This window comes from Oscillatoria nigro-viridis PCC 7112, assembly GCF_000317475.1.
GTDB classification, from domain to species: domain Bacteria; phylum Cyanobacteriota; class Cyanobacteriia; order Cyanobacteriales; family Microcoleaceae; genus Microcoleus; species Microcoleus nigroviridis.
This window is the reverse complement of the sequence record NC_019729.1, coordinates 4,435,739-4,493,409: the sequence shown is the minus strand read 5'-3', so window position 1 is coordinate 4,493,409 and position 57,671 is coordinate 4,435,739. Positions and strand designations below refer to the sequence as shown.

Annotated in this window: 37 protein-coding genes and 2 pseudogenes (2 of these 39 running past the window's edge); 14 read left to right on the top strand and 25 right to left on the bottom strand. The window is 45.8% G+C overall.

What is annotated here, in order from left to right:
- On the bottom strand, positions 1-219 hold the beginning of the coding sequence (locus OSC7112_RS41120) for an RNA-guided endonuclease InsQ/TnpB family protein (RefSeq protein ID WP_223300645.1). 543 nt of this gene lie to the left of the window's left edge; the window shows 219 of its 762 coding nt (coding positions 1-219); it begins with the start codon at positions 217-219; the stop codon falls past the left edge of the window.
- Between the two features lie 45 nt (positions 220-264).
- Here OSC7112_RS41120 and tnpA point away from each other — a divergent pair, with 45 nt between their 5' ends.
- On the top strand, positions 265-678 hold the full coding sequence (gene tnpA / locus OSC7112_RS18805; protein WP_015175269.1) for an IS200/IS605 family transposase: 414 nt from the start codon (positions 265-267) through the stop codon (positions 676-678).
- A gap of 136 nt (positions 679-814) precedes the next feature.
- Here tnpA and OSC7112_RS18800 read toward each other — a convergent pair whose 3' ends face one another.
- The 8 genes from OSC7112_RS18800 to psbZ all read right to left on the bottom strand — a co-directional run bounded on the left by OSC7112_RS18800 (position 815) and on the right by psbZ (position 9,453).
- Positions 815-1,354 carry a Uma2 family endonuclease gene (locus OSC7112_RS18800; RefSeq protein WP_015177384.1) on the bottom strand — a complete coding sequence of 180 codons (540 nt, stop codon included), beginning with the start codon at positions 1,352-1,354 and terminating at the stop codon, positions 815-817.
- Between the two features lie 232 nt (positions 1,355-1,586).
- Positions 1,587-2,225, bottom strand: a complete 639-nt coding sequence (locus OSC7112_RS18795) for a Uma2 family endonuclease (protein ID WP_015177383.1) — start codon at positions 2,223-2,225, stop codon at positions 1,587-1,589.
- Positions 2,226-2,680: 455 nt separating this feature from the next.
- Positions 2,681-3,706, bottom strand: a complete 1,026-nt coding sequence (locus tag OSC7112_RS18790; protein WP_015177382.1) for a D-alanine--D-alanine ligase family protein — start codon at positions 3,704-3,706, stop codon at positions 2,681-2,683.
- Between the two features lie 2 nt (positions 3,707-3,708).
- Complete coding sequence (locus OSC7112_RS18785) at positions 3,709-5,103, bottom strand: ATP-grasp domain-containing protein (protein WP_015177381.1); 1,395 nt, start codon at positions 5,101-5,103, stop codon at positions 3,709-3,711.
- 293 nt (positions 5,104-5,396) lie between these two features.
- Entirely contained in the window at positions 5,397-6,206 is an 810-nt protein-coding gene (locus OSC7112_RS18780) for an O-methyltransferase (protein WP_015177380.1), read from the bottom strand.
- On the bottom strand, positions 6,203-7,441 hold the full coding sequence (locus OSC7112_RS18775; RefSeq protein WP_015177379.1) for a sedoheptulose 7-phosphate cyclase: 1,239 nt from the start codon (positions 7,439-7,441) through the stop codon (positions 6,203-6,205). Before OSC7112_RS18775 ends, OSC7112_RS18780 begins: the two co-directional genes overlap by 4 nt.
- A gap of 1,016 nt (positions 7,442-8,457) precedes the next feature.
- Complete coding sequence (ribH, locus tag OSC7112_RS18770; protein WP_015177378.1) at positions 8,458-9,048, bottom strand: 6,7-dimethyl-8-ribityllumazine synthase; 591 nt, start codon at positions 9,046-9,048, stop codon at positions 8,458-8,460.
- A 213-nt stretch (positions 9,049-9,261) separates the two neighbouring features.
- Positions 9,262-9,453 (bottom strand): photosystem II reaction center protein PsbZ, encoded by a 192-nt coding sequence (psbZ, locus tag OSC7112_RS18765; protein ID WP_015177377.1) that lies wholly within the window; start codon positions 9,451-9,453, stop codon positions 9,262-9,264.
- A 316-nt stretch (positions 9,454-9,769) separates the two neighbouring features.
- Here psbZ and OSC7112_RS18760 point away from each other — a divergent pair, with 316 nt between their 5' ends.
- From OSC7112_RS18760 to OSC7112_RS18750, 3 genes and pseudogenes are all read left to right on the top strand, one after another.
- On the top strand, positions 9,770-12,685 hold the full coding sequence (locus OSC7112_RS18760; RefSeq protein ID WP_015177376.1) for a CBS domain-containing protein: 2,916 nt from the start codon (positions 9,770-9,772) through the stop codon (positions 12,683-12,685).
- A gap of 75 nt (positions 12,686-12,760) precedes the next feature.
- Entirely contained in the window at positions 12,761-13,276 is a 516-nt protein-coding gene (locus OSC7112_RS18755; protein ID WP_223300644.1) for a DUF2127 domain-containing protein, read from the top strand.
- A 423-nt stretch (positions 13,277-13,699) separates the two neighbouring features.
- A pseudogene (locus tag OSC7112_RS18750) lies at positions 13,700-15,390 on the top strand (IS1634 family transposase).
- Between the two features lie 892 nt (positions 15,391-16,282).
- Here OSC7112_RS18750 and OSC7112_RS18745 read toward each other — a convergent pair.
- Positions 16,283-16,627 (bottom strand): DUF4870 domain-containing protein, encoded by a 345-nt coding sequence (locus OSC7112_RS18745; protein WP_015177374.1) that lies wholly within the window; start codon positions 16,625-16,627, stop codon positions 16,283-16,285.
- Positions 16,628-16,729: 102 nt separating this feature from the next.
- On the opposite strand from OSC7112_RS18745, the gene prfC reads away from it, so the two are divergent.
- Positions 16,730-18,358 (top strand): peptide chain release factor 3, encoded by a 1,629-nt coding sequence (prfC, locus tag OSC7112_RS18740; protein ID WP_015177373.1) that lies wholly within the window; start codon positions 16,730-16,732, stop codon positions 18,356-18,358.
- An 88-nt stretch (positions 18,359-18,446) separates the two neighbouring features.
- Here prfC and OSC7112_RS18735 read toward each other — a convergent pair whose 3' ends face one another.
- Together OSC7112_RS18735 and OSC7112_RS18730 are read right to left on the bottom strand one after the other, a co-directional pair.
- Positions 18,447-18,710, bottom strand: a complete 264-nt coding sequence (locus tag OSC7112_RS18735) for a type II toxin-antitoxin system RelE family toxin (protein WP_015177372.1) — start codon at positions 18,708-18,710, stop codon at positions 18,447-18,449.
- A 217-nt stretch (positions 18,711-18,927) separates the two neighbouring features.
- A complete protein-coding gene (locus tag OSC7112_RS18730) occupies positions 18,928-19,191 on the bottom strand; it encodes a type II toxin-antitoxin system Phd/YefM family antitoxin (protein WP_015177371.1) in 264 nt (87 codons plus the stop codon).
- A gap of 391 nt (positions 19,192-19,582) precedes the next feature.
- Between OSC7112_RS18730 and OSC7112_RS18725 the strand changes: the two genes are divergently transcribed.
- A complete protein-coding gene (locus OSC7112_RS18725) occupies positions 19,583-19,852 on the top strand; it encodes a hypothetical protein (protein ID WP_015177370.1) in 270 nt (89 codons plus the stop codon).
- Positions 19,853-20,088: 236 nt separating this feature from the next.
- Here the strand turns inward: OSC7112_RS18725 and OSC7112_RS18720 are convergent, their stop codons facing one another.
- Entirely contained in the window at positions 20,089-22,881 is a 2,793-nt protein-coding gene (locus OSC7112_RS18720; protein WP_015177369.1) for a tetratricopeptide repeat protein, read from the bottom strand.
- 302 nt (positions 22,882-23,183) lie between these two features.
- Between OSC7112_RS18720 and OSC7112_RS18715 the strand changes: the two genes are divergently transcribed.
- Positions 23,184-25,775: a zinc metalloprotease HtpX gene (locus tag OSC7112_RS18715; RefSeq protein WP_150111560.1), complete on the top strand. Its 2,592-nt coding sequence runs from the start codon at positions 23,184-23,186 to the stop codon at positions 25,773-25,775.
- A 1,133-nt stretch (positions 25,776-26,908) separates the two neighbouring features.
- Complete coding sequence (locus OSC7112_RS18710; protein ID WP_015177367.1) at positions 26,909-27,466, top strand: RNA recognition motif domain-containing protein; 558 nt, start codon at positions 26,909-26,911, stop codon at positions 27,464-27,466.
- A gap of 339 nt (positions 27,467-27,805) precedes the next feature.
- Here OSC7112_RS18710 and OSC7112_RS18705 read toward each other — a convergent pair whose 3' ends face one another.
- The 7 genes from OSC7112_RS18705 to OSC7112_RS18670 all read right to left on the bottom strand — a co-directional run bounded on the left by OSC7112_RS18705 (position 27,806) and on the right by OSC7112_RS18670 (position 41,258).
- Positions 27,806-28,813, bottom strand: a complete 1,008-nt coding sequence (locus OSC7112_RS18705; protein ID WP_015177366.1) for a tellurite resistance TerB family protein — start codon at positions 28,811-28,813, stop codon at positions 27,806-27,808.
- A gap of 409 nt (positions 28,814-29,222) precedes the next feature.
- The gene (locus tag OSC7112_RS39935) at positions 29,223-35,975 is read right to left on the bottom strand and encodes a CHAT domain-containing protein (RefSeq protein ID WP_015177365.1); all 6,753 of its coding nucleotides are present in this window, start codon (positions 35,973-35,975) and stop codon (positions 29,223-29,225) included.
- A 193-nt stretch (positions 35,976-36,168) separates the two neighbouring features.
- Complete coding sequence (locus OSC7112_RS39930; protein WP_041622618.1) at positions 36,169-36,354, bottom strand: hypothetical protein; 186 nt, start codon at positions 36,352-36,354, stop codon at positions 36,169-36,171.
- A gap of 9 nt (positions 36,355-36,363) precedes the next feature.
- Positions 36,364-37,470 (bottom strand): tetratricopeptide repeat protein, encoded by a 1,107-nt coding sequence (locus OSC7112_RS18685; protein WP_015177364.1) that lies wholly within the window; start codon positions 37,468-37,470, stop codon positions 36,364-36,366.
- Positions 37,467-39,320 (bottom strand): CHAT domain-containing tetratricopeptide repeat protein, encoded by a 1,854-nt coding sequence (locus OSC7112_RS34630; RefSeq protein WP_015177363.1) that lies wholly within the window; start codon positions 39,318-39,320, stop codon positions 37,467-37,469. The genes OSC7112_RS18685 and OSC7112_RS34630 overlap by 4 nt, the downstream gene beginning before the upstream one ends.
- 29 nt (positions 39,321-39,349) lie before the next feature.
- Positions 39,350-40,528, bottom strand: a complete 1,179-nt coding sequence (locus OSC7112_RS34625; protein ID WP_015177362.1) for a DUF1822 family protein — start codon at positions 40,526-40,528, stop codon at positions 39,350-39,352.
- A gap of 25 nt (positions 40,529-40,553) precedes the next feature.
- Positions 40,554-41,258: a hypothetical protein gene (locus OSC7112_RS18670; RefSeq protein ID WP_015177361.1), complete on the bottom strand. Its 705-nt coding sequence runs from the start codon at positions 41,256-41,258 to the stop codon at positions 40,554-40,556.
- A 413-nt stretch (positions 41,259-41,671) separates the two neighbouring features.
- Between OSC7112_RS18670 and OSC7112_RS38365 the strand changes: the two genes are divergently transcribed.
- Both OSC7112_RS38365 and OSC7112_RS38360 read left to right on the top strand, forming a co-directional pair.
- Positions 41,672-41,854: a hypothetical protein gene (locus OSC7112_RS38365; RefSeq protein WP_150111559.1), complete on the top strand. Its 183-nt coding sequence runs from the start codon at positions 41,672-41,674 to the stop codon at positions 41,852-41,854.
- Positions 41,855-42,360: 506 nt separating this feature from the next.
- On the top strand, positions 42,361-47,526 hold the full coding sequence (locus OSC7112_RS38360; RefSeq protein WP_015177360.1) for a calcium-binding protein: 5,166 nt from the start codon (positions 42,361-42,363) through the stop codon (positions 47,524-47,526).
- Positions 47,527-47,663: 137 nt separating this feature from the next.
- Here OSC7112_RS38360 and OSC7112_RS18655 read toward each other — a convergent pair whose 3' ends face one another.
- Both OSC7112_RS18655 and OSC7112_RS18650 read right to left on the bottom strand, forming a co-directional pair.
- Positions 47,664-48,791 carry an RNA-guided endonuclease InsQ/TnpB family protein gene (locus tag OSC7112_RS18655; protein ID WP_041622580.1) on the bottom strand — a complete coding sequence of 376 codons (1,128 nt, stop codon included), beginning with the start codon at positions 48,789-48,791 and terminating at the stop codon, positions 47,664-47,666.
- Positions 48,791-49,432 carry an IS607 family transposase gene (locus OSC7112_RS18650; RefSeq protein ID WP_015177359.1) on the bottom strand — a complete coding sequence of 214 codons (642 nt, stop codon included), beginning with the start codon at positions 49,430-49,432 and terminating at the stop codon, positions 48,791-48,793. The genes OSC7112_RS18655 and OSC7112_RS18650 overlap by 1 nt, the downstream gene beginning before the upstream one ends.
- A 28-nt stretch (positions 49,433-49,460) precedes the next feature.
- Between OSC7112_RS18650 and OSC7112_RS42425 the strand changes: the two are divergent.
- Together OSC7112_RS42425 and OSC7112_RS18645 are read left to right on the top strand one after the other, a co-directional pair.
- A pseudogene (locus OSC7112_RS42425) lies at positions 49,461-49,745 on the top strand (calcium-binding protein); the annotation flags it as partial.
- A gap of 45 nt (positions 49,746-49,790) precedes the next feature.
- Entirely contained in the window at positions 49,791-52,436 is a 2,646-nt protein-coding gene (locus tag OSC7112_RS18645; protein ID WP_051041525.1) for a hypothetical protein, read from the top strand.
- A gap of 248 nt (positions 52,437-52,684) precedes the next feature.
- Here the strand turns inward: OSC7112_RS18645 and OSC7112_RS18640 are convergent, their stop codons facing one another.
- Together OSC7112_RS18640 and OSC7112_RS18635 are read right to left on the bottom strand one after the other, a co-directional pair.
- Entirely contained in the window at positions 52,685-53,638 is a 954-nt protein-coding gene (locus tag OSC7112_RS18640; protein ID WP_015177358.1) for a hypothetical protein, read from the bottom strand.
- Positions 53,639-53,847: 209 nt separating this feature from the next.
- On the bottom strand, positions 53,848-54,123 hold the full coding sequence (locus tag OSC7112_RS18635) for a hypothetical protein (protein ID WP_015177357.1): 276 nt from the start codon (positions 54,121-54,123) through the stop codon (positions 53,848-53,850).
- Positions 54,124-54,360: 237 nt separating this feature from the next.
- Here OSC7112_RS18635 and OSC7112_RS18630 point away from each other — a divergent pair, with 237 nt between their 5' ends.
- Together OSC7112_RS18630 and OSC7112_RS18625 are read left to right on the top strand one after the other, a co-directional pair.
- On the top strand, positions 54,361-55,470 hold the full coding sequence (locus tag OSC7112_RS18630; protein WP_015177356.1) for a vWA domain-containing protein: 1,110 nt from the start codon (positions 54,361-54,363) through the stop codon (positions 55,468-55,470).
- Positions 55,471-55,591: 121 nt separating this feature from the next.
- On the top strand, positions 55,592-57,088 hold the full coding sequence (locus OSC7112_RS18625; RefSeq protein ID WP_015177355.1) for an IS5 family transposase: 1,497 nt from the start codon (positions 55,592-55,594) through the stop codon (positions 57,086-57,088).
- A 136-nt stretch (positions 57,089-57,224) separates the two neighbouring features.
- Here the strand turns inward: OSC7112_RS18625 and OSC7112_RS18620 are convergent, their stop codons facing one another.
- Positions 57,225-57,671, bottom strand: the 3' portion of a protein-coding gene (locus OSC7112_RS18620) for an ABC1 kinase family protein (protein ID WP_015177354.1). Its footprint extends 1,623 nt past the window's final position; the window shows 447 of its 2,070 coding nt (coding positions 1,624-2,070); its start codon lies off the right edge, out of view; it ends in the stop codon at positions 57,225-57,227.

Genomic DNA, 57,671 nt, shown 5'->3' with positions numbered 1-57,671 from the left:
GTAGTTGGGCTTCGCACGGGGCGCAGAGATGCTAGCAATCAATGGACAAGCATTTATAGCAGTGCGGTTCATCTCCCACCAATCAAATCGATCACCTAACTGTCGATTATACCAATAGCGACAGATTCTCAGCCAATGGTTGAGGGTTAACTTTTGATTAGTGTCGGGATAGAACTGGTACTGGTAGGTCGCTTTCATTGCATCGTAGCCGATACGCATTAATTAGTGTTAATTTATCAGAGAATGTTGTTTGGTGTCAAGTCTATGAGTACAGATTTTATCCATAAAGCCAGAGGAGTTTCCGATCTCAAGTGTCATTTAGTGTTGACAACCAAGTATCGGCGGAAAGTTCTGACCGATCAAATGTTGTCTAGGCTTGAGGAAATTTTCAAGAACTTAATGGAAAAATGGGAAGGAAGATTGGTAGAATTTAATGGTGAGCGTGACCACGTACATTTGCTGCTTCAATATACACCGCAAACTGAACCAAGTAAGCTTATCAACAATCTTAAGACTGTATCTAGTCGCTATTTGCGGAAAGAGTTTGTAGATGAAGTTGAAAAAGTTTACTGGAAAGATGTTTTTTGGACAAATGGATATTTTATTGCTTCATGTGGTGGCGTGACGGTTGAGCAATTAAAGAAGTATATTGAGGGGCAAGATAGACCTGTAGAATAAGATTTGTTCGTCTCGTCATCCATCTGTCCACCGCTCAAAGCTGCGCCTTGAGATTGTGGACAGATGGAATCCTCGTCTCACGCGCCTTTCATCCCACACCAACCTTGATCGGTATGGTGTGGGGATTCCCGTCTGTCTAGCTAAACTGTTTTACCTGATACTCCCCATCTACTAGCTGGTAAATCGAGAGAGTGGGTTGTTTGGGATTGCCGATAAACTTGCGACCGCCTAAACCAAGATAGTCTACAATCCAGTATTCGGGAATGCCCATTTCTTCATAGTCGGAAGCTTTGAAAAAATAATCATCCCGCCAGTTCGTACTGACCACCTCTACAGCTAGTCGCACCGAAGATCCCATCGTGATGACTGATTCTTTTTTCCAGCGCGGTTCGCTTGCAAGTGCGGTTCGGTCTAGGACAATTACATCTGGCTGGTAGCCAGATTCGTTACGCGCAAGCTTGAGCAAGCAGTCACCAGGGATTGAGTAAGGCAATTGCAGTCGCCTGATTTCAAAATTGATTTCACCGGAAATGAAACCTGTAACGTCGGAATGGTCGCCAGTTCCTAAAGGCCTTTCAACAATTACTCCATTGTGCAATTCGTACTTGTGGACAGAGTTCTCTGGATACCAAGCAACGAACTCATCAAACGTGATTGTTTTGGATATGGTTTGGATCGTGTTGTGGTTTCCTCTGTCTGGCGATTAGTATGCGGAAAGCTCAAATATTACACAAGGCTTTGCGATATCAATATCGCAAAGCCTTGACAAATTAAACTGTAGCTGATATAAGTTCGATCGCCCGTCCTGACAAAACAGCACTTGCTACAAAACGCCGATTTGTCACAAAATTGGTGTCCTTTTGTACCCATTTGATATCCTTTTGATACCCGATCGCCCCCCACTCCTTCTAGCTCGGCTCGGTTGGAGGCAGACCGGCTCGAAAAATCACCTCGGCCGTCAACCTCAACTCTGGGAAAGCCAGCGACTCAACTGTGTCATCGCCCTTAAACTGTTTTGCCTGATACTCGCCGTCAACCAACTGGCAAACCGAGAGCGTGGGTTGCTTGGGAGTGCCGATAAACTTGCGACCGCCCAAACCAAGGTAGTCCACAATCCAGTATTCGGGGATGCCCATTTCTTCGTAGTCAGCGAATTTGAGATGGTAATCGTCCCGCCAGTTAGTGCTGACGACCTCTACAGCCAACCGCACCGAAGACCCCATCGTGATGATGGATTCCGTATCCCAGCGCGGTTCTCTCTGGCGCAGAGCTGCTTCGTCTAGGACAACTGCGTCTGGCAGGTAGCCCGCCTCGTTGCGGACGGGTTTGAGCAGGCAGTCGCCGGGGATGGAATAAGGTAAGGAGCGGCGGTCAATTTCGATTGATAGTTTTGAACGGATGAAACCTGTAACGCGGGAATGACGGCCGGTTCCTAAAGGCATTTCAACAATTACTCCATTGTGCAGTTCGTACTTGTGGACAGAGTTCTCTGGATACCAAGCAACGAACTCATCAAACGTGATTGTTTTCGATATGGTTTGGATCATGTTGTGGTTTCCTCTGTCTGGTGATTAGTATGCGGAAAGCTAGAAGATGGCACAAGTCCTGTTGGTATTGTTACCGACAATCATTGACATAATAAGTGAAGTTTGATATAATTATGCGTCCACAATCTCAAAATACCGATCGCGCCGATCGACTGAATCTCAAAGTATCTACATAAGTTCTTGATACGATAATGATTTCACAAATTTTGTGATGTTTTACCTACTCGGATCGCAAACTCAGCCAAATATCGTTGACCTTTATAGCCTTTCTCAAAAAGATGAGGTATGAATGACAGCTTATTAACCACTGAAACGTATAGGGCCCAAGCCCAACTACGTACCTCATCTTTCTGAGAACCACTATATATCGGAATGATTTAACCACAGAGGACGCAGAGAACACAGAGAGATCAGAGAGAAATGAATAATTCCGATGCTAACGGAATTGATATAAGTCATCTCTGCAAGGCATTTTGCAACATACTTTCAAAAAAACTATCCAGAGAAATTCCCGATGCTTTGACCATAGTAGAAAGCACGCTTTTTTCGGCAAAAGAACAGTACAGCCCCGCTTCTAAGAACCAAGGTTGTCCGTGCGGGTCGATGCGAAAATCAAATAAACTGTAGTGGCGACAGCCCAAAGCGATGTGGCATTTTCTGGCCCGATCCCAAACTCTCTGAGTAATCGGATCGCTGGTGTCAACTATCCACGACTTGGTAATATCCTTAGAAGTCAAACTCAAGTTGCCATCGTCATTTTGTTTCAGCTTATCGGCATAACTCCGAATCGGCTTCGTATCAGGATGCACAGCATACTCTTCCAGCGGCAAGCAGACGAGCTCGCCAGCTTGGACAATAATCCCACAGCGAACTTCTCTACCCAATTCAATGAATTTTTCTACCAGCACTTCCTCTGAATGAGTCAATGCTGTCTGCAAAGCCGCATCATAGTCAGCAGCATTTTTAACCAAAGTCACTCCAATGGAATTATCACCATTTAGTGGCTTGAGCACCACCGGCAAATCAATCGAAAGCCGATCGCCCGCGCGGACAACTTCTCCCAACGGTACACTTACCCCAGCGGCCGCTACTACTGCCTTAGTCTTCGCTTTATCAGCCACCAGCGCCATCAACTCTGCCGGATTACCCACATAAGGAATACTCAGCATATCGAACAAGCTGCGGTATTGAGTCATGCCGGGGATGCAAAACATCTGCGGTACCATTACGTCAATCTTTAGCTGTGTCAGCACCTCTACAGCGCCCGCTAGAGACATGGGATTAGCGGCCGCGATCGCACTCGGATCTAGAGATGTAGGAAAACGCCATTGGCGATCGGGAGAAATACAGGCAATATGAAATTCATAGAGTGCTGAATTAGCCGTATTTTTCAGACAATCTTCTGCATAAAGGCGCGATAAATTACAGAAAAAATCGCTAACTGCCGAGCCGACTAAATGCAAAACCCGCAATACTGACATACTCAATCTCCCCCTATTTCCACAAGCTTGCCAATATTAAAATCAATCCGAATCCACTCTTTAGGATTCTGCAAATTTCCCCATAACAATAATGGAATTTGCCAATGATGCACCATCAAAAACGGCAGCGGATCGTCCCAATCGAAGATAGCATCTTTGCCTTGGGCGATAATTTTTAACCGCTCAGAAACGAGCTTTGGCGACGATAAATGAGTCACCAACCGCCAAATTTCATGGTAAATCCAGTAAGTCGGGCGACTGGATGCCAAAGGCTGCACAGTCTGCGGTAAAGGGTCGGGTTCCAAATAAGCTTTTGCCACATCGGGATGGTTGTAAAACATCGTGATGGCTGAATGGGTGCGGGGGTTGCATTCGATCGCGTAAATCTCTCCATCATCCGCCGCCTGAATGAAATCAAAGGAAACTTGCCCAGTCAGATTGAGACTCTTGGCAAACTGACGAATCCAATTTTCGATATCCGGGCGATCGACATTCTCGTAATTAACCTGAAACGCCGACGATTTGCAGCAACAGTGCAACTGAAGATGACCGTTACGGACGGTACTGTGAGTGCAGAATTCTTGCCCCGGAATATACTCTTGCATAATCCAAGGTTTACTCTCAGAAATTGGTAATGAGTTGACAAAAGCGGCTGTTTCGGCTGGGGTTTCGCAGGGTAACTTAGTGAGATCTAACCTGCGGACAGAATCGTAGGGAATACTTTTGATAATGTATTTGCGCTGTGCATCACTAAAATCAAAATCGATTACTTGCTGGGGATTAGTAATGCGGTAAGACTTCGGAACTGGCAGCCCCAATGCTTGGGCGGCTGTTGCAAACTCATATTTATCATCCAAACGCTGCAGAGTTTCGACATCTACGTGCATTACCGTACAGTGCCCGGAAAGTACCCTTTTGACTTCGGCATCGTAGTAACTCGCGACTGGACTGCAGACGGGAACGTAAACATTAACTCCCTCTTGTCGGACAATTTTTAAGAGTGCTTGGGGGTATTCCTCTGTCTGCGGGTTTGGTACTGTGTAAAAGCGATCGACTGCCCGAGAGTAACGATGACCTGTCAGCCAGTATTTCTCGGTTTCAACCAAAATTACCCGATGACCGGCCTGATGGAACGATCGCGCTAGCTGCAATGCTTTGGTCATCTTGCCGCCGCTAATCAAAATCGTTTGGGGAGTCGCTGTAGTCGATCGAGACTGAAACGGTTTGATGATGATGGATCTCAGTAGGGCGATCGCAGTTAAAGCGAGATTCAGGGGCATTACTAATAGCAGTAAAATTAAGGTTGCTATGGTTTTGAATGCAGTCGGAAAGCGCCTATTCCCAGTGTTTGTTTCCCGTTCAGATGGCATCGCTGCCACAGAAACTGTTTCGAGCATAATTTTCTAGTAAGTAGACACTCTAATTAAAAGTAATATCAAATCTGTGAGCATCAGAAATATTCACGTCTATCCGATATTCATCTGCGTAAATCCGCGTCTATCCACTGTCATCTGCGCTTGCTGAAATTGTCTTTTTTAAACCGCAGATGAGGGCAGATAAACACAGATTAACGCAGATGAATTAGATAGATTCCGGTTGCACAGATTCCGATCCGGCTAAATCCGCATTAGGACTTTGAGCGCTCCTAGCCAGCCTGATTAAGGGAATCTCCGGGGCAAGAGAACACGCTCTAAACGCGCCGAATTAAGGTCAATCCATCTCTGAGCGGCACTAACACTTGCTCTACGCGCGGATCGTCAGCTAGAGCCTGGTTGAATTTGGCGATCGCAACTCCGTTCTCAGTGGCAGTACCCGACAAATATGGCTGTCCCTGCATCAGAGTATTGTCGGCGCAGATCAAGCCATTGGGAGCCAACAGCCCAGTGGTGAGGAGTAAATTGAGATAATCTGTGTATCCAGCTTTATCAGCATCGATAAAAACCAGATCGAAGACTTCCCCGTCTTGGGCCAATTGTTTCATGGTTTCTAGAGCCGGTGCCACCTTCACTGAGATTTTGTGACCGGCAGTAGATTCGTCAAAACACTTCTGGGCAAATTCAGCGACGTAAGCATCTACTTCGCAGGCTACTACTACTCCATCCACCGGCAGTGCTTCGGCCATCGCTAGTGCTGAGTACCCGGTAAACATCCCTATTTCCAGTACGCGCTGTGCTTTGGTGAGATGGACGAGAAATTTCAGCATTTGGCCTTCCACATGACCCGATAGCATTTCCTGTTCCAAGTGGCGCACTGTCTCGCCGTCAGAGAATCGCTTACTCCAATCTTCTGATTGAGTGCGCTTTACTAACGCGGCTAAGGCGGGAGATTCCGGCGTGGTACAAAGATTCAGGTACGGGTCGAGACCGTTGGCGAGTTCGTAGGCTTGTTGTAATTGGGCCTTGAAAGCTCGATCGAGATTGTCGATTTTTTCTACTTGCGAGACGAGACTTTCGAGTTTAGCCGCTAAAATCCCGACTGGGGTAACGGGTCTCACGGTCATACCCCCGATTTGGAAAGAGTTCCAACTTTCTGCAATACCACATACATATCCTCGCCATCACCGTGACGCGGATAGCCCTGACAGATTTCTCGATGCACCGCTAGGGCTTCATCCAACTCAGTTCGAGTCAAATCGTTCATGAAAAAGCATTCGCCGATGGGGCAGGGAGCCGCAGCGCGCTGAAGCCCGTCGCGGGTACGACTGATCGATGTTGTGGCTTTCCAGAGCAGTTCTGATGTCAGATAAGGGCTATCAATTGCTAGTCCGAGGCGGCTCATTAATCTTAAGATGCGATCGCGGTCGGCGATCGAAATGTAGCCCCGCAGTTGGGCAATGGTCGCCGAAAAAGCCATATCGATGGCGACACTGTGGCCGTGGAACATGGGAATTTCGGGCGTTAGTTCCAGCGTCGGACTCCAGGTGTGACCGTAGGCGATTACCCGATCCAAATCTAGCTCGTGGAGGTTTGGTACTTCTAAGGCCAGCATGGACTGAATCGCGTTGTAGGTTAAGCGATGGGCTACTTCGCGCAGTTCTGATGTGCCGTCTAAATAACCAAAATGGCTGTGCAGCAATGCTTCGCCGTAGTTTTCTAACAACTCGAAGATTTCTTTGTTGCCTACTACGGCGATCTTAATTAACTCTGCCATGCCGTTTCGTATTTGGTCGATCGGCAGAGTTTTCAGAAAGGAGAAATCTAAAATTACTTTCTGCGAAGCGTGGTAGGCGCCGAGGCGGTTTTTCAGCTTACCGTGGTTCACAGCTACTTTGATCGCCACACTGGCATCAATCAGCCCAATTAAGGTTGTCGGTACGCGAATGTAGTTAGTCCGTCGGCGATAAGACGAGCAGGCAAAACCAGCTACGTCTGTCGTCAATCCACCACCGACTACCAAAACAGGTTCCTTCCGCACGAGTCCGAAATCAACGAAGGCATCTATGATGCTTTCAAACGTTTTTAACGTCTTATCAGGTTCCTTGATATTAACTGGAAAGACTGTTAAATCTATCTCGTGATGCTTGAAATAATTCTGCATCTGTGCGCCGTACAGACCGTAGACTGTTTCATCTACAACCATTAAACAGCGACCGAATTGGCGGTAACTATCTGCAATCTCAGGATTCTCCAGCTTAAAAGCACCATCTACGTAGAGCAAGCTGAAATCTATTTTTTCGTACCCCTCAATCTGAAAAGCTCGATCGGTAGATGTAAAGGTAGCTTGAATGTCACCCATAAGATTTTTGCACTTTCGTTGATAAGTAACTGTAAGTATTCAGGTCACGGCAAAAACGCTGAACCCTTTAGCAGAAAAGCTTTCTAGGCATTCGCTTGACAATATTGTAATTCGATATTATCTGAACAATTAATCTAGAAAGCTGTTTTCAGGGCTGTTTCTTAAGAAGAGGTTAAATACTTATCCTACTACAGCATTTATACTGAAACCCCTGCCAGGAGCGAGTTTAGAGAAGCTCAATACTTACACCTAAGTTAACATAACGAATTTTTGATATTTATTCAACCTTATTCAACACCAAAATTCCATAATACCTCTTTGGGCATAGACGCTCGTCTAGATATGCCACATTATTCAACAGTTTAGGAGGAGATCGGCTGTTTATAAGGTATATGTGTTCCAGAACAGGAAGTGAATCAAATGCTGCCACAATTCAAAATCTGAATTTGGAACTGTGGCTATTTTTGGCAAAATATGCCTTGTAGAAATTACAGTATTCGATCTGAGGATACATCGGGGGCTATAGCCAGATTTACTTCGCCCGACAGCACTTGAACAGCAGCAGGCGCAGGTAATGAAGCATCAGAATTTCCGTCTCAAGCATGAACTTGACGCATCAAAGTGGCTATTTCCCATTGGCAAGATATGGGTCTAATATCATTTCCGGTTCATTGGTGACAAGTTAAAACTTAATTGCATTTGTCAATCCGTAATATTACTCAAAAAACTGCTTTTTTAGGAGTAGAAAATTCACGATTAGAGAGGGAGTAAGTATAAATATCACCCCCGGCAGGATTCCTCGATCGCCCAAATCTCAGTTTTATGGCCAAAATCCGAGTAAATCTCGAGCATAATTGCTGATTGACAAATGCTTTCTCAGCTTAAGTTGTTACCAATGGCCGAGAGTAGAATTTTTACATTGGGGGCGGGCATCATCATCACCCCACAAGAGTCTTAAGATTTTTCCCGATGCAAATCTTGATGTTTTTTGAGCTGAAAAATACTGCTAGCCGAACTTACGAGGGGATTTGATCCGACGATACATCTGGGGCGATCGCCAGATTTGCTTCGCCCGAAAGCACTTGAGCTGCAGATCCACTAGCTAATTGACCGTAAGAGTGTGCGCCCAAACCCTTAACCTGGCGCATCAAAGTGCCCATTTCCAAAGCACTCATCGCATAATTCCAGCCCAAATTGCTTTTAATTCCAGCCCTTTCCAAAGCTTGCTGCATCGTGTCAGTCGTCACCACCCCAAAAATCACCGGCACCCCTGTCTGAAAAGCAGCAGCAGCAATTCCCTTAGCAACCTCACCAGCCACAAAATCGAAATGAGGAGTTTGGCCCCGAATTACCGCACCCAGACAAATTACCGCATCGTAGCGGTGAGAAAGAGCAGCTTGGCGCGCCACCAAAGGAATCTCAAAACTTCCCGGAACCCAATAAAAATCAACTTGATTACCGTGAGGATTGATATCAACGCCGTGGCGTTTCAAACAATCTTGACATCCTTCCAAGAGTTTGTTTACAATCAAATCGTTAAAACGACCGATGACTATAGCAAATCGTAAAGATTCGGTGTGAGTAAAAGTTCCCTCGTAAACAGTCATAGTGTTCTAGTTTAGATTTTAGGTTTTAGTTTTTTGTTTGTGAGAAGGCAAAAGCCAGAAAGTAGCAGCATCTCATCTGAATCTCAAGTGCAAAAACATACAGGGTCGCGCGGTATGGAAAATTCCTAGCTTCTGCCGAATGCCTTTCAATCGCTGGTGAATGCCTTCATCCTTCTATCTTTTACCTTCTTTTTTCGATAAGGCTGGGTGAAATTAAACGACTAAAAAGTTCAATACACCCACTGCAATAACCAGCAAAAACCAGAGACCAGATCCAGCATAAATCAGGGATTTAGACTGATTCCAGTTTTGGGGAGAAGCATAAGCAACTGGCACGCCAACGACCATCACAAAAGACAGCAGTACCAGACCCAGTAAAACCACTTGAAACAGAATTGATAACATCTTTTCTCCTTTCGATATAACCGTGCGTTGAGCGGAAATAGTTTCCCAGAACCGAAAAAAATCTTCCAAATTCTAGTTTTTGACAGTTTCCCGATCGTCGATCGAGAAATTGTCGGTTGATTGATACGAAAGAACCCAGGCAAATTCGGGCGTTGCGCGAACAGGCATCAGCGGCTCTTGAGATTTCGATCAATTTTATCATTGTTCGCTACACGACAGAAAATTGGAAAGGTTAAGTTAAAGCCCGATCGACACATCCGGTTTCAGAGGGCGAGAAATTGCTACTGTTTGAGTTAGAGATGCGGGATGTTCGACTATGGACTTAGTTTTGTGCCACACAACAGCAGATTTTGACGCCTTGGGGGCGGCGGTGGGACTTTGCGTGCTGCGCCCCGGTAGCAGGATCGTACTTACTGGCGGGTGTCACCCGACAGTGCGGGATTTTTTGGCGCTACACCGCGACGAGTACCCGCTGATTGAACGCCGATCGGTCAATCCGCAACAAATTCGATCGATTACTATAGTTGATGCCTCCGCGCGCGATCGGTTGGGAAAAGCCGCCGAGTGGCTGGATTTGCGGCACCTGAGCGAAATTGCCGTTTTCGACCACCACCTAGAGGCGCATTCAGACATCCCCGCTACTGTTACCCAAATCGAAGCAGTCGGAGCCACCACTACATTAATTGTCGAAAAGCTCAAAAATCAAGCAGAAAACAGCGACACACCATCTCGCCTTCTGCCTTCGGAAGCAACAGTCATGGCCCTCGGCATCCACGTCGATACAGGTTCCCTCACCTTTGAGGGCGCAACGGCGCGAGATGCAATAGCTTTGGGCTGGTTGATGGAACAGGGAGCGAGTTTGCGGGTAATCGCTGAATATGTAGAACCAGGTTTGTCTCCTCAATTGCAAGATTTGCTCCCAGAAGCGCTGAATAATTTGCGATCGGAAACTTTGCACGGTTACAGCGTAGCCTGGGTGCTGCTGTCTACTGAATCCTACGTTCCGGGACTTTCTTCGCTGGCTTCTCGCTTGCTGGATTTAACTGAAACCGATGCTCTGCTGTTAGGTAATGTTTATAAATTTGGCGAAAACGAAAACAACCGCAACATCGCTCCCGAATCGCCAGTTTCCAATCGATTAAGTATTATCGGCCGATCGCGCATCGAAGGCACAAACCTCAGCGAATTGTTCAAACCCTTCGGCGGCGGAGGCCACGCCCGCGCTGCTTCCCTCGCCACCCGCGATGTTGACCCCCTGCTGACTTTAAATCAGTTAGCTGACGAACTCAAAGCTCAAATTCCCCACCCTCCGACAGCGCGCGAATTAATGTCGTCTCCAGTGCGGAGTATTCGCCCGGAAACATCGGTGGGGGAAGCTCACCGTATCCTCCTACGTTACGGACATTCGGGGCTTTGTGTGGTCGATGCGGGCGATCGGCTCGCCGGCATTATCTCGCGCCGCGACATTGACATTGCCCTGCACCACGGTTTCAGTCACGCCCCGGTGAAGGGTTACATGACTTGGCAGCTAAAAACGATCGCCCCAGATACCTTGCTGCCGGAAATTGAATCTTTAATGGTGACATACGATATCGGGCGCTTGCCAGTATTGGAAAACGGTCAACTGGTGGGAATTGTTACCCGCACTGACGTGTTGCGGGAATTGCACCAGCAAAAAGCGCGAGACAGGGGAAGCAATGCAGAATTGTCTTATTGTGTCATGCCCGAATCGGTTGAGCAATTGTTGCGATCGCGCATCAGTCCCGAATTATGGCAATTATTGTCGATCGCGGCCAATATTGCCCAAAACCGCGGCTGGCAACTTTATCTTGTGGGTGGAGCAGTCCGGGATTTACTGTTGGCTGCGGATGATACAGTGGGGCTAACAGATATCGATTTGGTTGTGGATGGAAAGTCCGGTTCCGACGATTCCGGTGCAGGTGTCGAGTTAGCTTCCTCGCTGCAAAAACTTTACCCAGAATCGCGTTTGGACGTTCACGGTCAATTTCAAACCGCCGCGCTTTTGTGGCACAAAGACTCTGCTTTCGGCTCGCTGTGGGTGGATATCGCTACGGCTCGTACTGAATTTTATCCTTATCCGGCTGCAAATCCTGAAGTTGAAGCGAGTTCGATTCGCCAAGATTTGTACCGCAGGGATTTTACAATTAATGCGCTGGCTGTGCGGTTGGGTGTTCCTCGCAGCGGCGAATTGTTAGATTTTTTTTGCGGTTTGCTGGACTTGGAATCGAAGCAAATTCGAGTTTTGCACGCCAATAGTTTTATCGAAGATCCGACGCGAATTTATCGCGCTGTGCGGTTTGCGGTGCGGTTGGGGTTTGAAATTGAGCCGCAGACGGAAGGATACATCCGCCACGCTTTGGCCAGCGGGATTTATTACCGAATTCAGGGGGAAAACGGCCGAGCTCCGGCTTTGGAAACTCGGCTCAAAAGCGAATTAAAATACATTTTGCAAGCTCCTTACTGGAAAGTTGCTTTGCAAATGCTGGGAGATTTGCAGGCTTTGCGCTGCATTCATCCTAGTTTGGAGTTGGATCGGGAGTTGTGGCGGCAACTGCGTTTGCTCGATCGGTGTTTGCAAGGAAGAAGGAAGGAAGGCACGACACGGATTTTGACACGGATACACGGATTAATGATTGAGGGTGAGTCACGAGTCAGAGGGAAGAAGGAAGAGGGAATAGGGAAGAAGGAAGAAAAAGAAAAAGCAACTATTTCCAATGCCCAATGCCCAATTCCCAATGCCCCATTCCCCATTATCAATATTCCCGATTGGCAGATGCGGCTGGAAGTTTTGATCGCTTATTTAGCGCCGGAATATCGCGGCAAGGTGGCTGCAAATCTTCAGTTACCTGCTGACAGCATTAAGCGGCTGGAAGCTTTGGAAGCCGGAAAGAACCAGTTAGTAGAAAATTTGCCTAAGTGCGAGTTGCCGAGTCAATTGGTGCTGCTGTTGAAGAATTATGAATTTCCGGTGTTAATTGCGATCGCCCTGCAAAGTCCGCGAAGTACACGCCGCCAAATTTGGGAATATCTCACCAGATGGGCGAATGTCGATCCGCCTTTAAATGGCAACGATTTGAAGGCTTTGGGTTATAAGCCCGGGCCTGGGTTTAAACGAATGTTGGATGATTTGTTGGCGGCGAAGTTGGATGGCGATTTGGGCGATCGGGCTGCGGCTATCTCTTTCTTAGCACAACGTTATCCTCAAGCTTAGTAAGGTGCGTCAGCAGCGCGTTATTTTTGATATAATAGATTAGCTAATTGCTGACGCACTCTACTGAATTTTTAGTTGTCAATCCCAAACAGGCTAACCAGGCGATCGCACATTATTGATATTTCTAGAATTAAGGTGAAAAAACATCACGCTCCTGCTTTAATAGCAATTGTCCTTTACAAAACATTTGTGGCTTCGCTCTTGACAGTAACTTCGATTGCGTTGCTTTTTGCCTTAAAAAATCATCACGTCTTAGAAGAAGTTTCGCAATCTTATTTGTTAGAAAGCAAACTAAAACTTATTGAATTCATCTTAGACAAAATTCTCATTCTCAAGCCTAAAAGCTTACTGCTTAGCGGACTTGCCGCAGCACTTTATGCAGTATTAACTGCTGTTGAAGCCGTTGGTTTGTGGTACGAAAAAGACTGGGCAACCATCTTAGTTGTAGTGCTGGTAAGCATCAGTATACCCCCTGAAATATATGAATTAGTTCACGGGGTCACGGTACTTAAGTTAGCGGTATTTATCGCAAATTTAGCCGTCTTATGGTATTTGCTGCACCATTTGCCGAAGCACGGTAAAGGAGCTTAGAATTTTGGTAATTCAGAGGACACTCATTTAACTTAATAAATATCAGCATTTTAATTTCATAAAACGACCGATCGGTCAAATAAAAACATCCATCTTTACAAAAATTTTGTGATTGTAAAGATTCGATAAAGCTACGAGGGGTTATACCCCCTATGAGTTATAGTGACATATATATACCCACATTCCGCACCCTCAACTGGCACACACGCAGTTGGGGTGCCCCGTCCGAGTCGATCAGTCGGCTCTAGATGAGTAGAAATACTCTCGCCTGCCGTGTCAGGTGATCGAGCAAGCGATCGATTCAGTTGGAAAATGTACGAGCGTGTAAATTAACAACAAAAACCAATTATCCCCCGTGCGACGCGGAGGATAAAAATAGTCTAAACTCAAGTAGCAAACAATTCGCTCGATCGAATGAAACCCGTGCATCAAGCAACTGAACTCGCCGTCTCTAACCTCGACCATCTTGGTTTAATAGCAGGTCTAGTTGATGAAATAGAAATTGTCCAAAAAATCAATGAGTTAGTAGGGGAACAACCGGGTGAGATTGTCAGTCCAGGTCTAGCAGTCAAAGCAATGATTATCAATGGGTTAGGGCTTGTTTCCGCTCCATTATACTTATTTCCTAAATTTTTTGAAGGCAAAGCGCTCGAACATTTAATGGGTGAAGGTATTCAAGCATCACACCTGAATGAATACCGTTTAGGTAGAGTATTAGACAAGCTATATTTAGCAGGCAGCAGCCAAATATTTACAACTATTGCCGCTTCAGCAGCTCAAAAATTTGAGCTCGATACAGAGACATCCCATTTAGATTCAACTTCCTTTCACCTGCATGGCAAATACGAATCCGAGCTACCATCTGTATCTGTTATCGAGCCAGAAACGGCGCTAGATAGCGAAGATAGCGAAGATAGCGAGTCAACTAAACCCGTGTCATCTGCCGTGCCAATTAAGATTACCTACGGCTACTCCCGCGATCGCAGACCCGACTTAAAACAATTCATTTTAGATTTAATTTGTAGTAGCGATGGAGATGTACCGCTATTTTTACGGGTGGGTTCGGGAAATGAATCAGATCGAGCCATATTCGCATCAATTTGTCAGGAGTTTAAACAACAGTTAAACCTTGACAGTTTAATGGTTGCAGATAGTGCATTATATTCAGCTCCTAACTTAGAAATGTTAACCAATTTAAGATGGTTAACCCGCGTACCGTTGAGTATCAAGCAAGCGCAGCAACTGGTATCTCAGTTAAATGAAGCAGAATTTACCCCCAGTTCTGTGAGTGGATATAGCTGGTCAGAACACAAAAGTAATTATGGTGGAATTGAACAAAGATGGCTAGTAGTAGAGAGCAGTTTGCGACGCGATTCAGACCGACAAAAACTCGAAAAAAACTCAAAAAAGCCCAGGCTGAAGCTGAGAATAAACTGCAAGAACTCTCAAAAATTGAATTTGCTTGTGCCGCCGACGCTGCCGCCGCAGCTCATCGCTTATCCAAACAACTAAAATTTTACAATATCACCCAAGTTAGTAGCAAAGAAATTACAGTAAAGACTAATACTAACGATCCAAATGCTCGCGAGAAATCCAGCTCGAAACAGAGATTTAAAGTTCAAGCAAAACTGGAACCAGATACAGGTGCGATCGCCAAAGAAACCAAAGCCTGTGGCAGGTTTATTCTCGCCACTAATGTGCTGGAAACTCAGCAATTAGAGCCTGACGATATGATTGTGAAATACAAAGAACAGCAGTCAGCAGAAAGAGGGTTTGGGTTCTTGAAAGATCCGCTGTTTTTTACGGACAGTGTATTTCTCAAGTCGCCGGAAAGAATCGAAGCTTTGGCATTGGTAATGGGTTTGTGTTTGTTAGTCTATACTTTAGGTCAAAGGTTACTGCGTCACAGTTTGCAACGCACTAATTCCCAATTGAAAAATCAGTTGGGCAAACAAACTAATCGACCGACGCTCCGTTGGATTTGCCAGATATTTCAATCAATTCATCTGGTGAGCCTACAAGGGATTCAACAAATTTCTAATTTAACAGCCGAGCGAATGGCTATATTGAACTTGCTGCCGCTCTCCTGTAAGTCTTATTATTTATTAATCTGAGATCGAGCAGTTTGTTTGATGAGCAAAACTGACAGAAATTTCATAAATATTTGATTCAGTAGTGATGTGTAATTATCAGGCTGCTGGAAATATCTGCTGTCGATTAATAGTTAATTATGACGGATGAAGGTGTTGTTAGATATCGAGAATCTAGGATTTGCCCGAAAGCAGTTAATTTTCAACTTGCCCCAACAGGTCGATGCGATTGTGACCCAACAGGTCGCGGGTATTTTTGATTATTATCTCGGACGAGAGACTCGGACGGAGCACCCCAACTGCGTGTGTGCCAGTTGAGGGTGCGGAATGTGGGTATATAGATGCACCCTGATGGCTTTCCCGTTCCACAAGAGCGGGATTTTTATTGGCAAAATATTGTATTAAGTTTTAATACACCTGGTAGAGATAGAATTGGTGGAATATTCCAATAAAACGATCGCCCGATGCAAAAATAGCACAGCTAAAGCAAAAACGATGGTTCGGAACTCGAACATCCGCCCTAACTCCGCGAAATAACCCAAAGGCGTTAGCATAGTGCGGGAAACGGCATCAATGAAAGATGAGCTTAGCGTTCACAACAGCTTTGCAACAGGGCGAAGACACCATAATTAATAGTTGAGTGTGCTCTAATTTTTGATGTTTTATGGATTAAGAAGATTTCACTCATGATGTTAGGTGAATTTTCTGGAATCCCAACTAGATGATGCTTAGTTCAACCAACTTTCTTTTAAGTGTTTTTACTGAATCTTGTCTCCGACAATCAACCCTCCTTGTCACTTAAGCAGTGTATTGGTCAGTTGGAGGTAACGAATGTGAGTTAAAAAACAATTAAAAACCCGGTTTCTTATTGAAGAAATCGGGTTGTTGAAATCGATGGTGAAGCGCGATTTTCTGTCTAAACTATTCGGAAAATCAAAGGGTAGCGGTAAGGTTGGTTGGGTGTTTGCAAAACGTGGAGGATAGCCATTATTGTCAGTCCCCAGTGCAGCAAATAACCTAGGGGCACTAGGATAAAGCCAGCAAGACCGAAAGTGACGACAGTTAACGCCACAATTACGGCGCTGTACAGCCATACATTAAGGTGAAAATTGATGGCTTCTGTGGCGTTTTCTTTGACAACGGGGTCATCTGATACTAACAATACAGCGATCGGCGCTCCGATCGAGAACAGTAACGTACTAAAAAAAATCGCCCCGTGGCACACCAGTGATAGCAGCTTCCGCTTGTCCGAGTCGTACATATTACTTTTGTTCCTTGACTGTAGTGATAATTTTACCTTTAAAAGCAACTGTAGCACAGGCTATAATGGCGATCGGGTGATGATTCCCCTACCTAATTTGTGATGACAACAGAACTCGAAACTGAACTGCTAACTGCTGCCCGGCGCCGGCGCAACTTTGCTATTATCTCGCACCCCGACGCGGGAAAAACTACTTTGACAGAAAAGCTGCTGCTGTACGGAGGTGCAATTCACGAAGCAGGTTCTGTGAAAGCGCGGCGGGCCCAGCGACACGCTACCTCTGACTGGATGGCGATGGAACAGCAGCGGGGAATTTCTATTACTTCTACTGTTTTGCAGTTTGAGTATAAAAAATATCACATTAATCTGCTCGATACTCCGGGACACCAAGATTTTAGCGAAGATACTTATCGCACTCTGGCGGCGGCTGACAATGCAGTAATGCTTGAGGATGCTGCTAAGGGTTTGGAACCGCAAACTCGGAAGTTATTTGAAGTTTGCAAGCTGCGAAGTTTGCCTATTTTTACTTTCTTTAATAAGCTCGATCGCCCTAGCAGAGATCCTTTGGATTTGTTGGACGAAATTGAGAAGGAATTGGGGTTGCAGACTTATCCGGTAAATTGGCCGATAGGTACGGGCGATCGCTTTAAAGGTGTTTTCGATCGCAGAGGGCAGAAGATTCACTTATTTGAGCGGACTAAACACGGTTCTCGCGCTGCTGTTGATACCGTCATCGAATTGGGCGATCCGCGCATTGAAGATTTGTTGGAACAAGACCTTTACTATCAGCTCAAAGAAGAGTTAGAACTGCTGGATGAGTTGGGAACTGAACTCGATTTAGATTTAGTTCGGGCTGGAAAAATGACGCCTGTTTTCTTTGGCAGCGCGATGAGCAATTTTGGGGTCGAACTGTTTTTAGATGCGTTTTTAGATTACGCTATGAAGCCGATCGCCCGCAAGAGCAGCGCCGGAGAGTTGCCGCCAACTTATGAAGATTTTAGCGGGTTTGTGTTTAAATTGCAAGCGAATATGGACCCGAGACACCGCGATCGGGTGGCGTTTATTCGGGTTTGTACGGGCAAGTTTGAAAAGGACATGAACGTGACTCACGCTCGCACTGGTAAAACGGTGCGCTTGTCAAGACCTCAAAAGTTATTTGCTCAGGATCGGGAGTCGATCGATGTTGCGTATCCGGGCGACGTGATCGGTTTGAACAATCCGGGAGTATTTGCGATCGGCGATACTATTTACACCGGGCAAAAACTGGAATATGAAGGCATTCCCTGTTTTTCTCCCGAACTTTTTGCGTTTTTGAGAAATCCCAATCCTTCTAAGTTTAAGCAGTTCCGCAAAGGCGTTTCGGAGTTGCAGGAAGAAGGCGCAGTGCAAATTATGTACTCGGTTGACGAGGCGAAACGCGAGCCAATTTTGGCGGCTGTCGGACAGTTGCAATTTGAGGTGGTGCAGTTCAGAATGCAGTCGGAATATAATGTCGAAACGACGATCGATATGTTGCCTTACAGTGTAGCTCGTTGGGTTGACGGCGGTTGGGAAGCGCTGGAAAAAGTTGGGCGGCTGTTTAATACGGTGACGGTGAAAGATATTTGGGGAAGGCCTGTTTTGCTGTTTAGAAATGAGTGGAATTGCCGACAGGTGGAAGGAGAACACCCTGTTTTGAAGTTAAATGCGATCGCCCCTGTGGTTTCGGGTTTGGCTGTTAGCGAGGAGTGAGATTACCGCAGGCAAAGGACACAACTCTGTTGTGTCCATAGAAATGATATTTATTCGGCTTAAATACGCCGGATATAAGAAGTTACAATCACGGCTCTAACAGTTTTTCTAAGATGGTGTAAATGTCTTTTTTGTCACCATCTTTACGTCTCCCTAGTCCCACGACAACAACTAGAACTCGCTCTTGTTCGACTTGATAAACTATACGATAGCGCTGTCCAACAGCTCGGATGCTGCGAAATCCTGATAGGTTATCTACAAGGGCTTTGCCTTGCTTTTGTGGTTCAACTTTTAGTCGATCGATGCGATCGCGCAATTTTTCCTGTTCTCGTCGATCTTTAACCGAAAGCATCCAGGATACAAGCCCCCGGATTCATCCGTCCAGAAATAAAAAACCTGTATCCGATAAAGAGCCGAACGTATTTATCTCGCGCAAGTCAATGCTTCAATTCTAAAATCTAAAATCTAAAATCTAAAATCTAAAATCTAAAATCGATTGACTGCCTCCAACATTTCCAGTGCCAGTGGCGTAAGCTGGATGTCATATTCGATCGCATTTTCTTCGTGATTCATAGTCCCAATTTTGCTTTGGCATTTTCCCAGGAAATAGTTTCCCCTTGGCGTGCTTGGGTGATGCTTTGGCGCAATTTGGCAACGAATTCTGTATCGGTGAGAATATCTAAGGTTTCTAACAGTTCAGTCAAATGCGTGTAGCTCATTGCAGCCATAACGGGAACGCCATCTTGAGTGATGATGATCGGCTCATTGATAAGTTCTTGGGGTAGGTTGGGAAGCTGCTGCTGTGCTTGGGCAATGGTGAGTCGTTTGGACATGGTTGTACTAAAGCAACATTACTTTTAATTTAGCATTTCGGCCCAACTAACTGGTTTCGAGCCACTGACGCTGGTAACGAGTAAATCCAAAATCTAAGATCCAAAATCTAAAATCTAAAATCGGTTGACGGCGGCCCCCCTCTGCGGCTACGCTTTGAAGTGAGAGGTTGCTTGCTTGTAGAGGAGGCAGCCCGCGTCGCCCAAAAATCTAGTTGCACTGCCCAAAGCTGCGCTAACAGCAATGGACAGCATAACCGCCAAACTGGAATCAGCAGTCTGGAGGCTAACGGAGCATTTTAACATCCTCTGTAGCCGCCCTGCTATGTCTTGAAATGCGGGGCGGCTGGGTTTTTGGGTTTTTCTAGAAAACCCAAAACCAGGAGAACATATTATGTCACAGGAATTCGTGCCTGACGACAACAAATTCGAGCGCCCAAATGACGACTCAGCAGCAGTATGCGAACAGGAAGTGGTGCTGTTAACGGTTGTCGGTTCGCCCAAAGGTGTCCGGGAAACCATACTCACTTTGTACCGGCTGGGATTTGCAGAAGTGGGCGATTGGAGTCCCCCACAGCGTGCGGCTAATCCGAAGCAGGTGATGAGCGTGCTGATCCGTCGGAAGCGGGGTGAGGGTACACCGCCGAAACAATCTGGGCGGTAAGCTGCAAGGTTAAATAGCTAAATTCGAGGGCGGGCTTTTAAGGCTATGTCCCTGAGTCCGGCAGTCCGGCAGGGGTTGAAACCCCTGCCTCAAAGCTAAAGTCCTCGCTATGAGGACTGAAGAATTCATTAGTCCTCTTTAGAGGACTTTTGCTATTAGCCAGGGAATTCATTCCCTGGCGGGCTTTAGGTTTAAGGCAGGGAATGAATGTCGCGCCTTTACTCCTTGCGATCGAGCTAACTGCTGACAGTATCCTCACCCAAATTATCGATAAATTCTTGCAGCGAATCGCGCCAATTGCGAACCCAATCGCGATTAGGAGCAATGGCTAAAGAGCGATCGAACATTTTCAGTGCCTCTTGCCAATTTTTGAGTGCTTCCTGTTGGTCAGAGAATTTTGCTTGCAAATCACCCAGTATTTTTAGCGCCCTCCCTTTGTTGTTGAGAACACCGATATCATCCGGCGCAATAAGTAAAACAGAATTACAGGCAGCGATCGCCTCAAAGTAAGACTGTTTTGCCGCCTCAAATTCACTTAGCTGTGCTTGCAATTCACCCAGACTTCGCAGCGCATTCCCTTTGTTGTTGAGAGCATAGATATCATCCGGTGCAATAAGTAAAGCAGAATTAAAGGCTGCGATCGCCTCAAAGTAAGACTGTTTTGCCGCCTCAAATTCACTTTGCTTTGCTTGTAATTCACCCAGACTTTGCAGCGCAATCCCTTTGTTGGTGAGAACATAATTATCATCCGGTGCAATAAGTAAAGCAGAATTATAGGCTGCGATCGCCTCAAAGTAAGACTGTTTTGCCGCCTCAAATTCACTTTGCTTTGCAAGCAAATCACCCAGACTTCGCAGCGCATTCCCTTTGTTCCTGAGAACGTCGATATAATCCGGTGCAATAAGTAAAGCAGAATTATAGGCTGCGATCGCATCACAGTAAGAAAGTTTTGCAGCCTTAAATTCACTTAGCTGTGCCTGTAAATTACCCAGACATTTCAGCGCAATCCCTTTGTTCCTGAGAACGTCGATATCATCTGGTACAATAAGTAAAGCAGAATTCAAGGCTGCGATCGCATCACAGTAAGAAAGTTTTGCAGCCTCAAATTCACTTAGCCTTGCTTGTAATTCACCCAGTCTGTGCAGCGCATTCCCTTTGCTGTTGAGCGTAGCGTCATCATCGGGAGTGAGAATGAGTTGGCGATCGTAAGCTGCAACTGTCTCTAAATATTCTTGTTTTGCCTCTACGTATCGAGCAAACTGAGCATAGTAATGTCCCTCCGATCGCGAAACTCTACCAAGCCAATAATCACTTTTAATCCACAACTCATCTCTAACTCCCAGCAGCGCCTCGCATTCCTTATAGCGACTCTTTTTCAAAGCTTTATTAAACACCTCTTCCCATTCCTTCACACCCCGCTTCCAATCCAAGCGATTAGCATGAAAAATTGCCTCCGCCGCATCCCCCACTTCCCGATAATGCGCCTCTAAAACTTCATGAGCTTTGCGAGTTTTCGGATTATCCCGATCGGCATCCAAACGCCGCAATAAATCGTGAATCCGATACCAGTTATCCCCCCGCTTCTGCGATTTCCACACAAAGGAAAAACCCGTCAACATCTCAAAATTTGCACTGCTTGCTTGGAAGTGACAACCCACTCCCAATTTCACGTACAAATCTTCATCAAAAGCGCGGCAAGCACTCAGCGAATGCACGGCAGATCGCACTTCGCGATCGACATAACTCAGCAACCGATCTGTTAATTCCGCAGTCTTGTTTTCCAACTTCGGAATCCGCGCAAAATCCGACGACATCAACTCAATTCCACGCCTTCTTTCTGCCAGCACCGCATCCGCGCACAAACCCAAATAAAACGGATGTACCTGCAAATTATCCCAAGGATCGTTGGGATTGAGGCTGGCATATTTAATCACAGCATCTGCCAAATCTGCCTTGTCAATCTCCACCTTGTGCAAGTAATCTCTAGCATCGGCGGGGGACAAATGCCACACTAATTGTGCATCTATATAATCTTCAGGAATCGGAAACCTCGACGCATTCGGCCACCGCAATTGCGTCACCGGACACTCTCGCCCCGCCACAACAACTACAATCCCCAATTTGTAATCTAGCGCCCTAAGCAACCGCCGAAACCACTCATCTTGATACCAAAAAGTTGCGCCTTGAGAATTGCGTTTTTCATCCCACATTTTCTCGTGAGTATCGAACAGCATCACGAGGCGATCGGGTTTATTTTTGCCAGCCATTGCCGCATTTAAATCCCCGGCAAATAATTTCGGCAAATAGTCGGTTAACTCAGTATCAATGTCTAGACGGCGAATTTCCTCCGCCTTTTCATCGCTGACACCGAGGCGATTTTGAACTAATTTCATCGCCCGCTTAATCCCGCCCAATTTATCTATCCCTTTGAGCACCGCTACAGCTTGCGCCACCACCGGAACATCTGCAAAAGTTTCAACTACAGATGCCACCAATTCCGCCACATCATCGGGGAAAAGTTGGTTGAGAGTTGCTTCTGATTCGCCTTTGTTCAGCAAATACCAAAAGCAAGCAAAGTCATAATTGGGAAATTTAAATTTATATTTCTTGGTGGCTGCTGCAATATTGCGCCGCAGCATCAGCAAGCCGTAAAATCTATCTTGAGGTTTATCTTCTTTAATCGGTATCAATCCGAAATCGTGTCTGACTGCGGGGATGGGAGTGTAGGTTTTAGCTGCTGCGTAGCGGACGAAATTAGCAACTTCGGCGGCTTGCGATTCAGGGAGTTCGCGCCATTGTTGCCAGACATCCGGGGCAAATCTTTTGCAGCAGTGAAACTCCAAGTGTTTTAGCAGCAAAGACTTGCCGTTACCTCCATCTCCGAAAAAATACAAAATTTGTTCCGGAGGCGGGTCGTCGTTTAAATAAAAGGCAAATCTGCGGGTAAATTCGTGTCTGTCGGTGAAAAGTTGCAGTTTGCGATCGCTGCTAATAGATTCGCTTTCAAAATCTTCGTCGTCAATTGGCATAAATGTGCAGGTGAGGTGTTAATTTAATTATAAGCAAAAATTAGATGGGTTCGGTGAGTGAAATCGCTTCTTGTCAAACAAAGTCCGCGCAACGCGAGACTAAAAGAGCAAGGAAGTATTTAACCATAAATTGACATAATTCTTCAGTCCTCTTGAGCGAGGACTTTAGCTTTGAGGCAGGGGTTTAAACCCCTGTCGGATCGTGGCGATCGTGCAATATCTCAGAAACAAATAATTTTAGTGAAATTATTTGAGTACCTTGCGGCAAAGGTTGCAACAAATGGTGACAGAAAAATAGAGGTGTGTTAAAACAGCTATCGATCGACCAGCCAAGCTATCTTAGAAAGGACGCGATCGCAAGCACAGTTATGGCATCTCCACACAATCAAAATTCGGCGGATTCATCTGTGAAAGAGTCTCTGGAGGCTGGGTTAGCCGCTTTGAAACAAAAAGATTACAAAAGTGCGATCGCCCTTTTAGAATCCGTTACCCAAACCGCAGCTAATGGGCCGTCGGGAATCCGCGCACAAATGGGGTTGGTGGCTGCGTACAAAGCAACCGGCAATCTGAAAAAGGCGATCGCCCTGTGCTCTTCCCTCGCCAAAAGTCCCAACTCTCAAGTCAAAACTTGGGCCGATCGCGCTTTAACAGAATTAACCCCCCCTCCCCCCCCAAAACCACCGGCAAATAAACCAAAATCCGCAGAAACTCCCCCCGAAACAGGCTTTGTCGCCTTTGATGCCGGAACAAAATCGCCGAAAAAATCGATTGGGGGCGATGGCTTACGCCCCGCTTCGCTACGACCGACCTCAGACCAAAAAACAGGATTTTTGCCTTTAGAGCCGACTGCCGCGCCGGGAAACGCCAAATCGCAACATATTTCCCCGCCACCTCCACCCCCCACACCGCCGATTCGCGCGACATCAGAGGGCGGGCACGGGGGCACCGCCCCTACAGAAACCGCACCCGATACAGAAATTAGCGGCGAAAATAGTTCCGGTTCCCCAACAGATATCCCCGCAGTCGCCAGCCCAGATACTTACCAACTCACTTGGCGCCAAGCAGGGCGCGCGAAAAGCCCGCGCCCCCTCAAACCGCTGAAGTTGCTGGAGTTTCGGGTGGAAGCCGTTGCAAGTGCGATCGCCCTATTTTTCCTAGCCCGGTTTGTCCTGCAATTCCTGCTGACAAACACTAATTCTCTGTTGGTTCAGCTTTACATATTCACTAGACTGCCTATTTTCGCGCCGATTCAGCTTTTTTACCGCGATCCCACTCCGTTTGTTCAGATGGTTTTTGGATTGCTTTTGGCCTCGTCTCCCTGGCTGATAGACGCGCTGCTGAAACTGTTTTGCGGCATCGAAACCCTGCGCGGGTCGGTTTTATCCAAGCACAGCAAGGAAGCTAGCCGGGTACTGCGAAGTTTTTGTACCAAGCAAAATATGCCGGTGCCGGTGCTGAAACTATTGCCGCTGAATGTTCCTGTAGCTTTCAGTTACGGCTGTTTGCCCCGTTTTGCTCGGATTGCTGTGAGTCGCGGGCTGTTGGAACAGTTGACGGATGATGAAATTGCTGCTATTTTCGCGCGGGAGTTGGGCCATATTTCTCACTGGGATTTTGCGCCGATGTCCCTGGCGCTGCTGGTGATTCAAATTCCTTACTTGATTTATTGGCAGGTGGCGCACTGGCAAGAGCGGTTGTGTGATTTAATGACGATCGAGTTTTTGCGTTCTGCTGTCAAATTTGTGGCCGCTGCTATTTCTGCTACCAGTTACGGGATTTATAAGTTGTTGCGCTGGCCGATGTTGTGGCTGTCGCGCCGCAGAGTGTATTTTAGCGATCGGACTGCTGCGGAAATTACGGGCAATCCTAACGGTTTGACGCGGGCACTGGCTAAAATTGCGATCGGCATTGCTGGTAATATCGAACAGCAAAAACAAACTAGCTTTTTCCTCGAAAGTTTCGATCTATTGTTACCCGTAGGCGTCGGACAAGCTGTAAGCCTTGGTTCTGCTGCATTACACGCGCCGCTGGAACAGATTTTGCTGTGGGATGTCAGCAATCGCGAGCGCAACTGGTTGACGGTTAACCGCGCGCATCCTTTGCTGGGAGAGCGTTTGAAGCTGTTGGCCCTTTACGCTCAATTCTGGCAACTGGAGACAGAGTTAGATTTGGCAAACGCGGGAGTGCCAGAACAACCCAAGAAAGGAAAATTGTCTCTGTTTAAGTCAATAATCGAATTTAAAGACTCAAAACTATTTTTACAGGGTGCGCCGTTTTTTGGGATTCCGATGAGTTTGGCGATAGTCGGGGTGCTTTGGCTGATTGGGGGGATTTTTTCGAGGACGAGTATCTGGCAGTTGGATTGGCTTTGGGGCGATCGATCGATTATTTGGGGCTGTTTGCCGATCGGATTTAGCATCGGTACTTTGATGCGGATCAATTATTTTTTCCCGGACATTACACCGCAAGAAACCGCTTCGCCGAGTTTGCCGGAAATTTTGTCAAATCCCGAGAGTTTGCCGCTGGATGCTGAACCGGTGCGGCTGGAAGGGCAACTTTTGGGTCGATCGGGTATGGGTAATTGGCTGGGACAAGATTTGATTTTGCAAACGGCGACGGGTTTGGTGAGGTTGCATTATGTTTCGAGGTTTGGCTACATTGGCTCTTTATGGCCATTTTTGTTCAAAGAGACGACTCGCCCCAGCGATTTGATCGGAAAATCTGTTGTGGCCACTGGTTGGCTGCGCCGGGGTGCTACTGTGGCGATCGACCTTGAAAGTCTCCGCAGTCAAGGAGGGAGGGTTAGTGACAGCGGACATCCGATTTGGTCTGCGATTTTGGCTTTTGCTGCTGCTTTTTGGGGCGCATACATTATTATCCAGGGCCCAAGGTGAGACTATTTTGGATTTTAGATTGGGGATTTTAGATTGAAGAATGGGAAATGACTTACTGCATAAGGGTTTCGAGGTTGCCTGCAATTGCATTTTTTACAGGTATGAGGAATAGTTATCAGATTGCCGCACTCGATCGCGCACAACGCGCAGCCCCAGATGAGTTTTGAGTTCAACGGGGGATGGGCGATCGATCTTCTCGGTGCGCCGCGTACACCCTACCCGATGTTCTCGGTGCTTGTGGCACACCCGAAGAGTCTATCGGTTACATCAGTTACATCCGTTACATCCCGTACATTGCTCGTTGCCGAACTTCCTCGTTCATTTGTAAAGAAAAGTTGCTTTTTTGCTAGCACTCTGTTACATTAGTTTACAGGAATTGGATTGAACCAAACAGCGCGATAACTTCAGTTGGCTAAAATCCCTTAAGGCATTGCGTAAAAATTGTCAACCTCCCAACACAGCAAGTACAGCCAGCCGCTTGTCGGCTGTTTTTTTTCGAGCGCTATTTTTGCTGTGCGGGATGAATTCTCAAAAGTGATTCAGATGTGGTTTCCGTTAAATTCAGACTGAAATCTTCCTAAATAACTAGCTCTGTTACCAAGGCTGTGATACCTTTAAAGAATGCTCGGACTCTGCCGGGCCCAATTTAAGGGATACCGGGTAAGTGAGTAGTTCTCAGCATTAGGAGCGAGATTAGGATCGAGGTAAGATTACTGGCTGAAAAAATGTTAGCCATTTTATCCATCACTGTATTAAACTGAATACTGGCATTCCGATCGCTTGCAATTGACATCCTTGGACATAAATTTCTAGACGGCGCTGGCTATAAACATTCTGAATCAAAACCGGAAGCAAGTAATACAGAATAGCCAATAGCCTAAACATTTGAGTGATGACTAAAAGTTTACACAACAACCTGAGATTTAAAAGCTCTCTGCATCGGCGGTTAAGTTCCGGCCTTATCAGAGTAAATCATCTTTTTGTTCTAAAAGGTGGGGGGAGCTGTCAAGGTTGGTGGGAGGAATGCGCCAATTCTCGGGTTATGTGGTGTTTGCCTGAAGTCAATATTCAGTTGACTTCAGGTAATTCTGTTCGAGCAAATTAATTAAAATCCAAGTCGGGAGGAATTTTTCATGTCTATTCGTCTTTATGTTGGCAATCTACCGAAGGAACTCGATCGCCAAGAATTGCAAGAAGTTTTTGCGCCGGAGGGCGAATCTGTTACCACAAAGGTAATTACAGACCGCAAAACTGGAAAATGCAGAGGATTCGGTTTTGTGACGGTGCTAACCGACGAACAAGCCGACCAAGTTATTGAGAAATACAACGGCTTGATGTTCAAAGAAAACCCGCTGAAAATAGAGAAGGCACTGCCCCGCTCTAAGGGTAAATCTGAGAAGGGCGAAGACGATCAGCAGCAGTCGTCGCCGCAGTCACCGCAGTTGGTTTCCGCGTCGTCAGTGCCAGCACCTGTGCCGCAGCAACAGCAGCGCTCGGCTCCCCCTACCCAAGGTGGTGGCGCCTCCAGCAAAAGCAATCGCCGTCGGGGTGACAGCAACAAGTCTCGCCGCAATCAGTCAGCAGCAACGGTGTCGAGCGCTGATTCCGGCTCGGTGCAGCCAGATCCGCGCTGGGCGAGTGCTCTGGAAGAACTCAAGCAAAGATTGGTGGAAGCTCAGACTACTAATTAGTCGAAAATGGCGGCTAATTGCTGCTGTCTCTCGGCTGCGGTTGACTGAATGTATCTGGAAGTGCGATCGATCACGGGTCAAAAAACCCTGTTCTCGATCGCACTCTTTTATCGTAAAAAACCTCTAAGATCTAGCAGTGCGGTACAATAACCGCGATCGGGCAAGTAATGAAAACTCAAGTCCTGACTACCAACCAGGTGGATTTTGGTCGATCGACCGGAAACGAGATAGTATCCTGAGAATTTTTGGCAAAAAAACCCGGTTTCTCTAAAAATACAGGGTTAAGCAGCGAGACATCTAGAAAGAAACCGGGTTTTCAACCCCCTAAATAAGTCTTGTTTATTCGATCGGCCCGAATTCAATTGTCTCAATAAACTCAAAAATCTTGTTCATAATTCCCTCAACTTCAGACTCCAAGGAACCCAATTCATCCCCCTCGTGATAAATTCGCTGACAGCTTACGGTGTAGCAAAAATCGTCAGCAATAAAAGCCATAAGTCCCCGGTAAGCATCCAACCGAGTCAGAGGGCGATCGTTTTCTTGCACGCTGATAGTTGCACCCCCAGGCAAATCTAAAACCACGAAATAAGCTTCTTCATCTTCTAAATATTCCGCGTGAAGTAACTTAGAATTGGCAACATTAGCAAGAATTGCCTGAGAAACAAAATTGTCGAGAAAAGACTTGAGATAAGCTTCCTCGCCAACCGACTCGATTGTTTCTTCCACTTCACCAGCAACAGGGAAATAATCAATTTTCAGCAAAACGCCAAAGTCGTCAGAAAATGCGACACAGCTTTCTTGCTCATCAATTTTACCGCCTCGTTGCTCGTCAACTGGAATGGGGACGCTAAAATTGCCTTCAGGAGATACGTACCATGCTCCATCAAAATCAGAATCTTCGCCCTCTACTTCCGAGTAAGCAGCAGTTACATCCTCAAGAATTTCTGCTGCTTCCTCGTCTTCCACACCTAATGCTTGCTGGAATTCCTGGAGAAAAGCCTGGTGCTTCTGAGCTATTTCGCCATCTGCGACAAACATTGCTGCAGTTATTGCAAAAGTATCCAACACTAACTCATCTGGCATAGATTCCCAAGCAGTATTAAATAATGCTCCTAAACCGTCTTTGCCGACAATACCGTCGAATTTTTGAAACATTGCTGACATATCATCTTCCGAGTATTCAGCAAATATTTCTGATTCCCAAAGTATGCTTTCTAAGATATCAGCATCCGTATCAGGGGAATTTGCCTCTGCTGCGACAAAGGCTACCGCTGCTACGGATTCTTCTAAAGTCAAGCTTGCTTCGGATTGGTCTTCTGAATTGAATATTTTATCAAACTTTGCCACAGGTTTTGCCCCGCTAGTGTTCAGTTTTGCTATTCATAGCAAATTTATGACATAAAAAGATAGTAGTCAGGGATACATTTACTTTTTGCAAAATGCCACGAGTCAATGTGGGGTATGCACCAAGCGCATTGGTGTCAACAGAAGTCTGGATAAATATCAAATAAATCTCCGATGATTAACGGCGTTGCATAATTGCGGAATGATTTTGATTGTTTTGTGGGATGGGCGTCCGGCCCGTCCGCTTATTTTCAAAGCAGGCGGGACGCGACCCCACAAGCATCATCCTCAAATTGTGCAACGCCCGATTAACACCACTAAAAAAAAAGAATCCAAGTGTAGGCTCAGGGTTTAAACTCATACATCATTAGTCATTCCCAAATCTACAATTTAAAATCTAAAATGGTATAACCTACCAAGGACTGCCAATTATGGTGAATCCTGCCCAAAAGTTCGGGTGAGATAAATCTGCATTTGCTGCTTGTGTGGCTTGATTAATGTCGATCGCGCCTTGAGTTCCCCGCAATTGACCGTCTTTTACTACAATTTGTTTGCGGATCATTGCCAGTTGAGCTTTTCTGAGCGCTTCAGCTTTAATGTTTTCCGATCGCAAATTGCCGTAAAACTCGGTCATCAACGCCAAAGTGCCGATATCATTAACTTTCCACAAACTCGCCAAAGCTGATTTTACACCGCTGCGGACGGCCAATCCAGCAAATCCCATTTCTGCTGTATTATCCCCGATCGCCGTTTCGCAGGCACTCAGCACTAATAACTCTACTTGTCGGCGATCGTACCACTTCGCCGACCTAAATTCATCGAGCGCCAAAGAGCGATCCCACAAATCAATCTCAGCTTCCTTGCGTCCGTTTTCGCCTTGAGGAAAGCTAGCGTGAGTAGCTAAGTGAACGATTCCAAATGCCTGTTGCTGTCGCTGTTTGCTGAGATTGTCTAGGGTAAAGTTTTCGTTGAGAAAAGACCGTCCCCGCCATAAGGGCAATTCGGCAGCAGGATTGAGAAAACTTTCATTTCTGCTCAATCCCGCTTGATTTTTCCTGTCGCTTCTGGTACCGGCGATCGCAGATAATTCGATCGGCACCGCAGGCAAAGGATCTTTATCAGTGTGTGGAAACTCTGAAGCACCCATTGCTAAAACTTGAGCGTTTTTCAAACTTTGATACTTTGTGTTAGTCAAACTGACACTGGGAATTGAACCTAGACTGTACTTTTCTACTAGAAATTGCTTGCCGTCGTGCAAAGCGGATAGTGGCAGTTGGCGCAAACCTGCATCGAATGAAAAAATTAGCGTATCGATATTTAACGATTCCAATTCTTTAGATATTGGTAAAATCAACCATTGGTAAAGTTGCTGCGCGTTTTCCAAATATGCTGTATCTTGGGAATTTTGTGGCTGTGCCAAATAGCCCTGAAAAATATTCACCGTTTTTAGTAGTGTTTTGCTGTTAACGGGCGCTTGTTTGAGAATAGGAGGCCCGTCGGGAACTACTAACACTAGCGACACTTCTTTGAGCCGGACGATCGCGTAAACAATTACAGCTTGCTTCCCGGTTTCCTCCTTGATTGTTTTGAGAGTTTCTCTTAGATATTGAACGTTGATTTTTTTATCCGTGAAATTTTCCCCATAATAATTTTCGTAGTCTTGTTCAAATAGTTGGTCAATGAGAGCGACAGCATCATTAGCATTGCCTTGGTCTAAAGTTTGTTCGACGAGCGATCGGCTAATTTCTGAGGGAAAAAGATTTGGGATATCTGCGGGTAAGGGATTTTCTGCGATCGGAGGGGGAGTGGGAGTTGGTTCGGGAGTTGGGGCGGGGGCTGGAGTTGGTGAGGGGGCTGGAGTTGGTGCGGGGGCTGGAGTTGGTGCGGGAATTGGTGCGGGCGCTGGAGTAATAGTGGGTGAATCTTGAACTGGCGCTGTATTTATTCCAGCTATTCTCTCCCAAAGATCGGAAAGATTGACATCAAAGGGTTCAGAATTAGCAATCGGTAAACTAGGAGTTTGAACAATTATTTCCGGCGGAGTTTCTGCGACTGAAACTGTTAAATTGTCAGTAGATGTCTCTGTGGAGATCGGGTTATTTGCTTCGGCTCCGGCAATGGTGTTAACTGACGGGGTGTAAGGAAGTTCTAGGGAGATAATTGTTTCGTTGTTACGCTTCCAATCTAATTCGGTATTTCCCGTTTCAGCATTTTGGTCGATCGAGGTTTCAGCACCCAATAAATCGCCAATTAAAAAAGCTAACTCTCGTTGGGGAGTTTGGCTTGGGCTGACAGCGGGCGCGGGTACGATCGAGCTTGCAGGCGCGGGTACGATCGCACTTGCAGGCACGGGTACGATCGCACTTGCAGGTACTGGCTGAATTTGAGCTACAGGCTGGGTTAGAGAGGCAAGAGGGGCTGCGGGGGCTGGAGTTGGCGCGTTTGAAGGTTGGGGGGCGATCGCAGGTTGAGTGGCGAGGGAGGAGGTGATTTGGGAAACCGAGGGAAGGGTAGGTGTAGAAGCTATGCGGGCAGCAGCGTTTGGCGTTGTGGGCGTCGAGGGCTGTGTGGGGCGCGCGCGGGGTGGCAGTAGGAATGAATCGGGCAATTGAGGTAGTTGGAAGTCGAGCGCAAAATCAGGTATCGGATCGGGTGTTGCCGAAGGTGCGATCGAAGTTTCGGGTGTTGGGGCAGGTGCGATAAATATTTGAGGAATTGGGAAAGGTGCGATCGAAGTTTCGGGTGTTGGTGCGCTCGAGCTTTCGGGTGTTGGGGATGGTGCGACGGGTAAACGCCGTGGGAGTTGCCGTGAGGGTGTGCTTGCGGGCGCTGCAGTCGGTGTTGGGGAAGGCGCGGGAGTATCTGCGGTTGTGGGTGCGGGCGTGGGAGTCGCTGCAGGTGTGGGTGCGGGCGTTGGAGTATCTGCGGGTGTGGGTGCGGGCGTTGGAGTAGCTGCTGGTGTTGGAGTAGCTGCGGGCGTTGGAGTAGCTGCGGGTGTGGGTGCGGGGGTTGGAGTAGCTGCTGGTGTTGGAGTAGCTGCGGGCGTGGGAGTAGCTGCGGGTGTCGGTGCAACTATTGGCGGCGGTACGGAAATAATTTGAATGCGATCGCGATTTTGCGCGAGATTGGGATCTTGTGTGTGAGTATAGCGATATTCGCGATCGGGCAAAATTGTTTGTATGGGATTACTATTGCCCCTAGTAAGTGCACCCGCCGTTCCATTTGTCTGGGAATTGCCGACAATAAAAGGCGTGATTCCCTTGCCTCCGTGGCGGATAATTATTGTACCGCCGTTAGCATCTCCAGGACTTCCAGCCGTAGAAATGCTAGCATTGATGCCGTTTCTATCTTTGAAGGAATTGAGCGATCGAAAAAAGTTTTCAGTCACAATCGAAACATTGCCCCCCGTACCTGTGTCCTGACTCTGAGCATCAATTTGACTGACAACAATATTGCCGATCGTGCTGCGGTTAATCGCGATAACATCGCCCGCATTCCCCTTAGCAGAAGAGTCAACTTTTCCAACATTAATACTTCCGGTAGCGTCGAGCAAGATACTGCCCCCATTACCAGCAGACGAGGTATTGATATCGCCCGCAGTAATATTAGTTCCAGCGCTCAAAATGATATTACCGCCATTGTTAGGGGAAGTCGCATCGAGATCGCCTGTGCTGATTTCTCCGTTCTCACTATACAAAGAAATTCCGGTCGCTGACTTAATATTTTGGGCGCTAATATTATTCGTAGTAGTAATGTTAATTGCAGCGGAACTTTTGGGAATATTATCTTGAATACTGATGCTGTTGAGGGGATTGAGGCTGCCAACAGCATCGCCAAAGTCAACACTTCCAGCATCGGGTTGAACAGTAAGACTGTAAGGCCCGTCAACAGTAGATTTAAAAGTAATATCGCCAGCCTCTAAAATTTTGACCGACAGGTTATTACCTAATGTCACCGGAGCGTTAAAAGTAATGTTATTGCGGTTAGTTTCGATCTTGCCACTGGCAGTAATAGAGTCATTTGCCTTGACATCAATATTGCCACCTGTCACAGTAATACTGGGAGCGAAAGTGCGGGAATTAATATCCGAGGTTGAAACAGTTCCTTGAGCATTTATGGTGATATCTCCGCCCTTACCATTTGCCGCAGCGGTAATAATTGGGCCGGCAGTTGTGTCGATATTACCGCCGCTTTGAATGCGAAGATTCCCGCTATTGGCGTTGAAGCCGCTTAATAATAGGGCGCTACCAATTCCTGCCGTACTGATGTTAGTTGCGGCTTCGAGGGAAATATTGCCGCCGCTGTTACCGCCGATCGCATTTATGATTCCGGCGGTAGTGTCGATCGATCCGCCGCTTTTAAACGTGATTGAGCCGCCGTCTTGATTGCCGATCGCCCGGATGTCGCTGGTAGTAATATTTCCCCCAGCATTTAGATTAACATTGCCGCCTATATTAGTTTTAAAATCGGGAGATGAACCGTCATAACTTGTCAATAACTGACCTGTAGTAATATTGCCGTTGCTATTAGTAAATTTAAGACTTCCACCCTGTATTCCCGATACTAATACATCGCCTATATTAATGTCACCGCTGGCAGTAGATAAAGTAACATTGCTGCCATTGCCCTTAGCAGAATCACCCGCGATCGCGGTTCCTGTTGTCGGTGTTGTGATGCCCGTGCTGGCTTGAATGGTAATATTTCCAGCAGTGCGATCGCCCCTGACATCGATCGTTCCGGTATTTATGGAACCGGCAGTGCTCGTAAGTGCGATCGGGCCGCCGTTTTGATTCGCCGTTACGTTGAGATTGCCAGTTGTAATATTGCGATCGGCACTCAAAGTAATTGATCCACCATTTTCCGGTAGAAAAATTGTATCATTTCCTGAGTCCTGAGAGCTGGTTGCATTTATTTTTCCTGTAGTGATGCTGCCCTTCGTGCTAGTAAAATTAACGCTACCGCCTTGCAATTTACCATAGTTTAATACGTTAGCTGTTATAATATTTCCACTGGTAGAGATAGTAATATTACCGCCCTTCTTACCGCTGTCTGAAGTATTAGTGAGGTCGCCAAGCTGGATATTTCCGTTTACGCTTGTAATATTAATATTTGCACCATCTGCGGTAGATTCATCTAGACTATCTGCACCTATATAACCTACGTTAATGTTACCATTTGCCTGTAACGTTACAGAACCAGGAATGCTGGATAAAGCGCTATTTCCAGTGGTTATATGTACTCCGTTTGGAGGAAAAATAATAGCTCCCTGTTCGCTGATGATGGTAACATTACCACTACTGCCAGTAGGTACTGTATTAGGAACTCCTCCTGCAAAACTCTCTATGCAAAAACTAGGGGAAGCACAGTCTAAAGTAATATCGTTTTTTGCTGTGAGAGTAATATCACCCGATCCACTGGATGCGAAAGAAGCTAGATTACCCGCAATAGTAATGCTCCCACCTGCATTCACACTAATATTACCGCCATTACCAATAACATCTGTAGCTATAGCAGAAAGAGCTCCTGTAGAAATGTTGCCCCCAGCAGTCAACGATATATAACCAGCATTACCCCCAAAATTGTCTGCCCTAATCGTTTTCGTTTGAATGTTGCCTGTAGCTTGCATAATTACAGGACCTACATTATTGGGATTACTTACATAAGTATCAATTTTTCCTACTACTTGAATATTGCCCCCCGATCGCAAAATTAACGTTCTGAAATTACGCATAAGAAATTCATCAGTACCGGGAGAAGCATTAGCAAACTTTGGATCTGGATCGGTACTTGTGATTGTAATATTCCCGTTAATAGTAATATTTCCAGTACCAGAAGTTGTATCTACCTTGAGAGATGCACCCGTATATTCGCCAACGAGATAGTCATTAGGCTGCGTAAATATTGGATCGTACAGACTAATAAAATTCGCAGGTTTACCAGATAAATCAACAATCGATGTGTTACTGCCACTGCGAAAATGAGCATCTGTAGATATGATGCCATCACTCACTAAAGTCAGATTTCCACCGCTAACAAACGGCGTTTGCGAAAGATGATTCAGCGCCAAAATATCGATACTTTGATTTCCCTGAATGTAGAGATTTCCGCCAGCATTCGCCACAAACGGATTTGCCACACTATCGCGCACTCGCACTGTATCGTCAGCCAGCAAATTCAAATCGCCAGTTGTACGCAACAGACTTTCAACTAATGTCAAATTACGATTAGCTGACAGCGTTGCACTTCCCGCGCTTACTTCTTTAGCAACAACATCTCCATTCTCTACCTGCAAACCACCCGTCAATTCTACTTGCCCTGCAGCGTTGACTGTCACCCCCGTTGCACTTCCCCCGCCACCCGCCAACAACTGCGGCAAAGATGCAACTGGCAACACCCAATTTTGAGGCAAACTCCCCGCTACAGATTGCGGCTGAATCTCCAAACTCAACAGATTTCCCGGTTGACTAATTCTGACTAAACTCTCGCCGGGAACCGCCGCAACAGTAATATTTCCTCCCGGTGCAGAAAGTTGTCCCGTACTCAAAACCGTGCCGCCCAATAAAGTTAAACTTTGCCCTTGTCCCACAGCCAAATTGCCTAAATTGATAATTCCTCCCGGTTGTGTATTTGTGAAAGCAAAACTATTAGGATTTCCGACTAATTGAGTATAATTATTAGTACCGGCCGCACTAAACCAGTTATTGCCAAAACCGATGCCCGTCGCAGTAGTCGCAGTGAAAGCAGCAGGCACGTTCAAACTGGCATTTGTGCCGAAAACCATCCCCGCCGGATTCATTAAAAATAAATTGGAATTGCCGCCCGTTATTTGAATTAATCCGTTAATTAACGAAGCATCGCCGCCGACAACTCGCCCTAAAATATTGCGGATATTAGGATTAGATATAAAATTGGCAGTTTGCCCTTGAGTTAAACCAAATTGTTGGAAACTGTGAAAGAGATTCGCACCGTCGCCGGATTGTTGGCCGCCGTTGATGTTGAATTGGTTGCCGCTGGGAGTAATTTGAGTATTCGTGCCGTCGGTTGCGGGGGTAATTTGGGCTGTGGCTGTTTGGGATGGGGCGAAAAGTCCTAATTCCCACATTGTTAAGGCGGTGAAGGAGAGGAATGTTAGGAAAAAGCGGGGTTTTTTGTGTGTTGATTTCATGGTTTTGTTAGTAGATGATATCGATTTCACTCTGATAATTGCGAAAGCCCACCAGCGCCCTCTGACAGTCCCAAAGTCCGCCAATCCGCCAGGGAATGAATTCCCTGGCTAATAGCGAAAGTCCTCTGAAGAGGACTGTAGAAAAAAGTTTGGTATTAGTCCGCTGAAGAAGACTGTAGAAAAAAGTTTGATATCAGTCCACTTTAGTGGACTTTTGCTTTGAGGCAGGGAATTCATTCCCTGCCGGAATTAACGTCACAAATCCTGCTAGAATTAACGTCACAAATCCTGCCAGAATTAACGTCACAAGCCCTGCCAGAATTAACGTCACAACCCCTGCCGGAATTAACGTCACAACCCCTGCCGGAATTAACGTCACAGCCAGTTACTATTTTCTCTGTTCCCTCCTTTGCAAATCCCGCAATTGTTTATCAATCTTTTGGGCCATTGGCAAATCTCCCAAAGTTGTATATCCATCTTTTGCCATTCGCAAATATTTCATAGCTTCCAAATTATTTCTCATCGCTGAATGAACTTGCCCCAATCCGTATCTAGCGGCTGTCAACTCCTCAATATCGTCAGGTTTTGCCGTATTAATCACCTTGGAATAGTAGACTTCAGCCTGGGGAACCAGTTGTAGCTTTTCCAGATACAAATCGCCCAACGTGCGATAAATGGGCGGTGTTTCCACGCCTGTTTCTTGTAAAGTTTCTAAAATTTCTCTTGCTTCGGCAATCAAGTTTGTGTTAAGATAAACTCTAGAAATTGCTAATTTTTTGGCGTTTTCGTTAGGTACTTGTTTGTCGATCGCCCCAACCGCATCTTTAACAGCCTGAACCTGCTTCTCATCCAGCAACTCAAACTCTGTATCTCCTTCTACCACGGGGATTTCAGAAGAAGCACCCGTATTCGCCTCGACAATTAATCTGTACTTAACACCCGGTTTCAGCGCCGGTTCCCCCGGATACACAGCCTCAGTACCGCTAACAGTCATTTCCCAGTTTAATTTGGCTCCATTTTCGCGGAGGCTCAACTTATAGCTAGTCGCACCATCAACCGGATTCCACCGCAAAATAGGCTTGCTGTCGAGCAATTTCGTGCGCCGCGGACTGATAATATAAGGAATTGGCGCGCTATTCCAAGCAATTTTACCGTCGCCGCGATCGGGACATTTAATCAAGTCGGCGCTGCAATCAGATTTCGACTCTTCTTTGGCTAACAAACAGCTATTCAATTGATTTTCACCCGGTGCGATCGACTTAATTCCCAAATCTGCACATTGGATAGTCAGTTGTGCGTTTTGTGCGGTTCGCAGTGTGTCTCCCGGATAAATTGGCGTACCGCTGGTAGGGCGGACAATTCGGCCGTTTTGGCGCTCGATCGCAACTTCCCCGCTACTATGGATAATCAGTCCGTTGGATATTCTGTTACTGGCTGCTAGTGCGGTAGTTGCGATCGAGCTTAATGCTATAAAAATTGCAATCCTGATTTTCACTTGATATTTCCTTTTGCTTGTAAACGTTGCTGGGCAATTCGCATACATTCATCTTGTTTCGGTACGCGGTAATCAGAATATTTAAGCGCCTGATTCCAGGCTTCTAAGGCTTCTTGCTGCTTACCTTTGATTTCAAGTACCTCTGCTAAGAGACATTGAGCTTCAGGGCTATTGCCTCTGAATCCTATTGCTATTCTTAAATCTGCTTCAGCAGCCTCATATTGCTTTTGTGCCAACCGCACCCAGCCGCGATTTTTAAAACAAGCGGCTTTTACTCCGTCGTATTCAGTATGTTCTAAACAGCGAGCAATAAATTTTAAAGCTTCTTGAGGTTGATTGTTGAGAATCAGCGATCGAGATAATTGAGAATTCGCCTCAGCCGAACCCCGCCGCGCTGCATCCTTCATTGATTTTTGCGCGCGATCTTTTTCATTCAAGCCATCATACAACATAGCTAAGTTATAATGAGGCGTGGCATAATTTAAATTTAGTAAAGTTGCTAATTGGTAGCATCTTTCCGCGATTAATAGTTGACCCTGATGGTGGCTGGTTTTTCCTATTTCATTGACAACGCGGCCAAGTATCGGGCCCATTAACATATAACTGATAGCGGTAATACCTAAACTTTTTGCCGCCCGCTGCATCCAATCAATTGGAATAATTAAGGGTTGGTTATTTTGGCGATCGCCCGCCGCATCATCTGCCGGAACAGGGCGATCGCGCTCTAATTCCAGCACAGTAAATGCTTCAAAATTTGGATGCTGACAAAGCATCGGAATCCCACTCGCACCAGCCGGAAATCCAGAAGATTTCTCAAACCTTTTCAGTTCATCCTTAGCTTTACGCACTGCGACAAACAATATTTCTCCTTCAATCAAATATTTCAAAAAAAACTTTAAAAACTCATGAGCTACTTTGTCTGGTACTGGCTCCCGCATCACAATCATTGGTGGCAAAGAAACACCTTCAGCCGCTAAATCTCGTGCTAATGCTAAACTCTTACAAGAATTAAAAATTAACAAGTGCAACCCTCGGTCAATAGCTTTTTTTAGGCATTCTTTTAAGTCGGCTATTGTGATAGTATTGTGGTAAGGTTTTTGATTGATATACAGTCGCCCATTTTGTGCATTATCATCGCTGTCACTGTGTCCGGCAAAAAATAAAATTTGCCAGCCTTTTTCATCTACAAGATTGTTATTTAATTCTTCTGGTTCCGGCTCGTCAAGAAATTTGATATAGCAGCGATCGCCCAGTTGTCGTCTAAGTTGTTTTTCATCTTTTTTAACATTGATACCCCTACTATTTCCCAAAACACCTAAAATTCTGAGTTGAGATGTTCTGAGCAATCCTCCTGTGACAGCTTTAGGAGCTGCGTTTGGATATTCTAATGTACTCCCAATTGTTTCACAGTAAGGGAAATCTTCGTAGAATTGCCACGACTCCCAAGGCAGCAGCAATATATCAAGATTATCGCTTTCAATAAATATCTGAATCCGATCGGAGGGATGTAATTCTGTTCTGAGCGTTTTTTCTATTTTATTGAAAAATTCGCTACTACTGAGCCACTGATTAAAATTTTCTTTTAAACCTCCATCGATATCCGCTAGAGTGGCATCTGAGAAATTGTTGACCCCGGATTCAACAATTTCGATGCGAGGTTCGGCTCTACCAGAGTAAAGCATCTCATAAATAAATTTCCGTTTTTCATAAAGCTCTTTAACTCTAGGAGCAGGCCCTAAGCTACTTTGAAATTTCCTGTTTGATTTTTGAATATCTAACCTGGCTGTGACATAGGGAAATCCTTCGATTAAGTTTCCCAATCCAAAGTCTAAGTTAACTACCCTGAGCATAAATTAGCGATGAGTACATTTGATTGAGATTATACAACAAAATTTTCCTGTATGCTCAAATTGTCGATCGCCACTCTGACACTAAAGTTAGTTTGTGGTAAAACTTTAAAATCCTTCATTTCGATAATACTACTTTGAGCCGTTGATTCTGCCTGCTGTAAAGTTTCCCCAGTATCCGACAGCAGCGCTAATTTGAGTTCTGGCGGCAGAAACTTTTGATTAACGGCGGGGCGCAACTGAATGCGAACTTTGATTCGTCGATCGCTCTCTTCGGCAATAGCCACCAACAAAGCAACGCTCGTCCTTCCCAAACCCATGCCCAAGTCAATCAATTTAGCCCGAGTCACATCAGCTTCGGGAAACCTATTGATGCTGCTTTGACTGCCCTGCAAGGCAGATTCGGCTCTCGAATTTCCACCTGCTCGGAAGGCAAAATTGGGGTTTTCGTCAGGAAAAAGTAGGTCTTCTAAACTTTTTTTACCTTGCTCAATTTTCTGCCAACCTGTTTCTGCAACATTCTTAAACCAATTGCCTAAATTAGATTTAACCGGATTTTCTATTTTCACCGGGGAAGTCTCCGGCTGTGGATAAAATATCGATTCAACCGACTCCCAATCTGATGTAAAAATATTCTCCAACCACTGACGCAGATTGACGTTAGATTCAGATAAATTTTCTAGAGATTCCGACAAATGTTCGAGGTGAATCAAGAAGTCATCCAGGGAATTTAAATCGCTCAATACTAATTCGCCCGTCTCCGCAGTTGGGGAAAATCCCAGCAAGATTGCTTCCTTTTCATCCGGATCAATTTCTACTACAATATAACCAATGCGTGCCTCCCTAGCTTCGATAGGAATATGGCACATTTCCGGTAAATTTGCAGAGGAATTTTCCTTGCAATTTTCTCCATTTTGATGTAGGCTCCTAATTGGACGACACTCAATTTTTCCCAACCCTTTAATATACAAATCTGCCACATCCTCAAACATCCTAATTACTGGATTCCAGCTATCGCATTGAGTCAATTCAGTTTCAATATCCAAGATTGTTAAGTAATCCCGAACGGCGAGCAAAGCTAAAGTGTTGAGATAAATCTGTTCTACTCTTTGCGGATGACGCTGTTCCGAAGCAAATTGCCATGCTAGACGAATTGCCTTTTGGGTAATTGGCATTGGCAATGATTGGGTTCCGGCAGTAGTATTGTTCATTTTCCTACTTTAACTCCTTGTATAATTAATAGTCATGATTTTCGCGAAATTCGACCAAACGAGGGCGGCATTTCTTTTTGTAAAAGCCGTGAATTGTAGGATAAGGACAGGCAAACTCTGCTGCTATTGTCATAAAATTTTTACCAGATGACAAACTTCTCAATATAACTTGACAAGTTAGATCTTTTCGTCCTCGAATGTGGTCGCTTAACACCCCATTAGGGTTAGTCTCGATCCAGATTTTGACTTCTTCAAAGTATTGAATACATTCGAGAATATGGCTTTCATCCTCAGCGGGCAAAATTTCGATTCGATCGATCGGTGTTCCGTCTTCTGAAAATTGTTCTAGATCGCATCTCCTCTGATTTTCTCTATCTACTCTGGAAGCCCAATTTAGCAGCCGCCACTTGAAATAATTATTGAACCAAGTTATGACACTGCCGCGATCGCGATCGTACTGAGTGCCAGTGCGGGATTCGCACAAATTGCTATAGAAAAACTCCCACTGTTCTTGCAAAGCGTCTTCATAGTAAGGTACGTTATCCTTATTCTTCCAGATCAGACCGGAGTTTGTGATTTTAATCACAAGCTGATTCACCAAACGTCTTCGTTTCCAAGGGTTCGAGGTTTCCTGACAAATTTGGGTGACAAGGCTGTCGAACTCTTGATATAGCAGTTGTCGATCGGATGGGTGGTCTTCCCCCTCGGAGGGGTTATACTCATCATTCATAGTTCAGTGCGGCCGCAACTTTGTTCCTACATTTACTTATCAGGGTAAGTTGGAGGAATTTATGCGAAATTCTGAAAGTTTTTTTCAGCGGATGGTTGAAAGTCTTGCTGTGCGGTGGATTGGGCCGTTCAATTAGATGTGAATTTTTGTTAAGACGCATCAAAACCAAAGAAACCGGGTTTTTGCGATTTATGCAGGTTTGTAACGCGTCTTCTGGGCGAAAAACCCGGTTTCTGACCACCCGTGCGTAACACCGATCGCCCTTAAATCCCCAAAACAACCGTTCTTCCGTACTTTCACCAGTGTTTGCCAAACTTTATCAAAAAAACTTGAGAGTTCTGCATAAAACTACTGAGCTCACCCCGATAAGTAAATAGGAAGAACAAAAAGGCTTGAGGGGCGATCGATCTTTGATGTTAACAACCAGATCGATCGGGCAATCGGGCTATCTCGCAATTCCGCAGCAGGGGTTGAAACCCCTGCCTCAAAGCGAAAGTCGTCGGTCGCCGACTGAAGAATTTACCAGTCCTCTTGGAGAGGACTTTGGCTATGAGGCGGGGAATTCATTCCCCGCCGGATTGTGGGGCAGCGCGTGATTCGATCGCCCTTAAATCCCGAAAACACCGGTTGTTCCGTACTTTCACCAGTATTTGCAAAACTTTATCAAAAAAAACTTGAGAGTTTTGCATAAAAATACTGAGCTCACCCTGATAGATATACAGAAGGGAAATTACGAAGTTCGATCGCACTTGTTGAGATTTATTCAAAAGTCGCATCGCGCGTAACTTCCCGATCGAAATCCGAACCAACATCCCAACGGATATTGGAAAGGGCTTCTTCCGATGTTGGTTTAGTCTATTTCCACGGTTGCATTTATTGAGTCGATTTGAGTCAGTAATTGCGACAACAGAGTTGAAGTGCGATTCCCTACGGGATAGCTTTGCTTCACGCATTTCGCGAGGCTTCAGTTTGGGTAAATGACGGATCTACGACAGCTAGAGAGTGCAGAAGTGCAGAAGTGCAGAAGTGCGATCGGGCTTGTCGATAGAGTCGCTTTGTCAATTTTCAGAACACATTGTATCTACCACGCGAGGATAAAATCATGGCTACTTCTAACAACTCTTTCACAACCGCGATCGAAACTTCTCTGCAAAATGTTTACAGCATTTTAAATAATTTTGCCAAGGGTGATGATTTTGTTGCCAAAGTTCAAAGTATTTTCGGCACAAATTTTGATGCTGGTAAGTTAGAAGAAATCCGCCAGCAGTGGATTAATAGCGATTTTGCATCTTTGCCTGCGATCGAAATTCGCACTGGTTCTGAAGTCAAAGGGGCTAATGCTGCTTATGCGGGTTCAAATAACACCATTTATGTTTCCGAAAACTTTCTGACCCAAAATACTGATAATCTTCAAGGAATTACCAGTGTTTTATTGGAAGAGATTGGTCATTCGGTAGATTGGAGTATTAATACTTCTGATACTCCTGGGGATGAAGGGGAGTTCTTTTCTAATATTGTACAAGAGATTGATTTGAGTGTTGGTCATATTCAGGATTTGAAGCAAGAGAATGATTCTGTTTTATTGAATTTGGGCGGGAGTTTGCTCCAAGGAGAGAAATCCGGCACAGTATACGATCCTATCGAAATCACTAAGCTTTTAGCATTCGGAACAAATAATCCATCATCACCAAACTACAACCCACATATTGACGAAAATCCTCAACCAAGTATCGCTTATGATATGAATCATTACATGAATAATGGTGCAGGGCGCTATGCTTATCCATCATTATTTGGTGCTGTTTCCGATTTTTTTAAAGCTTCCGACATTCAACCCGGCGAATATAAATATACAGCCGAAGAATATATTAGCAATGGCGATCCAGAGGTTAGGATAACGAGTGGTAGTGGGCTAGATTTCTTGGAAGATCGAGATTTTAAACTTATTGTTTCTCAATATGGCACTGATATTTTCAGTGACGATCATAATGACCGTTCTTTCATTTTCGGAACAACCCCATTTCAGATAACATCTATAACATTTCAGGTTGATGATATTGGGTCTGGGGGATTGATGCAGAATAGATACATTAAAGAAATGAAAGTCAAACCTATGTTTGATGGTTTTGGCTTTAAATCGGACAATCTTGCTGCTCAAGTTCTTAACCAAACAATATTTGAACCTTTGCTCAATCCTTATAATTTACAGCACGGGACAGTAAACCCTAAGTACCCAGATTATCGGTTAATAGTCATGAATTTTACTGGTAATGATGGAAAGTCTTATAACAATTATAACTCCTCTAACTTTCATGATGATGATTTAAAATCGTCGAATGTGAGTGTTACAGGAGGAATTCGTGGTGATGGCGCAGATAATGCAAAAAATTTGGCTGGAATAGCAAAACTTGGTGCTGCTGGAGGAATATCTTATCTCTATAATATCGCCTCCGATCCTTTCTTGTCTTATAAACGTGGCGATCTGCAAGTGATTTACGGTACTCCTGGAGACGACAATCGTGACAGATTCAGTGTGAAACCGCTCCCGCATTTGGTTCCCTTGTCTGGTTATCTCATAGTCGGTGGCGCAGGCAATGATACGCTAAAAGGCGATCTGTTTGGTGATGAAATTCAGGCAGGTGATGGGAATGATTATGGAGAAGGAGGTTTGGGAGATGATACGTTCTATGGTAGCTCAGGCAATGATACCTATGACGATGATGGATTAATTGGTATTTTACCCTCTGGAAATGACTACTTTGAAGGTGCATCAGGAGACGACAAATTCTATGGTGCTAGCGGAAATGATACTGCCTATGGTGAAGCTGACAATGACAGTCTCTATGGTGAGAATGGCGAAGACCTCCTTTACGGTGGCGATGGCAATGACTACGGTGAGGGTGGTTCTAACAATGATAAATTCTATGGTGGTGCGGGTAATGACACCTATGATGATGATGGATTAATTGGTGCCTTAACCGATTCAGGAAATGACTACTTTGAAGGTGCATCAGGAGACGATAAATTCTATGGTGCTAGTGGAAATGATACTGCTTATGGTGAGGCTGACAATGATAGTCTCTATGGTGAGAATGGCGAAGACCTCCTTTACGGTGGCGATGGCAATGACTACGGTGAGGGCGGTTCTAACAATGATAAATTCTACGGTGGCACTGGTAATGATACAGCTTACGGTGGCGATGATAATGACGACCTCCGAGGTGATGAAGGCAGTGACGATTTAAGAGGAGAAAACGGCAACGACTCTCTCTACGGCGGTCAAGATAACGACAGTCTCTACGGTGGCGATGGTGAAGACGAACTTCGCGGCGAACAAGGTGCCGATGACCTCCGAGGAGAAAATGGCAACGACTCTCTCTATGGCGGAACCGAAAATGATTCCTTGTACGGCGGTCAAGGTGAAGACAAACTCTACGGCGAAGAAGGAGACGATGACTTAAAAGGAGAAGAAAACAACGATTCTCTTTACGGCGGAACTGGCAAAGATACCCTCAATGGGGGCACTGGAAATGACGACTTGCGAGGCGAACAAGGCGATGATTTACTAAAAGGAGAAGCCGGAAACGACACTTTATACGGTGGCGAAGACCAAGACCAACTTTACGGTGGATTAAATGCCGACTTACTCTACGGCGAAGCAGGTAGCGACCAACTTTTCGGTGAAGATGGCGACGACATCCTCGACGGTGGCAGCCAAAACGATATCCTCATCGGAGGCAGCGGCGATGACAAACTCTACGGCCGCGCCGACAACGACATCATCCAAGGCAACGAAGGCGAAGATTACGCCGAAGGTGGCAGCGGCCGCGACTTCATCCAAGGCAATGAAGGCAACGACATCCTCTACGGACAAGATGGCAGCGACACGGTAGAAGGCAACGCCGACGACGACTTCATCGATGGCGGCAGCGGCCAAGACTCGCTTCTGGGCAATACCGGAGATGACAGAATTTACGGACAAGCCGGCAACGATGTCATTCAAGGGAACGAAAATAATGACTGGCTGGAAGGTGGCGACGGCCAAGACATTATTGATGGCGGGGCCGACGACGATGATATTTACGGACAAGCTGGCGAAGACAATCTTTTCGGCAGTCAAGGTCAAGACTACATCGATGGTGGCGACGGCAAAGATACCCTGTTTGGCGGCTTCGATGACGACGTACTTCTAGGCCAAGCGGGCGATGACACTCTCAACGGCAACGCTGGCAACGACGAATTATTTGGCGGTACTGGCAATGACTCGTTAATCGGAGAAATCGGCGATGATTTAATAGATGGGGGAGAAGGAGTCGATCTCGTTAATTACAGAAATTCCCCCAGGGGCGTTATCGTTAATATTGACGAAAATAGCGACTACGACAACAACACCAACCAACGTTTCAAAGAATTCGTCACTGCAGTTAATCCCAGCGAATACTACACGGAACTCGAACGGGATTTTGAAATTGCGGCCGGTACCGGTAAAGACGGTTTTGGCACTACCGATGCTTTGAGAAACTTAGAAGATATCATCGGTACTCGCTTTGAAGACATCTTAATTGGCAACGAAAAAGATAACCGAATTTGGGCATTAGAAGGCAACGATTTATTAATTGGCAATGCCGGCAATGACTCATTTTACGGGGGAGAAGGTATCGACGTTCTCAGCTACCGCCGCGACCCGAATGGCGTTAGTGTCAATTTACAAACAGGCGATGCTATTGACGGCTGGGGCGACCAAGACAAAATTACTGGCATTGAAAACGTCGCCGGTTCTCGGCATGACGATAATATTACCGGCGACGATACCGTTAACGTTATCACTGGCGATGCTGGGGACGATCGCATTTACGGACTCGGTGGCAACGACAAACTCTACGGCGAATTCGGCAACGACCTAATCTACGGCGGCGAAGGTGGCGACAGCATCTACGGCAACCAAGACCGAGACACCCTATACGGTGAAGCCGGTCAAGACTACATCCGAGGTGGCGATGCCGACGACTTAATCTACGCCGGTAGCGATGACGACACCGTTGCCGGAGACGCCGGCTACGGCAACGACACAATTTTTGGCGAAACAGGCAAAGACTTACTCTACGGTGGCGCTGGCGACGATTTTATCTACGGCGGCGAAGACAAAGACACCATCTACGGCGAAGGCGAAAACGACAAACTCTACGGAGAAGGAGACACCGACCTCATCTACGGCGGCACCGGCGACGACGAACTCTCCGGCGGCGACGACCAAGACACCCTCATCGGCGAAGCCGGCAACGACACTCTCGCAGGCGATGCAGGCGACGACACCCTAGACGCCGGAACTGGCAACGACTACCTCTACGGCGGTACCGGCAAAGACACCCTAAATGCCGGCCTCGGCAACGACCAACTTTACGGCGGCGACGATGCCGACATCCTCCTCGGCAAAGAAGGCGACGACAACCTGTTTGGCGAAGCGGGCGACGACACCCTCGATGCAGCCGAAGGCAACGACCAACTTTACGGTGGCGACGGCAAAGACATTCTCGATGCCGGAATTGGCAACGACCAACTTTGGGGTGGTCAAGACGATGACACTTTATATGCCAAAGCAGGCGACGACAAACTGTTTGGCGAAGCGGGCAACGACTCACTCAACGCAGCAGAAGGAAACGACAGTCTCTACGGCGGCGACGGCAAAGACTTCCTCGATGCCGGAATTGACAACGACTATCTCTGGGGTGGTCAAGACGACGATACTTTATCAGCCCAAGCTGGCGATGACTACCTGTTTGGCGAAGGCGGTAACGACAGCCTCGATGCAGCCGCAGGCAACGATTCCCTTTACGGCGATAGTGGCAAAGACTTTCTCAATGCTGGCGCAGGCAACGATTATCTCTGGGGTGGTCAAGACGACGACACTTTATCAGCCCAAGCTGGCGACGACTACCTCTACGGCGAAAACGGCGATGACATCCTCGATGCTGGCGAAGGCAACGATTCCCTCTACGGCGACGACGGCAAAGACATTTTAGATGCCGGAAGTGACAATGACTATCTGTGGGGAGGTCAAGGCGATGACACTTTATCAGCCAAAGCCGGCGATGACAACTTGTTTGGGGAATCTGGCAATGACATCCTCGATGCAGCAGAAGGCAACGATTCCCTCTACGGCGGCGACGGCAAAGATACCCTGTTCGGTCAAGCTGGCAACGACTTATTGCAAGGCGGTTTCGGCGACGACTCACTCTTAGCAGGCGACGGCAACGATACCGCTCTATAAAACTTACCCAAAGCTACCCATTGCTCGAAAGTTTTGGACTTTAGTGTTTACTTCCTGTTTCAGCGTAGTCTCAGAATGACTTCTGAGGGTTTGCCTACTCCACAGGCAATCTCGGTAGAGCTTACCGTTTGACTTACTTAATCTGAGCGAATCGGAATGTGAATTCCTTCAAACCATCGCTCAATGTTTTTAGCTGCGTTCAAGTCTCTGTCCTCTGTATGACCGCAATCAGGACATACATAGACTCGATTCTTTAATGGCATTTTGTGGCGGTGATTCCTACAATTTGAACAGATTTGAGAACTAGGAAAGAAGCGGTCAACTAAAATCAACTGACTAGAAAATTTCTCAGTTTTATATTCAAGTTGTCGCTTAAATTCGTACATTCCACAATCGGCAATCGCACCCGCCAATTTGTGATTTTTCAAAAATGCTTTGACGTTCAAATTCTCAATTTTAATCACGCTGTGGTTTTTAGCGAGATGATTGGTGAGTTTATGAATAGCATCTTTGCGGATGAATGAAATTCTAGAATGCAGTTTTGCCAGCTTTCTAACTGCCTTAGTTCTGTTCTTTGAGCCTTTAACTTTGCGACTAACAGAGCGCTGCAATCGCTTCATTTTCTTACTCATTTTGCGGTAAGCTTTGGGGTTAGCAAAAACCTTTCCGTCACTGGTGACAGCTAATTCCTTAATACCAATATCAACACCAATAGAGGGGCGATTTAGAGGTATTGGTGGCTGTTCAATCTCATACTTGATGGCTATGAACCATTTGTCGGCAGTGCGACTAATTACGCAATTATGAGTAGCCGTAATGGGGAGAGGTTCGTGCAATCGCACCCAACCAATTTTAGGGAGTTTAACTCGCTTACCATCATTGCTGATACCAGGTTTTGCTTTAGTGCCTTGCTCAAGATAAAAACTGTCTTTAGACTTGCCTTTCTTCTTGAATCTAGGCTGTTTAGAGACTTTTTTGAAGCATCTATCCCATGCCGTCCTTACCTCTGCCAGAGCCTGTTGTGGACTTGCTTTGGAGCTTTGATAATACCAGGGATTAGCTGGTTTAATCTCAGCGACTAGACGTTTGTGCAAGTCAATAGCAGAGGGAATTTTGATTGTTTTATCAGCCTCTCTAAGTTGTAAAGCTTCCTGAATAATAGCATTGCCAAAATTGTAAGCGTGTCTGGCTACTCCACAGTGTTGACGGAATAGAGTCACCTGTCTATTGTTAGGTTTTAATTCCGTCTTGAAACTGAGTAGCATTATTTTACGTCCTCCACTGCTTTAGCTATACCATCAATCAGTTTTTTGTTTTTGTGACTTCTAGCGCCATAAAGTCTAGCGCTAAAAACCTGAATTAATTCAATCATATCTTGAACTAATTCCTGTTCAAAACTCAATTCATCCGGCGATTTATTGACTATTACTACCTCGCATTCAAATTCCTCACACATTGCGAAAACTAACTCGGAACCAAACCTTAGAAGCCTGTCTTTGTGAGTAACAACAAGTCTGCCAACCTCACCGGACATGATTCGTTTGAGTAGTTTTGTCAGTCCTTTTTTCTTGTAATTAAGTCCAGAGCCTAAGTCTTGAATTGTTTCAAATTGCCAGCCATTGGCAGCGCTAAACGATTCCAAAACAGCAGCTTGACGCTTTAAATCTTCTTTTTGGTCATGACTAGAAACTCTGGCATAGTTGATAGTGATTCGATCGTCTGCCTGGTTTAAGTCTCTGGGAGTAATTCGCTTGATATCGGTAAGGTAGAAGCGTCTCTGTCCCGTGGGAGAGCGCTCAAACTTAATCTTGCCTGCATCAGTCCAGCGTCTCAGCGTCTTTGTCGAAATACCAAGCTCCTTAGCCGCTTCCCCGATTGAGAGTGTCACGTCTGATTGAGTCTCCAAAGTTGCTTACCTCTAATACTACAACTCAATAGTTACCCAATCCGGGAAGAATGTCAATACCTGTCTAAGAAATCTATTTCAGCGCCTCACCCTTCTCGGTCAAGCTGACAGCGACACTCTCTACGGCTTCGGTGGCGATGACATCCTCGAAGGCAACTCAGGAACAGACCGACTTTTTGGGGAACTCGGCAACGATACTCTCAATGGCGGTACTGAAAACGATACCCTCGAAGGCGGTGACGGTAACGACATTCTCGACGGTGGTGATAATAACGACAGTCTGTTCGGACAAGTCGGTAATGACACGGTTATCGGCAACAGTGGCGATGACATTGTTGACGGCGGTTCCGGCAATGATTTGCTTGAGGGGAATCAAGGGCGCGATCGAATTTACGGTCAATCCGGCCTCGACACCCTGTTCGGTGGCGACGATAGCGACACCCTTTGGGGAGGAGACGACGCTGACAACTTGCTGGGAGAATCCGGTACTGATACCCTGTTCGGCGGTTTCGGCAACGACCAACTCGACGGCGGCGAAAATAGCGACAGTCTCTACGGGGAAGGTGGCGATGATACCCTAGCTGGCGGAACAGAGGACGATTTCGTGGACGGCGGCACCGAAAACGATACTCTCTCCGGCAATGACGGCCGTGACAAATTATACGGCCGCCAAGGCAACGACTTGTTAGAAGGCAATGCCGATGACGACCAACTGTGGGGTGGCGATAACGAGGATACGCTGTTAGGACAAACCGGAGATGACCAACTGCGGGGCGAATCGGGCAATGACAGCCTTGATGGTGGCGAAGGGGCCGATCGACTTTTCGGTCAAATCGGCAAAGATACTCTCTCCGGTAACAATGGCGACGACTACTTAGAAGGCGGCGCAGACGATGATAGCTTAACTGGCGGCGCTGGGCGCGATCGCATTTTCGGAAATGACGGTAACGACATCGCCGACGGCAACAGCGGCGACGACTACATCGACGGCGGCGCTAACAACGATACTTTAGCAGGGGGAGAAGGGGGCGATCGCATTTTCGGTCAAGCTGGCAACGACAGCCTCGAAGGCAACGACGACAACGACTTCCTCGATGCCGGAACCGGAAATGACACCCTGTGGGGCCACGACGGCGACGACGAACTCTACGGCCGCGAAGACCGAGATTTCATCGACGGCGGCCGCGGCAGCGACCAAATCTACGGCGGAGATGCAGCCGACACCCTCCTCGGACAAACCGGAGAGGATAACATCGACGGCGGTTCCGGGGCAGACTCGATTCTCGGCAACGACGGTAACGACAACATTTGGGCCGGGGCCGGCAACGACTCGATTTACGGTGGCGCTGGCAACGACAACATTTGGGGCAACGAAGACGATGACCTGATTTTTGGAGAAGCAGGCGAAGACAAAATCGACGGCGGTTCCGGCTACGACAGCATCGACGGCGGCGCCGGCAACGACGAACTGTTCGGCGGTACGGGCAACGACCAATTATTAGGAGGTGCCGGCAACGACAAAATTGACGGCAGCATCGACGACGACAAACTCTTCGGAGGCGCCGGCAACGACTTGATGTTTGGCAGTGAAGGGCAAGACACGATGTTGGGCGAAGTCGGCGAAGACACCCTCTACGGTGGCGACGAAATTGACCTGATGGACGGCGGCGCGAGTAACGACTTGGTTGTCGGCGACTCCGGCGACGACATCCTCACAGGCGATTCCGGCGACGACACACTCGCAGGCGGCAGCGGCAACGACTTGATGGGCGGAGGCAACGGCGACGACTTGATGTTTGGTGAATGCGATGATGACACCATGCTGGGAGGTGCCGGTAACGACACCCTCGACGGCGGTTGCGGCAACGACTTGCTAACCGGGGAAGCTGGCAGCGACAACCTCTTGGGCAACGAAGGCGACGACAGTCTCGACGGCGGCAGCAGCAACGATACCCTCGATGGCGGAAATGGCAACGACTTCTTAAACGGTGACAGTGGGAATGACAGCCTGAACGGCAACGACGGCGATGACAGTCTCTACGGCGGCGAAGGTAACAACGTGCTCAAGGGTGGAAACGGTCAAGATTCGCTGATTGGAGGCAGCAGTTCCGACATATTTGTGCTATCACCAAGTTCGGGACTTGATAACATTTTCTACTTCCAAGCCGATCGCGATTACTTCGGACTCGCACAAGACCTCACTTTTGACCAACTGCAAATCGTTCAAGGCGGCGAGAATTATACTAACGATGCTTTGATTAGCATCGCAGGTACTGGCGAACACTTAGCTTGGGTGAAAGATACTCAAGTCAATACAATTGACAGTTCTCGGTTTATTTCCATCACCCCCGGAGACCCGCTGCCTGGAGTTTTCAATACTCCCTCGCCTGTCGATTCTTTAACTGGCGAACCTGTTGATAGTGAGGATGATGAGTTGATTGATAACAGTTCTACCGCTGGCTTATCAAACACGACTGCAACAGTAATGAGTCAGCCAAACAGCACGACTACTGCATCAATTAGCCAGCCAAACAGCACGACTACTGCATCAATTAGTCAGCCAAACAGCACGACTACTGCATCAATTAGCCAGCCAAACAGCACGACTACTGCATCAATTAGCCAGTCAAACAGCACGACTACTGCACCAGCAGCCATAAGTTTCCCACTGCTAACAACAGCTACTAATCCAGGTAGTTTGACAGTAACTTCTGTGACAACTACTACCGATGACATCTTGCTGAATGGCGGTTCAATTCCAACGATGAATAGCTTTAGTGGCATCGATGATGACATTCTGATCTACGACTCTAACAGCTTGTTAACATCTCTAACCAGCGCTCAAACTCAGCCAATTCTTCCTTTGCAAGCCGCGAGTGTTGGTAGTGCGATCGCCCCCACTGCTAATACTTCTGGTAAGGAAGCTGACCTCTTACTCAATGCGAATCCGAGTCCCCTTCAGCTACCAACAAGTAGCGATTTAAGTGGCACTTCTACCTTGTAGTAATTGTAGGTTTGGTTGAGGGCGATCGAATAGATCAAAACCCGGTTTCTTGAACAAACCGGGTTTTTTTCAGTTGTTGCGGTTTGTCATACCAAATCCGGGTTAGCTATCCCCGCGATCGATGGTATGGTGCGTCGCTCGTTCTAACGTTGCTGTTCAGAGGCTGCCAATAACCTTTCGTGCCTAACCCGATGACGTTGATTCGGAAAGGGTGCAAGCGAGTTGTTATGCGGCGGAACTAGCAGGCTTTATGCCTTTGTTTTTAGTAGGGAAGCAATTTCAATCATTAATTTTCGGCGCTCTGGCTGCATATAATCAAGATTTGCTGACCAGTTCAAAATATCTATAATTTCTGCTGATTTAATGGGAGCAAATTGATTGTTTGTTACCACTCTTCTTAGTGCCAATAAAGCAGCGTATTGCGTGTATGGCATCTCCATAATACCAACTGCTCTAGAAACTAACAAATTTATATAATCAGTTGATGTGTTCCACTCAACGTGCTTGTAAGCAGACAAACGCTCTCCTCCCTTCTGGCTATTTAGTCTTTCACGAACAGGAAAATTTATAACTTTAGGAATTAAAGTCCACATTGTTGAGGAAATTTCGTGCATTAATTTTGTGCGGTTATGTCCATAGGGCATTTCATCTCTAACCCTATCGTAATAGCCAGCCAATTGATCTATCCGCTTCAATGCTTCCGTTGAATCTATATCGCTCGCAGGATCGACTAAAGCTATGGCCTCTCGATAGCGTCCCTCAAGCTGCTGCTGCGTTTCCTGAGATGTTAGATTTATAGCCCCAATATCTGATATTTTTTCTTCGTATTTTTCTGATGCTTCTTGAACACCGTATTTTAGTTTAATTCTCAGTAGATTAGTCTCAATTTCCTCAATGCCTTGTTCGCGCAACCAATTTAAAGAACCTTGCACTTGCGGAAGTTGAGAAATAATCCAAGGAAATAAAATAGGAAGCCAAAAAATAAAGACAAGAACTAAAGTTACCGATGTAACCTTTAATTCTACTGAAAGACTCCAAATATTGCTGTTAACTTTATCCGATTTAAGAGAAATACTGAGTACGCTTAATATGATTAAGATAATGATAGTAATCGAGTATTTTTTTCTCAAAGAAGAGGAAAGATCCGAATTGATACTCAATCGCTCATCTTGATTAATCTTTCGATTTGAATTTCTATTCATAGAATACCACACCACACTTTGCACTAGCGGTTTAACTTTGAACAATCTGAAGGCTTTTTACTCTACCTTAACTCAACAAATAAACCACCCCGATCGCACTATCACTGAGAAACCGGGTTTCTTCGTAAAATCTCATGAGGATGTGAAAATTGTCGCAGAAACCCGGTTTCTTGGACAGCAGGCGATCGTGTCTAGCTCAACGAAAGAAATCACTTGCAGACACGCTCCATGACACCACCAAATGAGACAGCAACGTTATATCCAATACGAATACCAAAGAGTCGGGCGTTTGGGTGCTTTTTACTAAGGTTGCGAGATGCTTGCAATCCAGTTTTATCGACTTCATAATCACCTGTCTCAATGTCGATGATGACCATCTTGCCGATGTTCTCTTCCACCTCGACCTTTTGGCAGATGTTGCTTTCGTACAATTGCTTTGCACGTTGTGCAACTTCTTCACGGCTTAATGCGAAATTATGAATCATCACCAAAATTATAATTCTGACACAACTTTAGTTTTGTGTGGTGCGTCAGCTATTAGATTTTTAGTTTAAACCGAAAATAATCATAGCTGACACACCCTACTAATAACTTTTGTGGAACGGGCATCTTGCCCGTTTCTGAAAAATGTAAAATCTTGTTACAAGTGACTTGACACCAGTGACTAAATCCATTTCCCAATGACTATAATTTGTAAAAAATCATTTTGTAGGGGAAATTCCATGCAGAAACTAACTAGAATTTTATTCACTACAGCTTTAACCCTAAGTATTTTGTGTTCTCCCACAGCAGCTTTCGCCAAAGCAAAGATTCAGATAGCCATCCTTTTAGATTCTAGTAATAGCATGGATGGACTGATTGACCAGACTCGTACTCAACTTTGGCAAGTTGTTAATTTTTTAACTAAAGTAACCAAAGATGGCGAAGTACCAGATTTAGAAGTTGCTCTGTACCATTATGGTAATGACAGCTTACCTTCCTCAGAAGGTTTTGTCAGATTATTAACTGGATTTACTCGTGAATTAGATTTAGTTTCCGAAAAGCTATTTAGTATCAAAACCAACGGCGGTCAAGAATATGCTGGCTGGGTAATTCGTTCGGCAATGCAAGAATTAAACTGGAGTAAAAATCAGGAAGATTTTCGCGTGATTTTTATTGCGGGTAATGAACCATTCGATCAGGGCCCAATACTTTGGAATCAATCTGTCAATCTCGCTGTCAAAGGAGATACCCTCGTTAATACAATCTACTGTGGTTCAGCCGAAAGTCAGGAGCGACAACTTTGGGTATCAGGAGCAGATTTAGCAAAAGGCAGTAGCTTCAACATTAATCAAAACCAACAAATTGTGGTAATTAAGTCCCCTTACGACGACGAAATTTCTACTTGGAATACTAAACTAAATCAAACTTACATTCCCTACGGTAGAGAAGGAAGAATAGGACAACAACGTCAAGCAGTTGAAGATAGTAATGCTGGCAGCAATAGGGTTTTGCGTAGTGCGTCCAAAGCTTCTGAATACTATGATAATGCTTCTTGGGACTTGCTGGATGCTCTCGAAAACGGAACAGTTAAACTAGAAGCAATATCAGATGATAATTTACCAGAAATCATGCGAGGGATGACGCTAACAGAAAAAAGAGCATATGTAGCTGGAAAGAAAACCGAAAGAGAGGCGATTAAAAAGACGATCCGCGACTTATCTCAAAAGCGTGCAGCATATATTGAACAACAGCGCCAATCTAGTACCAATAGCGGTGAAAATACTCTCGATCGCGTAATTATTCAGAGTCTCCGCCAGCAATTAGCGGCTAAAGGATTCAAGCTTAATTAGGGCTTGCTGAATAAGTGCTGAAAGGTTCACCACATGAGGGCTGCGATCGCCCGAGCGTGGGTGGTGAGTGCAACAAATACAGGTAAAATAGTACAGAACCCTTGCACCACCGTTAACAGTTGTGTACCGAAAAGTTGACCCAGACGGCACCCCACCAGAAAGCTTTGAATTTCCTCATGGAGGAAAATTAGCCTCAGACAACCGTTGGGTAATGATGGCCCAATTGATACCGTGGTCAGAATTTGAAGCAGAATATGCTGAAAATTTTGCCTCATCTATAGGGGCACCCGCTAAATCATTTAGGATAGCATTGGGGGCATTAATCATCAAAGAGAAATTGGGAACTAGCGATCGCGAAACTGTAGAACAAATTCGAGAAAACCCTTATCTACAATACTTTATCGGTCTCTCATTCTATAGCAATGAGATTCCATTTGATGCCTCCCTATTGGTTCATTTTCGACAAAGAATCAGCGTCAATCTCGTCAATAAAGTGAACCAAAAGATGGTGAAGAATCTCCGAGAATCCCCGACACCTCAACCTGAATCAAGCAAAAAAAAACCAGCAGAACTAAATGAGAGTGAAAATCAGGGAAAATTATTATTAGATGCAACTTGTGCTAGCGCAGATATCACCTATCCAACTGACATAGGAATTCTCAATCGAACAAGAATGCAAACCGAAAAAATCGTAGATATCCTCTACGAGTCAATCAAAGACCAATGCCTGAAAAAACCCAGAACCTACCGCAAAAAAGCTCGTAAAGATTACCTAGCGATTGCCAAGCAGCGCCGACCGACGCAGAGCAAAAAAAGAACAGCCATTAAAAAGCAACTGCAATATATCAAAAGAAACCTAGCTCATATTGAGAAATTAATCGAGTTAGGCTCTCTTTTGGAGAACTTGAGTAAGCGACAATATAAACTGCTGCTAGTCTGTCAGGAAGTTTACCGCCAACAATCCTGGATGTACCAACACAAAACAAATAGAATTGACGATAGAATAGTAAGTTTAACCCAACCCCATGTTCGTCCCATAGTTAGAGGAAAAGCAGGAAAAGCCACAGAGTTTGGAGCCAAAATCTCAGCGAGCAGTTGTGACGGGTATATATTTTTAGATCGAATTAGTTGGGATAACTTCAATGAATCAGGAGACTTAATAGCCCAAGTAGAAGCATTTAAAGAATTCACAGGACATTACCCAGAATCAGTTCACGTTGACCAAATTTATCGCACTCTATCGAATAGAGCATGGTGTAAAGAAAGAGGAATTAGGATGAGTGGTCCGCCCTTGGGAAGACGACCAGCCCATGTGAGTAAAGCAACAAAAAAGCAAGCTCAAGAAGATGAGAAAGCTCGTCAAGCTATAGAAGGAAAATTTGGTCAAGCAAAAAGAAGATTTAATCTCGATCGAGTGATGGCTAAACTCGATAATACATCCCAAACAACGATTGCAATTGCTTTTTTAGTTATGAACCTTGTGGCTGGGTTATTGCGGTTATTGTGGCTTTTTGTGTGTCAATTTTTATTAATAACAACTGGAAAGAAGGCAACGATTATCAAAAGTTATATCCTGGTATTACAACTAAAAGAAAAACTTAAGTTGAGCGTAGGCTAGCAATAGCGCGATGGAACTTTTTTGAGTTTTTTGGACTTATTCAGCAAGCCCTAATTAAAAGAACGCAGACAAAATTTCATCTGCGTTCATCTGCGTTTATCTGCTAATATCTGCGGTCAAAAAACGCCCAATCAAACTACTTCGCCACAGGCAAAGACAACTGAGGCGAAGTTTTAGCATAGCTTCCATTCTCTGGAATCGCATCCTGTTCCTGCGAAAGCAAAAACTCGCGAATCACCCTAGCAACTGCTCTTTGAGCTAAACCGCCGACTACTTTCTGCCCCATATTCTGCACTTCCGGTTTCACCAACAACTGCGGCAGTAGCTGCAATACTTTCATCGAGTCAAAACCGGGAGTTGATTGCAAAATATCCCAAATCCGCTTGATGTGTTCTAAGTTTTTTTGTTCAGTTGGTGAAACCACAGGTTGATTTGCCTTGACTCCAAACCATTCGCCGACGACTGCTTTGGCGTTAGCAAAAGCATTGCTCGAAAGCGTGTCGAGACTTTTGACTAATTCGAGGACAATACGATCGCGAATGAAATCTCCCCTTTCGGAAAATAAATATTCTAATGCTTGGTT

Coding starts and splice junctions, on each gene's coding strand:
- OSC7112_RS18670 (WP_015177361.1), bottom strand. CDS start 41,258: ATGAATGATGAGTATAACCCCTCCGAGGGGGAAGACCACCCATCCGAT.
- OSC7112_RS18730 (WP_015177371.1), bottom strand. CDS start 19,191: ATGTCCAAACGACTCACCATTGCCCAAGCACAGCAGCAGCTTCCCAAC.
- OSC7112_RS18735 (WP_015177372.1), bottom strand. CDS start 18,710: ATGCTTTCGGTTAAAGATCGACGAGAACAGGAAAAATTGCGCGATCGC.
- prfC (WP_015177373.1), top strand. CDS start 16,730: ATGACAACAGAACTCGAAACTGAACTGCTAACTGCTGCCCGGCGCCGG.
- OSC7112_RS18745 (WP_015177374.1), bottom strand. CDS start 16,627: ATGTACGACTCGGACAAGCGGAAGCTGCTATCACTGGTGTGCCACGGG.
- OSC7112_RS18710 (WP_015177367.1), top strand. CDS start 26,909: ATGTCTATTCGTCTTTATGTTGGCAATCTACCGAAGGAACTCGATCGC.
- OSC7112_RS18785 (WP_015177381.1), bottom strand. CDS start 5,103: ATGCTCGAAACAGTTTCTGTGGCAGCGATGCCATCTGAACGGGAAACA.
- OSC7112_RS18630 (WP_015177356.1), top strand. CDS start 54,361: ATGCAGAAACTAACTAGAATTTTATTCACTACAGCTTTAACCCTAAGT.
- OSC7112_RS39935 (WP_015177365.1), bottom strand. CDS start 35,975: ATGAAATCAACACACAAAAAACCCCGCTTTTTCCTAACATTCCTCTCC.
- OSC7112_RS18655 (WP_041622580.1), bottom strand. CDS start 48,791: ATGCTACTCAGTTTCAAGACGGAATTAAAACCTAACAATAGACAGGTG.
- psbZ (WP_015177377.1), bottom strand. CDS start 9,453: ATGTTATCAATTCTGTTTCAAGTGGTTTTACTGGGTCTGGTACTGCTG.
- OSC7112_RS34630 (WP_015177363.1), bottom strand. CDS start 39,320: ATGCTCAGGGTAGTTAACTTAGACTTTGGATTGGGAAACTTAATCGAA.
- OSC7112_RS38360 (WP_015177360.1), top strand. CDS start 42,361: ATGGCTACTTCTAACAACTCTTTCACAACCGCGATCGAAACTTCTCTG.
- OSC7112_RS18795 (WP_015177383.1), bottom strand. CDS start 2,225: ATGATCCAAACCATATCGAAAACAATCACGTTTGATGAGTTCGTTGCT.
- tnpA (WP_015175269.1), top strand. CDS start 265: ATGAGTACAGATTTTATCCATAAAGCCAGAGGAGTTTCCGATCTCAAG.
- OSC7112_RS18760 (WP_015177376.1), top strand. CDS start 9,770: ATGGACTTAGTTTTGTGCCACACAACAGCAGATTTTGACGCCTTGGGG.
- OSC7112_RS18635 (WP_015177357.1), bottom strand. CDS start 54,123: ATGATTCATAATTTCGCATTAAGCCGTGAAGAAGTTGCACAACGTGCA.
- OSC7112_RS38365 (WP_150111559.1), top strand. CDS start 41,672: ATGTTAACAACCAGATCGATCGGGCAATCGGGCTATCTCGCAATTCCG.
- OSC7112_RS18780 (WP_015177380.1), bottom strand. CDS start 6,206: ATGACCGTGAGACCCGTTACCCCAGTCGGGATTTTAGCGGCTAAACTC.
- OSC7112_RS18640 (WP_015177358.1), bottom strand. CDS start 53,638: ATGAATAGAAATTCAAATCGAAAGATTAATCAAGATGAGCGATTGAGT.
- OSC7112_RS18790 (WP_015177382.1), bottom strand. CDS start 3,706: ATGTCAGTATTGCGGGTTTTGCATTTAGTCGGCTCGGCAGTTAGCGAT.
- OSC7112_RS18775 (WP_015177379.1), bottom strand. CDS start 7,441: ATGGGTGACATTCAAGCTACCTTTACATCTACCGATCGAGCTTTTCAG.
- OSC7112_RS34625 (WP_015177362.1), bottom strand. CDS start 40,528: ATGAACAATACTACTGCCGGAACCCAATCATTGCCAATGCCAATTACC.
- OSC7112_RS18725 (WP_015177370.1), top strand. CDS start 19,583: ATGTCACAGGAATTCGTGCCTGACGACAACAAATTCGAGCGCCCAAAT.
- ribH (WP_015177378.1), bottom strand. CDS start 9,048: ATGACTGTTTACGAGGGAACTTTTACTCACACCGAATCTTTACGATTT.
- OSC7112_RS18720 (WP_015177369.1), bottom strand. CDS start 22,881: ATGCCAATTGACGACGAAGATTTTGAAAGCGAATCTATTAGCAGCGAT.